The 57,298-nt window shown below is 67.2% G+C and carries 54 protein-coding genes, 1 tRNA gene and 1 pseudogene (2 of these 56 running past the window's edge); 34 read left to right on the forward strand and 22 right to left on the reverse strand.

Annotated features, from left to right (window positions below):
• The 5 genes from trpC to ABQE93_RS24075 form a co-directional block, all read left to right on the forward strand.
• Positions 1–515, forward strand: the 3' portion of a protein-coding gene (gene trpC, locus ABQE93_RS24055; protein WP_448410914.1) for an indole-3-glycerol phosphate synthase TrpC. The gene continues 304 nt to the left of window position 1, outside the view; only the last 515 of its 819 coding nucleotides appear in the window; its start codon lies off the left edge, out of view; it ends in the stop codon at positions 513–515.
• A gap of 3 nt (positions 516–518) precedes the next feature.
• The gene (gene trpB / locus ABQE93_RS24060) at positions 519–1,778 is read left to right on the forward strand and encodes a tryptophan synthase subunit beta (protein ID WP_448410913.1); all 1,260 of its coding nucleotides are present in this window, start codon (positions 519–521) and stop codon (positions 1,776–1,778) included.
• Positions 1,775–2,563, forward strand: coding sequence for a tryptophan synthase subunit alpha (trpA, locus tag ABQE93_RS24065; RefSeq protein WP_448410912.1), 789 nt, complete (start codon positions 1,775–1,777; stop codon positions 2,561–2,563). The genes trpB and trpA overlap by 4 nt, the downstream gene beginning before the upstream one ends.
• Positions 2,560–4,902, forward strand: a complete 2,343-nt coding sequence (gene lgt / locus ABQE93_RS24070) for a prolipoprotein diacylglyceryl transferase (protein ID WP_448410911.1) — start codon at positions 2,560–2,562, stop codon at positions 4,900–4,902. Before trpA ends, lgt begins: the two co-directional genes overlap by 4 nt.
• Before the next feature lie 158 nt (positions 4,903–5,060).
• Positions 5,061–6,407 carry an HNH endonuclease signature motif containing protein gene (locus ABQE93_RS24075; protein WP_448410910.1) on the forward strand — a complete coding sequence of 449 codons (1,347 nt, stop codon included), beginning with the start codon at positions 5,061–5,063 and terminating at the stop codon, positions 6,405–6,407.
• Positions 6,408–6,462: 55 nt separating this feature from the next.
• Here ABQE93_RS24075 and ABQE93_RS24080 read toward each other — a convergent pair whose 3' ends face one another.
• On the reverse strand, positions 6,463–7,920 hold the full coding sequence (locus ABQE93_RS24080; RefSeq protein WP_448410909.1) for a flavin-containing monooxygenase: 1,458 nt from the start codon (positions 7,918–7,920) through the stop codon (positions 6,463–6,465).
• A 78-nt stretch (positions 7,921–7,998) separates the two neighbouring features.
• On the opposite strand from ABQE93_RS24080, the gene ABQE93_RS24085 reads away from it, so the two are divergent.
• The 4 genes from ABQE93_RS24085 (at position 7,999) to ABQE93_RS24100 (ending at position 11,237) form a co-directional block, all read left to right on the forward strand.
• Entirely contained in the window at positions 7,999–8,397 is a 399-nt protein-coding gene (locus tag ABQE93_RS24085; RefSeq protein ID WP_448410908.1) for an NINE protein, read from the forward strand.
• Positions 8,387–8,797, forward strand: a complete 411-nt coding sequence (locus ABQE93_RS24090; protein WP_448410907.1) for a DUF2752 domain-containing protein — start codon at positions 8,387–8,389, stop codon at positions 8,795–8,797. Before ABQE93_RS24085 ends, ABQE93_RS24090 begins: the two co-directional genes overlap by 11 nt.
• 116 nt (positions 8,798–8,913) lie before the next feature.
• Positions 8,914–10,332, forward strand: a complete 1,419-nt coding sequence (pyk, locus tag ABQE93_RS24095; protein ID WP_448410906.1) for a pyruvate kinase — start codon at positions 8,914–8,916, stop codon at positions 10,330–10,332.
• 8 nt (positions 10,333–10,340) lie between these two features.
• Complete coding sequence (locus ABQE93_RS24100; protein WP_448410905.1) at positions 10,341–11,237, forward strand: acyl-CoA thioesterase II; 897 nt, start codon at positions 10,341–10,343, stop codon at positions 11,235–11,237.
• A gap of 3 nt (positions 11,238–11,240) precedes the next feature.
• On the opposite strand, the gene ABQE93_RS24105 is transcribed toward ABQE93_RS24100, so the two are convergent.
• From ABQE93_RS24105 to ABQE93_RS24130, 6 genes are all read right to left on the reverse strand, one after another.
• On the reverse strand, positions 11,241–11,759 hold the full coding sequence (locus ABQE93_RS24105) for a DUF4190 domain-containing protein (RefSeq protein ID WP_448410904.1): 519 nt from the start codon (positions 11,757–11,759) through the stop codon (positions 11,241–11,243).
• Positions 11,756–13,240 carry an ATP-binding cassette domain-containing protein gene (locus ABQE93_RS24110; protein WP_448410903.1) on the reverse strand — a complete coding sequence of 495 codons (1,485 nt, stop codon included), beginning with the start codon at positions 13,238–13,240 and terminating at the stop codon, positions 11,756–11,758. Before ABQE93_RS24110 ends, ABQE93_RS24105 begins: the two co-directional genes overlap by 4 nt.
• Positions 13,233–14,783 carry a thiol reductant ABC exporter subunit CydD gene (gene cydD, locus ABQE93_RS24115; RefSeq protein ID WP_448411039.1) on the reverse strand — a complete coding sequence of 517 codons (1,551 nt, stop codon included), beginning with the start codon at positions 14,781–14,783 and terminating at the stop codon, positions 13,233–13,235. The genes ABQE93_RS24110 and cydD overlap by 8 nt, the downstream gene beginning before the upstream one ends.
• A gap of 23 nt (positions 14,784–14,806) precedes the next feature.
• Positions 14,807–15,847, reverse strand: a complete 1,041-nt coding sequence (gene cydB, locus ABQE93_RS24120; RefSeq protein ID WP_448410902.1) for a cytochrome d ubiquinol oxidase subunit II — start codon at positions 15,845–15,847, stop codon at positions 14,807–14,809.
• Between the two features lie 14 nt (positions 15,848–15,861).
• Positions 15,862–17,319 (reverse strand): cytochrome ubiquinol oxidase subunit I, encoded by a 1,458-nt coding sequence (locus ABQE93_RS24125; protein ID WP_448410901.1) that lies wholly within the window; start codon positions 17,317–17,319, stop codon positions 15,862–15,864.
• A 62-nt stretch (positions 17,320–17,381) separates the two neighbouring features.
• The gene (locus tag ABQE93_RS24130; RefSeq protein WP_448410900.1) at positions 17,382–18,008 is read right to left on the reverse strand and encodes an HdeD family acid-resistance protein; all 627 of its coding nucleotides are present in this window, start codon (positions 18,006–18,008) and stop codon (positions 17,382–17,384) included.
• 224 nt (positions 18,009–18,232) lie between these two features.
• Here ABQE93_RS24130 and ABQE93_RS24135 point away from each other — a divergent pair, with 224 nt between their 5' ends.
• The 7 genes from ABQE93_RS24135 (at position 18,233) to ABQE93_RS24165 (ending at position 24,231) form a co-directional block, all read left to right on the forward strand.
• Positions 18,233–18,562 (forward strand): DUF732 domain-containing protein, encoded by a 330-nt coding sequence (locus ABQE93_RS24135; RefSeq protein ID WP_448410899.1) that lies wholly within the window; start codon positions 18,233–18,235, stop codon positions 18,560–18,562.
• 102 nt (positions 18,563–18,664) lie between these two features.
• The gene (locus ABQE93_RS24140) at positions 18,665–19,582 is read left to right on the forward strand and encodes an ABC transporter substrate-binding protein (protein WP_448410898.1); all 918 of its coding nucleotides are present in this window, start codon (positions 18,665–18,667) and stop codon (positions 19,580–19,582) included.
• A 13-nt stretch (positions 19,583–19,595) separates the two neighbouring features.
• Positions 19,596–20,720 (forward strand): MacS family sensor histidine kinase, encoded by a 1,125-nt coding sequence (gene macS, locus ABQE93_RS24145; protein ID WP_448411038.1) that lies wholly within the window; start codon positions 19,596–19,598, stop codon positions 20,718–20,720.
• Positions 20,693–21,358, forward strand: a complete 666-nt coding sequence (locus ABQE93_RS24150) for a response regulator (protein WP_448410897.1) — start codon at positions 20,693–20,695, stop codon at positions 21,356–21,358. Before macS ends, ABQE93_RS24150 begins: the two co-directional genes overlap by 28 nt.
• A 43-nt stretch (positions 21,359–21,401) precedes the next feature.
• Positions 21,402–23,192 (forward strand): DUF2339 domain-containing protein, encoded by a 1,791-nt coding sequence (locus tag ABQE93_RS24155; protein WP_448410896.1) that lies wholly within the window; start codon positions 21,402–21,404, stop codon positions 23,190–23,192.
• A 55-nt stretch (positions 23,193–23,247) separates the two neighbouring features.
• Positions 23,248–23,739, forward strand: coding sequence for a Dps family protein (locus ABQE93_RS24160; RefSeq protein ID WP_448410895.1), 492 nt, complete (start codon positions 23,248–23,250; stop codon positions 23,737–23,739).
• 42 nt (positions 23,740–23,781) lie between these two features.
• Complete coding sequence (locus ABQE93_RS24165) at positions 23,782–24,231, forward strand: SRPBCC family protein (protein ID WP_448410894.1); 450 nt, start codon at positions 23,782–23,784, stop codon at positions 24,229–24,231.
• Here the strand turns inward: ABQE93_RS24165 and ABQE93_RS24170 are convergent.
• Entirely contained in the window at positions 24,228–25,439 is a 1,212-nt protein-coding gene (locus ABQE93_RS24170; protein ID WP_448411036.1) for an adenylate/guanylate cyclase domain-containing protein, read from the reverse strand. The genes ABQE93_RS24165 and ABQE93_RS24170 overlap by 4 nt on opposite strands.
• Positions 25,440–25,911: 472 nt before the next feature.
• Here ABQE93_RS24170 and ABQE93_RS24175 point away from each other — a divergent pair, with 472 nt between their 5' ends.
• Positions 25,912–27,849, forward strand: coding sequence for a cellulase family glycosylhydrolase (locus tag ABQE93_RS24175; RefSeq protein ID WP_448410893.1), 1,938 nt, complete (start codon positions 25,912–25,914; stop codon positions 27,847–27,849).
• 41 nt (positions 27,850–27,890) lie between these two features.
• On the opposite strand, the gene ABQE93_RS24180 is transcribed toward ABQE93_RS24175, so the two are convergent.
• Positions 27,891–27,964, reverse strand: a tRNA-Leu gene (locus ABQE93_RS24180).
• Between the two features lie 87 nt (positions 27,965–28,051).
• Between ABQE93_RS24180 and ABQE93_RS24185 the strand changes: the two genes are divergently transcribed.
• Both ABQE93_RS24185 and ABQE93_RS24190 read left to right on the forward strand, forming a co-directional pair.
• Positions 28,052–28,663 (forward strand): two-component system response regulator PdtaR, encoded by a 612-nt coding sequence (locus ABQE93_RS24185; RefSeq protein WP_448410892.1) that lies wholly within the window; start codon positions 28,052–28,054, stop codon positions 28,661–28,663.
• A 103-nt stretch (positions 28,664–28,766) separates the two neighbouring features.
• A complete protein-coding gene (locus ABQE93_RS24190; protein WP_448410891.1) occupies positions 28,767–30,095 on the forward strand; it encodes an ABC transporter substrate-binding protein in 1,329 nt (442 codons plus the stop codon).
• Here ABQE93_RS24190 and ABQE93_RS24195 read toward each other — a convergent pair whose 3' ends face one another.
• The 4 genes from ABQE93_RS24195 to ABQE93_RS24210 are packed head-to-tail and all read right to left on the reverse strand — an operon-like array spanning position 30,096 to position 34,030.
• Positions 30,096–30,875, reverse strand: coding sequence for an ABC transporter ATP-binding protein (locus ABQE93_RS24195; protein WP_448410890.1), 780 nt, complete (start codon positions 30,873–30,875; stop codon positions 30,096–30,098).
• The gene (locus ABQE93_RS24200; RefSeq protein ID WP_448410889.1) at positions 30,872–31,813 is read right to left on the reverse strand and encodes an ABC transporter ATP-binding protein; all 942 of its coding nucleotides are present in this window, start codon (positions 31,811–31,813) and stop codon (positions 30,872–30,874) included. Before ABQE93_RS24200 ends, ABQE93_RS24195 begins: the two co-directional genes overlap by 4 nt.
• The gene (locus tag ABQE93_RS24205; RefSeq protein ID WP_448410888.1) at positions 31,806–32,795 is read right to left on the reverse strand and encodes a branched-chain amino acid ABC transporter permease; all 990 of its coding nucleotides are present in this window, start codon (positions 32,793–32,795) and stop codon (positions 31,806–31,808) included. Before ABQE93_RS24205 ends, ABQE93_RS24200 begins: the two co-directional genes overlap by 8 nt.
• Positions 32,796–32,803: 8 nt before the next feature.
• A complete protein-coding gene (locus ABQE93_RS24210; protein WP_448411034.1) occupies positions 32,804–34,030 on the reverse strand; it encodes a branched-chain amino acid ABC transporter permease in 1,227 nt (408 codons plus the stop codon).
• Between the two features lie 467 nt (positions 34,031–34,497).
• Here ABQE93_RS24210 and ABQE93_RS24215 point away from each other — a divergent pair, with 467 nt between their 5' ends.
• Positions 34,498–35,709 carry a branched-chain amino acid ABC transporter substrate-binding protein gene (locus tag ABQE93_RS24215; protein WP_448410887.1) on the forward strand — a complete coding sequence of 404 codons (1,212 nt, stop codon included), beginning with the start codon at positions 34,498–34,500 and terminating at the stop codon, positions 35,707–35,709.
• 3 nt (positions 35,710–35,712) lie between these two features.
• Here the strand turns inward: ABQE93_RS24215 and ABQE93_RS24220 are convergent, their stop codons facing one another.
• Genes ABQE93_RS24220 through ABQE93_RS24230 form a run of 3 tightly spaced genes read right to left on the reverse strand, consistent with a single transcriptional unit; the run spans position 35,713 to position 37,581 of the window.
• A complete protein-coding gene (locus ABQE93_RS24220) occupies positions 35,713–35,937 on the reverse strand; it encodes a DUF167 domain-containing protein (protein ID WP_448410886.1) in 225 nt (74 codons plus the stop codon).
• Between the two features lie 7 nt (positions 35,938–35,944).
• Positions 35,945–37,144, reverse strand: a complete 1,200-nt coding sequence (locus tag ABQE93_RS24225; RefSeq protein WP_448410885.1) for a lipid-transfer protein — start codon at positions 37,142–37,144, stop codon at positions 35,945–35,947.
• Positions 37,141–37,581: a Zn-ribbon domain-containing OB-fold protein gene (locus ABQE93_RS24230; protein WP_448410884.1), complete on the reverse strand. Its 441-nt coding sequence runs from the start codon at positions 37,579–37,581 to the stop codon at positions 37,141–37,143. Before ABQE93_RS24230 ends, ABQE93_RS24225 begins: the two co-directional genes overlap by 4 nt.
• 245 nt (positions 37,582–37,826) lie before the next feature.
• Here ABQE93_RS24230 and ABQE93_RS24235 point away from each other — a divergent pair, with 245 nt between their 5' ends.
• From ABQE93_RS24235 to coaE, 8 genes are all read left to right on the forward strand, one after another.
• Positions 37,827–38,120: a hypothetical protein gene (locus ABQE93_RS24235; RefSeq protein WP_448410883.1), complete on the forward strand. Its 294-nt coding sequence runs from the start codon at positions 37,827–37,829 to the stop codon at positions 38,118–38,120.
• A 42-nt stretch (positions 38,121–38,162) separates the two neighbouring features.
• Complete coding sequence (polA, locus tag ABQE93_RS24240; protein ID WP_448410882.1) at positions 38,163–40,895, forward strand: DNA polymerase I; 2,733 nt, start codon at positions 38,163–38,165, stop codon at positions 40,893–40,895.
• 9 nt (positions 40,896–40,904) lie between these two features.
• On the forward strand, positions 40,905–42,113 hold the full coding sequence (locus tag ABQE93_RS24245) for a threonine/serine exporter family protein (RefSeq protein ID WP_448410881.1): 1,209 nt from the start codon (positions 40,905–40,907) through the stop codon (positions 42,111–42,113).
• A gap of 114 nt (positions 42,114–42,227) precedes the next feature.
• Positions 42,228–42,692: a nuclear transport factor 2 family protein gene (locus ABQE93_RS24250; protein ID WP_448410880.1), complete on the forward strand. Its 465-nt coding sequence runs from the start codon at positions 42,228–42,230 to the stop codon at positions 42,690–42,692.
• Complete coding sequence (locus ABQE93_RS24255; RefSeq protein ID WP_448410879.1) at positions 42,689–43,534, forward strand: NmrA family NAD(P)-binding protein; 846 nt, start codon at positions 42,689–42,691, stop codon at positions 43,532–43,534. The genes ABQE93_RS24250 and ABQE93_RS24255 overlap by 4 nt, the downstream gene beginning before the upstream one ends.
• Positions 43,535–43,560: 26 nt before the next feature.
• Entirely contained in the window at positions 43,561–44,142 is a 582-nt protein-coding gene (locus tag ABQE93_RS24260) for a TetR/AcrR family transcriptional regulator (protein WP_448410878.1), read from the forward strand.
• 154 nt (positions 44,143–44,296) lie between these two features.
• On the forward strand, positions 44,297–45,742 hold the full coding sequence (gene rpsA, locus ABQE93_RS24265) for a 30S ribosomal protein S1 (protein WP_448394452.1): 1,446 nt from the start codon (positions 44,297–44,299) through the stop codon (positions 45,740–45,742).
• Between the two features lie 12 nt (positions 45,743–45,754).
• Entirely contained in the window at positions 45,755–46,915 is a 1,161-nt protein-coding gene (gene coaE, locus ABQE93_RS24270; RefSeq protein WP_448410877.1) for a dephospho-CoA kinase, read from the forward strand.
• A gap of 4 nt (positions 46,916–46,919) precedes the next feature.
• Here coaE and ABQE93_RS24275 read toward each other — a convergent pair whose 3' ends face one another.
• Together ABQE93_RS24275 and ABQE93_RS24280 are read right to left on the reverse strand one after the other, a co-directional pair.
• Complete coding sequence (locus tag ABQE93_RS24275) at positions 46,920–47,474, reverse strand: hypothetical protein (RefSeq protein WP_448410876.1); 555 nt, start codon at positions 47,472–47,474, stop codon at positions 46,920–46,922.
• 82 nt (positions 47,475–47,556) lie between these two features.
• Positions 47,557–48,063, reverse strand: a complete 507-nt coding sequence (locus ABQE93_RS24280; RefSeq protein ID WP_448411032.1) for a ribonuclease FAU-1 family protein — start codon at positions 48,061–48,063, stop codon at positions 47,557–47,559.
• A gap of 81 nt (positions 48,064–48,144) precedes the next feature.
• On the opposite strand from ABQE93_RS24280, the gene uvrB reads away from it, so the two are divergent.
• The 4 genes from uvrB (at position 48,145) to ABQE93_RS24300 (ending at position 53,045) form a co-directional block, all read left to right on the forward strand.
• Positions 48,145–50,295 (forward strand): excinuclease ABC subunit UvrB, encoded by a 2,151-nt coding sequence (gene uvrB / locus ABQE93_RS24285; RefSeq protein ID WP_448410875.1) that lies wholly within the window; start codon positions 48,145–48,147, stop codon positions 50,293–50,295.
• 61 nt (positions 50,296–50,356) lie between these two features.
• Positions 50,357–51,148, forward strand: coding sequence for a ribosome hibernation promotion factor (locus ABQE93_RS24290; RefSeq protein WP_448410874.1), 792 nt, complete (start codon positions 50,357–50,359; stop codon positions 51,146–51,148).
• A gap of 51 nt (positions 51,149–51,199) precedes the next feature.
• Positions 51,200–52,615, forward strand: a complete 1,416-nt coding sequence (locus tag ABQE93_RS24295) for an MFS transporter (RefSeq protein WP_448410873.1) — start codon at positions 51,200–51,202, stop codon at positions 52,613–52,615.
• Between the two features lie 160 nt (positions 52,616–52,775).
• Entirely contained in the window at positions 52,776–53,045 is a 270-nt protein-coding gene (locus ABQE93_RS24300) for a hypothetical protein (protein WP_448410872.1), read from the forward strand.
• Here the strand turns inward: ABQE93_RS24300 and ABQE93_RS24305 are convergent.
• Positions 53,042–53,707, reverse strand: a complete 666-nt coding sequence (locus tag ABQE93_RS24305; protein ID WP_448410871.1) for a UdgX family uracil-DNA binding protein — start codon at positions 53,705–53,707, stop codon at positions 53,042–53,044. The genes ABQE93_RS24300 and ABQE93_RS24305 overlap by 4 nt on opposite strands.
• A 351-nt stretch (positions 53,708–54,058) precedes the next feature.
• Here ABQE93_RS24305 and ABQE93_RS24310 point away from each other — a divergent pair, with 351 nt between their 5' ends.
• Entirely contained in the window at positions 54,059–54,502 is a 444-nt protein-coding gene (locus ABQE93_RS24310) for a universal stress protein (protein ID WP_448410870.1), read from the forward strand.
• Here ABQE93_RS24310 and lnt read toward each other — a convergent pair.
• The 3 genes and pseudogenes from lnt to ABQE93_RS24325 form a co-directional block, all read right to left on the reverse strand.
• Positions 54,447–55,889, reverse strand: a complete 1,443-nt coding sequence (gene lnt / locus ABQE93_RS24315) for an apolipoprotein N-acyltransferase (RefSeq protein WP_448411030.1) — start codon at positions 55,887–55,889, stop codon at positions 54,447–54,449. The genes ABQE93_RS24310 and lnt overlap by 56 nt on opposite strands.
• Positions 55,890–55,915: 26 nt before the next feature.
• Complete coding sequence (locus tag ABQE93_RS24320; RefSeq protein ID WP_448410869.1) at positions 55,916–56,800, reverse strand: fructose bisphosphate aldolase; 885 nt, start codon at positions 56,798–56,800, stop codon at positions 55,916–55,918.
• Between the two features lie 116 nt (positions 56,801–56,916).
• Positions 56,917–57,102, reverse strand: a pseudogene (locus tag ABQE93_RS24325) (hydrolase); the annotation flags it as partial.
• Between ABQE93_RS24325 and ABQE93_RS24330 the strand changes: the two are divergent.
• Positions 57,040–57,298, forward strand: the 5' end (the start) of a protein-coding gene (locus ABQE93_RS24330) for a recombinase family protein (protein ID WP_448412469.1). Its footprint extends 1,253 nt past the window's final position; only the first 259 of its 1,512 coding nucleotides appear in the window; its start codon is at positions 57,040–57,042; its stop codon lies off the right edge, out of view. The pseudogene ABQE93_RS24325 and the gene ABQE93_RS24330 overlap by 63 nt on opposite strands.

A 57,298-nucleotide genomic window follows, 5' to 3' on the forward strand; every position in this document is an offset into this window, starting at 1 on the left:
TTGAGGATCTGGACACTGTGCGCGCCACGGTGTCAATTCCGGTGTTGCGCAAGGATTTCATCGTCCGGCCGTATCAGATCCACGAGGCCCGCGCACACGGCGCGGACATGCTGTTGTTGATCGTCGCGGCGTTGGAGCAGCCGGTGTTGGATTCGCTGCTGGAACGCACCGAATCGCTGGGCATGACCGCGCTCGTCGAGGTGCACACCGAGGAGGAAGCCGACCGGGCGCTGTCGGCCGGTGCCACCGTGATCGGCGTCAACGCACGGGATCTCAAGACGCTCAACGTCGACCGTGACTGCTTCGCGCGGATCGCGCCGGGGTTGCCGACCGACGTCATCCGCATCGCGGAATCCGGGGTGCGCGGCCCCGCCGACCTGCTGGCCTACGCCGGCGCGGGAGCTGACGCGGTGCTCGTCGGCGAGGGGTTGGTCACCAGCGGCGACCCGCGCGGCGCCGTTGCCGATTTGGTCACTGCCGGCGCGCATCCGTCGTGCCCTAAACCCTCGCGCTGACACGTGGCCGACCTCACCGGGCCGGAACTGCCGCGTTCGAGCGCGGGCGTGGCCGAACCCAGCGGCCATGACCCCGACACCCGCGGTCACTTCGGCGCCTACGGCGGCCGGTTCGTTGCCGAGGCGCTGATGGCGGTCATCGAAGAAGTCACCGCCGCCTACGAGAAGGCCCGCGGCGATCAGACGTTTCTCGACGAATTGGACCGGTTGCAACGCCATTACAGCGGACGGCCGTCACCGCTGTATGAAGCTTCTCGGCTCTCCGAGCACGCCGGCGACGCGCGGATCTTCCTGAAGCGAGAAGACCTCAACCACACCGGATCCCACAAGATCAACAACGTTTTGGGCCAGGCGCTGCTCGCGCGGCAGATGGGCAAGACACGGGTGATCGCCGAAACCGGGGCGGGCCAGCACGGGGTGGCAACCGCGACCGCGTGCGCGCTGCTGGGCTTGGAGTGCGTCATCTACATGGGCGCCGTCGACACCGCGCGCCAGGCGTTGAACGTGGCGCGGATGCGACTGCTCGGCGCGGAGGTGGTGTCGGTCGAGGCGGGTTCCAAGACCCTCAAGGACGCCATCAACGAAGCGTTCCGCGACTGGGTCACCAACGCCGACAGCACCTACTACTGCTTCGGCACGGCCGCGGGACCGCACCCGTTCCCGATGATGGTGCGTGACCTTCAGCGGGTGATCGGCCTGGAGGCGCGCGCGCAGATCCAGGCCCAGGCGGGCAGATTGCCCGACGCGGTGACGGCGTGTGTGGGCGGCGGCTCCAACGCGATCGGCATCTTCCACGCGTTTATCGACGATCCGAATGTGCGGCTGGTGGGGTATGAGGCCGCCGGTGACGGCGTCGAAACCGGCCGCCACGCGGCGACTTTCACCGGGGGGTCGCCGGGGGCCTTCCAGGGTTCGTTCTCGTATCTGCTGCAGGACGAGGACGGACAGACCATCGAATCGCATTCGATCTCAGCGGGTTTGGACTATCCGGGCGTCGGCCCCGAACACGCCTACCTGAAGGACATCGGCCGTGCGGAGTACCAACCGATCACCGATGCCGAGGCGATGGACGCGTTCGGGCTGCTGTGTCGCACCGAGGGCATCATCCCGGCCATCGAATCGGCGCATGCGGTGGCGGGCGCTTTGAAGTTGGGCCGCGAAATCGGCCGCGGCGGCGTCATCTTGGTGAACTTGTCCGGCCGTGGCGACAAGGATGTCGAGACCGCCGCGAAGTGGTTCGGGCTGCTGGACGGTGCATCGTGAGTCGACTGGGTCCGCTGTTCGAGACGTGTCGTGCCGAGCAGCGCGCGGCGCTGATGGGCTATCTGCCGACCGGGTTCCCCGATGTGCCGACGTCGATTTCGGCGATGACGACGTTGGTCAAGTCGGGCTGCGACATTGTCGAGGTCGGGATCGCGTATTCGGATCCCGGGATGGATGGCCCGACGGTCGCGGCGGCCGCGGACGCGGCGCTGCGCGGCGGGGTGCGGGTGCGTGATGCGCTCACCGCGGTCGAGGCGATCAGCGACGCCGGCGGCCGGGCCGTGGTGATGTCGTACTGGAATGTGGTGCTGCGCTGGGGCGTCGATGCGTTCGCGCGTGATCTGGCGTCGGCCGGTGGGCTGGGCATCATCACGCCGGATCTGATCCCCGACGAGGCGGACGAGTGGTTCGCTGCATCAGACGCCCACGATCTGGACCGGATCTTCCTGGTTGCGCCGTCGTCGACGCCGGAGCGGCTGGCGACCACCGTGGAGGCGTCACGCGGGTTCGTCTACGCGGCATCGACGATGGGGGTGACCGGCGCACGCGACGCGGTGTCGGCGGCGGCCCCCGAGCTGGTGCGTCGCGTGAAGGACGTGTCCGACATCCCGGTCGGGGTGGGCCTGGGCGTGCGCTCGCGGGAGCAGGCCGCGGAGATCGCGGCCTACGCTGACGGGGTGATCGTGGGCTCAGCGCTGGTCTCCGCGCTGGAAAACAGCGTCGAAGCGCTCGGAAAGCTGACCGAGGAACTGGCCGACGGTGTCCGGCAGAGGGTCACCGCGTGACGACGACGGTCCTGGCCTACATTCCCAGTCCGTCGCAGGGCGTCTGGCAGCTCGGCCCGGTGCCGCTGCGGGCCTACGCGCTGTTCATCATCGTCGGCATCGTGGCAGCGCTGATGATCGGCGACCGGCGTTGGGAGGCCAGGGGCGGCGAACGCGGCGTCATCTACGACATTGCGCTCTGGGCTGTGCCGTTCGGTCTCATTGGCGGTCGGCTCTATCACGTCATCACCGACTGGTGGCGCTATTTCGGCGAGGGCGGCGCGGGCCTCGCCGGGGTGATCCGGATCTGGGACGGTGGGCTCGGCATTTGGGGTGCGGTGGCGTTCGGCGGGGTGGGGGCGTGGATCGCATGCCGTCGCCGCGGTATTCCGTTACCGGCGTTCGGCGATGCGATCGCACCGGGAATCATTCTGGCCCAAGGCATCGGCAGGCTGGGCAATTACTTCAACCAGGAGTTGTACGGCGGCGAGACGACGTTGCCGTGGGGTTTGGAGATCTACGAGCGCAGGAACTCCAACGGTCTGATCGACAACCTCAACGGCGTGTCGACCGGTGAGGTGCTGCAGGTCGTACATCCGACGTTCCTGTACGAATTACTGTGGAACCTGTTGGTTTTCGCGTTCCTGATTTACGTGGACCGTCGGTTCAAGCTCGGGCACGGCCGATTGTTCGCGATGTATGTCGCGGGTTATTGCCTCGGGCGGTTCTGGATCGAGCTGTTGCGGGTCGATGATGCGACGCTCATCGACGGCGTGCGGATCAATTCATTCACGTCGACGTTCGTGTTCATCGGCGCGGTGGTCTACATCATGGTTGCGCCGAAGGGCCGCGAAGACCCGGCCACGCTGAAGGGCAAGGCGGTGTCCGCTGAGGACGTGACCGAAGAGCTTGCGGCGGTGGGCGCGACGGCGGGTGTGGTGGCTGCGGCGAAGGTCGCCGTCGACGACGAGAAGGACGCCGAGACCGGCGATGACGAACCCAAGTCCGAGGCCGCGAGCGAAGCGGAGAAGCTCACCGCCGATGTCCTGAGCGCACCGTCGGACGACATCGCCGAGGCGGAGGAGTTCGCGGAGGCGGGTGAGGAAGCCGACAAAGCCGCTGAGGCAGAAGAGCTTGGCGCCGACGTCGCCGGGGTGCCGGCCGACGATCTCGCGGAGGCAGAGGAGTTCGCGGCCGAAGGCGAGGAAGAAGCGCCTGCGGAGTCCGAAGCTGCGGCTGAAGCCGAAGCGCTCGCCGACGAAGTCGAAGAGGCGTCGTCTGAGGAGATCGTCGAAGCTCAGGAGTTCGCGGAAGCCGGCGAAGAGTCCGAAGCCGATATCGACGACGCCGACGAACTCGGTGCAGAACTGGACGAGGCCGCGGAGGCATTGGCCCAAGACACGGAGCCTGCGAAAGCTGAGGCCGGTGTCGACGACGCTGACGAACTCGGTGCAGAACTCGACGAGGCCGCGGAGGCATTGGCCGAAGAGACAGCCGACGAGTCTGCTGAGGAACCTGTCGAGCCTGAGGCTGGTGTCGGTGCGGTCGAGGGTGAGGAGGCCGTCGAGGCCGAGCAAGCCGCGCCCGAAGCCCATGAGGCCGCCGTGGGGGGTCTCGAGGAGGCAGAAGACGTCGCCGCTGAGGTCGACGAAGAGGCCGAAGCTGGCGAGTCTGCCGACGAACCCGTCGAGCCTGAGGCTGGTGTCGGCGCGGTCGAGGGTGAGGAGGCCGTCGAGGCTGAGGAAGCCGCCGCCGAAGCCCATGAGGCCGAGGACGAGGGTGCGGAACCTGAAGCTGGTGTCGGCGCGGGCGCGGGTCCCGAGGAGGCAGAGGACGTCGCCGAGTCTGCCGACGAACCCGTCGAGCCTGAGGCTGGTGTCGGCGCGGTCGAGGGTGAGGAGGCCGTCGAGGCCGAGCAAGCCGCCGCCGAAGCCCATGAGGCCGCCGTGGAGGGTCTCGAAGAGGCAGAAGACGTCGCCGCGCAAGTCGACGAAGAGGCCGACGCTGACGAGTCTGCCGACGAACCCGTCGAGCCTGAGGCCGGTGTCGGCGCTGTCGAAGGTGAGGAGGCCGTCGAGGCCGAGGAAGCCGCCGCCGAAGCCCATGAGGCCGCCGTGGAGGGTCTCGAGGAGGCAGAAGACGTCGCCGCTGAGGTCGACGAAGAGGCCGAAGCCGACGAGGAAACTGGCGCAGAGGATCAACCCGCTGATGACGACGTCGGTGCTGCCGAGAGCGAAGAAGAAGGCAAGTCCGCGACTGAGACACCTGTCGTCGAAGAGCCGAAACCCTTTTCACCCGTTTCACCCCCTGAACCCCAGGGACGCGTTCGCCGCTGGTTGCGTAGGCGCCGGAAGTCCTGAGTTATCCCCAACGGCGAATTCATCCACAGGCTGGTCGGGGCTGCGTGTGCGGTTGATGCCTGTGCTTGGTGAAAGTGGCTGGTCGGCAACGTAATCCGTTTTCGATGCGGTGCCTGATATGTGGATCAGGTGTCGGTGCTGGCGGTGATGATGCGGTTATGTCCTCGTTGACCGCGTCTGCTGACACCGACGCTGTGGGGTTGTCGCCCGCGCAGCAGCTCGATGCGCTGTTTGATGAGTTGGGCGAGTTGATGGGCCAGCGCAACGTCATCGACGCCCGGATCGTCGAGATCATCGCCGAGATCGAGCACGACGGGCTGGCGGGCGGCACCGGCGCACGGTCGATCCCGGCGCTGGTGGCCTGGAAGACCGGGGCTTCACCGCGCAACGCCCAGGCCATCGCCGCGGTGGCCCACCGGCTTTCGGAGTTTCCGATCTGCGCCCAACGCATGCGCGACGGGCAGGTGTCGTTGGATCAGATCGCGGTGATCGCCGAGCACGCCGGCGCGGGCTCAGATACCCACTACGCACAGCTGATCGAGCACGCCACCGTCAGCCAGCTGCGCACCGCGGTCAAACTCGAACCCCGCCCCGACCCCGAACCCGAACCGGAATCCGCGCATACCGAGGCTGACACCGCGACTGAGATCGACCCCGATGCTGTGGTTGAGCCGGCGCTAGATTTCCAGTGCGACGCCGACGTCTCGGGCTCGGTGATCAAATCCAGCAACGCCGATGGGTCCACCACCTGGAAGATCACGCTGCCCCCAATCGAGGCCGCCCAGTTCGACGCCGCGCTCAGCTCACACCGCGACGCATTGATGATCGCCTGGAAACGCGATCACCACAGCACCAACGACGCGCCCCTCAGCGCACCGCCGCTGCCCACCACCACCGATGCGTTCATGCAGCTGATCCAGGCCGGCTGGGATGTTGAGGCTGCGCGGCGCCCGCACGGCGCCCACACCACCGTGGTCGTGCACCTCGACGTCGGCGACCGCATCGCCGGGCTGCACCTGGGCCCCACCCTCAGCCCGGCCGACCGGCGTTATCTGCTCTGCGACGCCACCGCCGAAGTGTGGTTTGAACGCGACGGCCACCCCATCGGCGCTGGGCGCACCACCCGCCACATCAACCGCCGCCTGCGCCGCGCGCTCGAACGCCGCGACCGCACCTGCGTGGTACCCGGCTGCGGGGCCACCCGCGGCTTGCACGCCCACCACATCGTGCACTGGGAAAACGGCGGCGTCACCGAACTACACAACCTGGTACTGGTCTGCCCGTATCACCACCGACTACACCACCGCGGCGGCATCACCATCACCGGACCCGCCCACAACCTCACCGTCACCGACAGCGCCGGACGCCGCCTCACCCCCAGATCACTCGCCCGACCACCCCAACAACGCCCACCCACCGTCGCCCCGTGCCGCGGACCCAGCGGCGAACGCGCCCAATGGCGCTGGTATGACCCCTTCCAACCCCAGCCACCCCCACCCAACTAACCCACCCGCGCCGCCGCGAAAGCCACCACGGGCAGCGCGAAACTCGGTGCGGCATCTAGCCAGGACGGGTGACGTGGAAGTCGCGGTCGTCTGGCTCGCCGAGCATCGTGGCCATCGTCCCGCGATCATAGGGCCAAAGATCGACGGTGCCTTCGTCGGTGAGATACCACGAATTACAGCCGGTGTTCCAGACCGTCGGGCCCAGCGCGGCAGCGACGTCGTCGTTGAACTTGGCGGTTGCTTCCTCGGTGACCTCGACCGTGTCGATGTCGCCGTCGCGAAACCTCGTCAGCCACTGGGCGATATAGCGTGCGGTGAGTTCGGCGGAGTACTGCAGCAGAATCGAACCGGTCGGTGAATTCGGCCCGAGCACCGTGAAGAAGTTCGGAAAGCCGGGAATCGCCGTCATGCGATACGCACGTGGGCCCTTCGCCCACACATCGTCGATCGACACGCCGTCACGGCCCCGCAAGTTCATCGGCCGCATGTAGTTGTGCGTGTGAAATCCGGTGGCCAGTACCAGCACATCCAGATCGACCTCGGCACCATCTGCCGTCCGAACACCACCTGGAGTGACCGCCTCGATCGGCGACGTCACCAACCGTGCATTGGCAGCCCGCAACGCACGGTAATAGGAACCCGAGACCACCTGGCGCTTGCACAATGGTTCGTAGTCCGGCGTCAGCCGTCGCCGCAATTGCGCGTCGCGCACCTGAAAACGCAACGACGACCGCGCATATGCCTGCACAAGCCACCGTCGCCAACTCGGCCGTGTGGTGACGTCGGCCAGAATTCCCGACGCCTGCAACAACACCTCGTACAAACCACGGTGCAACCCCGGCCGTCCACTCAACAGCCTGCCGAGCAACTGCGGTTGCCGCAGGTTCGTTGGCACCCACATCACCCATTGCGGGGTGCGCACGAAATGTGCGATCTCGGTCACCTCGGGTTGCAACGCCGAAACGACCTGAACCCCTGTAGAACCGTTGCCAATGACACCGACCCGCCTGCCGCGCACGTCGACGCGGTCATCCCAGCGGGCCGTATGCACCACCTGTCCCTCAAACGTCTCCAGTCCCGGTATCTGCGGCGTGCACGGATGATGCAGCACACCGGTTGCCGCGATCAGGAAGTCGGCGTCCCACCGTGTGCCATCGCCTGCGAGCACTCGCCAACCGGTCCCAGTGAACTCCGCGGCGACGGCCTCGGTATTGAACCGGACATATCGGCCAAGCCCGAAGCGGTCGACGACGTCACGCAGATACCGCTGGATCTCTGCACCCGGCGCGAAGACCGACGACCAGTCCGGTTTAGGCGCGAACGAGAACTGATACAGCTGCGACGGCACGTCGCAGGCCAGCCCGGGGTAGCGGTTCCAATGCCATACGCCTCCGACGTCGGCTCCCTTCTCGAGGATGGTCAGCTGACGAAAACCAGCCCGCTGCAGCGTCACTGCCGTCGCGATACCCGCGATACCGGCCCCGATGATGACGACCGTTGGGTCCCGGCTCATCACTGCAACATACTTCCCGATCGAAAAGGTGGGTTTTCCTTACTTACTGGGCCGATCGGATTCTGGCATGCTGGCCATATGACTGAGCCGCAGTTCGGTGGCAACGAGAACTCCAACCCGCCTCCGCCACCACAGCAGCCGTATCCACCACCTGGCCAGTACGGTCCGCCACCAGGTGGTTACCCGCCCGTCTACACTGACCCGGCCGCGCCGTTCGGGCGTCATCCGCTGACCGGTGAACCGCTTTCGGACAAGTCCAAGGTGGTCGCCGGCTTACTGCAGTTGGTCGGTCTGATCGGGATCGTCGGCATCGGCCGCATCTATCTCGGCAACACCGGCCTGGGCATCGCCCAACTCATCGTGGGGCTGATCACCTGCGGTATCGGTGCCGTCGTCTGGGGCATCGTCGATGCTGTGCTGATCCTGACCGACAAGGTGCGCGATCCCGAGGGGCGTCCGCTGCGCGATGGCACTTAGCGCCACCTTCAGCCGGAAACGGGCATATGGCGCGCTCGGGACGGGCGCCCTGGCGGTGGGCGCGCTGACCTATGTCGGCCTGGCCGACCCGCATCGAACCAACTTCTTCTTTCCCGCCTGCCCGTTCAAAGCGCTGACCGGACTCGACTGCCCGGGCTGCGGCGGTCTGCGCATGACCCACGACCTGCTCCACGGCGACCTGGCCGCGGCCGCCGCCGACAACGTCTTCCTCCTCGTGGGCCTGCCGCTGCTGCTGATCTGGGCGCTCACGCGGTGGCGGCAGAAGCGACCGGTCTGGAACGTCCCCGTCGTCGTCCTCATCATCCTCACCACGGTGACCTGGGGCGTGGCCCGTAACCTTCCCGGTTTTCCGCTGGTCCCGACAATGCTCGACGGCTGACTGCCCGACGCACGAAAGGCACAGGCGCACTGAGGATTCGCACGCCCGCACCGGACACACCCGGCAGGGACGCGCAGCCCAGCATCTGAATCGATCAACGACTATGCTGAACAGTCGTGAGTAGACGCGGAAAGATCGTCTGTACGTTGGGGCCGGCAACCGCTTCTGACGAGGCCGTCAGGGCGCTGGTCGACGCCGGGATGGACGTTGCGCGGCTCAACTTCAGCCACGGCGGATACCCCGACCACGAAGCGAACTACAAGCGCGTCCGCGCCGCCTCCGACGGCTCCGGCCGCGCCGTCGGGATACTCGCCGATCTGCAAGGTCCCAAGATCCGGCTCGGCCGGTTCGCCGCCGGGCCGACCTACTGGGCGACCGGCGACACGGTGCGCATCACGATCGATGACCTGGAAGGCACCCAAGACCGCATCTCGACGACTTACAAGCGGTTAGCCGAGGACGCCAAACCGGGCGACCGGGTTCTGGTCGACGACGGCAACGTCGGCCTCGTGGTGGAAAGCATCGACGGCAACGACGTGGTGTGCACCGTCACCGAGGGCGGTCCGGTCAGCAACAACAAGGGCATGTCCATGCCCGGTATGAACGTGTCGGCACCGGCGCTGTCCGAGAAGGACATCGACGATCTCGAGTTCGCGCTGCGGCTCGGCGTCGACCTCGTCGCGCTGTCGTTCGTTCGCTCACCCGCCGACATCGAGGTCGTACACGAGGTGATGGACCGCGTCGGCAGGCGCGTTCCCGTCATCGCCAAACTCGAGAAGCCGGAAGCCATCGACAACCTCGAAGCGATCGTGTTGGCGTTCGACGCGATCATGGTCGCCCGCGGCGACCTCGGTGTGGAGCTGCCGCTCGAAGAAGTCCCGCTGGTCCAGAAGCGCGCCATCCAAATGGCAAGGGAGAACGCCAAACCCGTCATCGTCGCCACCCAGATGCTGGAGTCGATGATCGAGAGCTCGCGTCCGACGCGCGCAGAAGCCTCCGATGTCGCCAACGCGGTGCTCGACGGCACCGACGCCGTCATGCTCTCGGGGGAGACGTCGGTGGGCAAGTATCCGCTGGAAGCGGTCCAGACGATGGCCCGCATCATCTCGGCGGTCGAGGACATTTCGGTGGCAGCCCCGCCGCTGACCCACGTGCCGCGCACCAAACGCGGCGTCATCTCCTATGCCGCACGCGACATCGGCGAACGCCTGGACGCCAAGGCGCTTGTCGCCTACACGCAGTCTGGCGACACCGTGCGCAGGCTCGCGCGACTGCACACGCCCCTGCCGCTGCTCGCGTTCACCTCGCTGCCCGAGATCCGTAGCCAGCTGGCTTTGACCTGGGGGACAGAAACATTCATCGTGCCGCACATTCAGACCACCGACGGGATGATCCGGCACGTCGACCAGTCGCTGCTGGAACTTGGCCGCTACAAGCGCGGTGATCTGATCGTCATCGTCGCGGGAGCCCCGCCCGGCACCGTGGGTTCCACGAACATGATCCACGTGCACCGCATCGGCGAGGAGGACGTATAAACAGGCCTGTGTCTTCCGACGAACCGTCCGCGCGGGCAGCAGCGAGCTCAGCAGACTTCGACGAACTGCTGGCGATTCTCGACCTCAAACAAACCGACGAGAACCTCTACGTCGGCAAGCATCCCAGTAAGAATCCAGTTCGCACCTTCGGCGGCCAGATGATGGCGCAGGCGTTCATAGCCGCGAGCCGCAGCCTGAAGCATCCGACCCCGCCGAGCGCAATGTCAGCTCACTTCATCGCCGGCGGCGACCCGGAGAAAGACCTCGAGTTCCACATTGTGCGCCTGCGCGACGAGCGCCGGTTCGCCAACCGCCGTGTCGACGTGATGCAGGACGGTCAGCTGCTGACCACCGCGATGGTGTCCTACCTGTCGGGTGGGCGCAGCCTCGAGCACGGCATCAAGCCGCCCGAGCTGCCGCGGCCGCAGTCGGTGCCGCCGGTCGACGACCTGCTGCGCGGCTACGAGGACGTCGTACCGCATTTCGTCAACGCGCTGCGCCCGATCGACTGGCGCTACACCAACGACCCCACCTGGGTGATGCGTAAGAAGGGGGAGAAGCTGCCGCACAACCGGGTGTGGATGAAGGCGCTGGGCCAGATGCCCGACGACCCGGCCGTGCACGCCGCGGCGCTGGTGTACTCCTCGGACACCACGGTGCTCGACTCGATCATCACCACCCACGGGCTCTCATGGGGTTACGACCGGATCTTTGCGGTCACCACGAACCATTCGGTGTGGTTTCACCGGCCGATCCGATTCGACGACTGGGTGCTGTACTCGACGTCGTCGCCGGTGGCCGCCGACTCGCGCGGGCTCGGCACCGGGCACTTCTTCGATCCGTCCGGTCAACTGCTGGCAACCGTCGTGCAGGAAGGCATCGTCAAGCACTTCCCGGCGACCTGATCGCTACGGGGTCGGGGTGACCGTGACGGAGAACTGGTCTTCGACGCGTTGTTGGAACTCAGCCGCACACTGCTCGAGGGCGACCTGGTCGTTGCCCGCTTGTGAGACGCAGTCCAGATAGTCGGTGCCGCCCGCCCTGTCGAAGCCCCACACCAGCAACGTGATCGCCGCGATCGCCTCGATGATGCTGAGGATGCCCAGGATGATGCCGGCCACGGCCATGCCGCCGTTGGTCGCTTCACCGCGCTTGGCCCGGCCCCAGCCGAGGAAACCGAAGATGATCGCCACGACGCCGAGCACGACGCCGAAGATGATGGAGAGCAACGCGACGATCGCGATCACCAGCGAGGCGATGCCGAAACCGTTCTTGGGGCCCGTCGGTGGCAGCGGGTAACCGCCGTAAGGCTGCTGCGGTGGCGGTGGGTAACCGCCCGGGTACGCGCCGTACTGGCCGGGTGCGGACGGCGGCGGAGTCGACGGCGGGGTCGGCGGCGGCGTCTCGGGTCTGTCCGGTTCGCTCATACCGACGAGGCTACCCCGGGGATGTCGAGGTTAAGGACGCGACAGCGAACATCTTTGGGCAGATGGTGGGTCGCGACGACGACGGTGCGGTCGGCGCCGAACAGCCCGCCCGGGGTGAGCAGCGCGGTCAGTATTTGCTGACCGCTGTCGGCGTCGAGGTGTTCGGTGGGTTCGTCCAGCAGCACCGTCGGCGCCGCGCAGATCAAGGCGCGGGCCAACAGAAGTCGTCGGCGCTGCCCCGCGGACACCGCGGCCGCACCGCCGACCAGCACGGTGGACAACCCGTCGGACAGCCCAGCAAGCCAGTCCTCAAGGCCGACGCGGCACAAGGCGTTTCGCAGCTCGGCATCGGTCGCATCACCGCGGGCGACCAACAGGTTGTCGCGCACCGTGGTAGCAAATAAGTGCGCGTCCTCGGCGAAAAACGCGGTCTCTGATGGGTTTTCAGCCATCGCCATCAGCAGTGTCGTCTTGCCCGAGCCACTGGGCCCCAGCACCGCCAGCCGAGAGCCGGGCGGCAGTTCAATTGGAGTGACCGGTGGGCGGACGCGCGCGACCGGCGTGGTCAACTCGGCCAACCGGCGTGCGGCGATGCGCGAACGGGTCAGCTGCACGGCCGCGGCGGGCAGCGCCGTCGTCGCCTCGAAAGCCGACAGCGGCAGCAGCATCAGGATCGCCACCGTCATCGGCGCGACGGTGTCGGCGATCGCGATCGCGGCCACGACCGCGCCGAGCACGCTGAGCCCCACCGCGGCCGTCGGCGCCGCCGCAGCAACGGCTCCGGGCGCGGCCGCCCGGTCGGTGTGGTGACCCCAGTCCCGGTGCCGGCGGCCGGCTTCGGCGATGACGTCGTCAAGACGCCCGCCGACCCGAAGCTCCGGGGCATGCTCGAGCGCGAGCATCACCGCGACATCACGGCCGGAATGATGCCGTGCGGCAACCGCTTCCGCAGCAGCCGCGGCGCGCGCCGCGGCCCACGGCGCGACGACGCCCGCGACGAACAGGCAGAGCGCCAAACCGGCCGCCGCCGCCGGCGAGATGATCGCGATCACCGCCACCGCCGTCACCGAGAGCACCGCGGCCACGGCGATCGGCAGCACCGCCCGCACCAACACATCCGCCAGCTCGTCGACCGAGCCGCCGATCCGCGCCACCAGCTCACCGCTCGGGAGCCGCGACGCCACCCCCGCGGGCGCGTCGGCCAGCCGGCGGAACAGGGTTTCGCGGACGTCGGCGGCCGAGCGCAGGGCGGTGTCGTGTGACGCCAGCCGTTGGCAGTAGCCGAGCACGCCGCGGGCGATGCCCAGCGCGCGGACCGCCACGACGGCGACCGTCAGATGCAGTACCGGCGGCATCTGCCACGCCCGGGTGATCAGCCATGCGGAGATCGCGGCCAGCGCCAGCGCGCTGCCCAGCGACAGCACCCCGAGCATGGCCGCCAACGCCAGCCGTGCAAGTCGGGGACGCAGCAGCTCAAGCATCGACGAGGCTTCCCATGCGCAGCACCCGGTCGCCGATCGCGCAGACGCTGTGGCGGTGGCCGACGACCAGCACGGTGGCTCCCGCGCGGGCCCGCGCCACGATGGCGTCGAGCACGCGGGCCTCCATGCGGGCGTCGAGGTGCGAGGTCGGCTCGTCGAGCAGCAGCACCGGCGCGGGCGACCCCAGCGCCCGGGCCAGCCCGAGCCGCTGGCGCTGGCCCAACGAGAGCCCGACGCCGCCGCGGCCGAGCATGGTGTCCAACCCGTCGGGCAGCGAGGCGAGCACCTCGTCGAAGCCCGCGTCTTCGCAGGCGGTCTGCATGTCGCGCAGCGGCCCGAACAGCTCGAGGTTGTCGCGCACGCTGCCGGGGATGAGCACAGGGCGGTGCGGTAACCACGTCACCTGCCGCCACCAGTTCTGCGGCGCGAGGTCGGCGACCTCGATGCCGTCGACCAAAACCCGTCCCGGATGCAGTCCGAGGATCGTCTCCAGCAGGGTGCTCTTGCCGACGCCGTTCGGGCCGGTGAGCACGGTGACCCGGCCCGGCTCGACGTCCCCGTCGAGCGCGTCGAGATGGATGGTGGCGCCGCGCGCCGACACGGTGCGGGTGCCCGGGTTTCGGCGCGGCAGCGTGCCGAGAAGCCGAAACGCCTTGTCAGCGGCGGTCTTACCGTCCTGGGCGGCATGGAACTCCACCCCGACGCGGCGCAGCGGCCAGAACACTTCCGGCGCCAGCAGCAGCGCCGTCAACCCGGCCGTCAGCGTCATCTCGCCGAACACCAGCCGCAGCCCGACGCCCACCGCCACCAGCGCCACCCCGAGCGTGGCCAGCAGTTCCAGCACCAGCGCGGACAGGAACGCCATCCGTAATGTGGACATCGCCGAACGCCGGTGTGCCGCGCCGAGTTCGGCGATGCGTTGCGCCGAGCCGCCGACCCGACCGAGCGCGCGCAGCGTCGGGATTCCCGCCACCAGGTCCAGCAGCCGCGATTGCAGCGTGGTCATCGCCGCCAACGCCGCCGCCGAGCGGTCCTTGGTCAGCAGCCCGATGAGCACCATGAAGATCGGGATGAGTGGCAGCGCGATCAGCACGACGACCGCCGATGGCCAGTCGTAGACGGCGATCGTCAGCACCGCGGCGGGGGTGAGGATGCCGGCCAGAAACACCGCGGGAAGATACGCGGTGAGGAACGGACGCAGACCGTCCAGGCCGCGGGTGATCACCGCGGCGGCGGTGTCGCGTTGGGCGGCGAGTCGCCGCGACGGCAGATCGGTGACGGTGCGCAGCACCTGATCGGACAGGTCGGCGATCACCGACGTCGCGCCGGCTTGCGAAAGGCGCCCCTGCGCCCACTGTACGAGCGTGCGAACCAGCCACAGCGCCACCAGAATCGCCAACGGGCCGAACCAGTGCGACAGGGACCGCGATGCGGGGTCGGTGATCACACCGGCCACGATGCGCGCCAGCACCACCGCCGATCCGATGGTCGCGGCGGCGATGACGACACCGCAGGCCACCGACAGGGCCAGGTAGCGGCGCATCGCCGCCGAGGCGCGCAGGAGGTTCACGGCGAACGCCTGGTCAAGCCGGCCGGCGCCGGAATGTGATCGGGCGAAATCCGTTGCCGGAAAACCCAATACGTCCACCCTTGATACATCAGGATCAGCGGTGCGAACGCCAGTGCGGCCCAGGACATGATCGTCAGCGTGTACGGGCTCGACGACGCGTTGTAGATCGTCAGGCTCCAGTCCGGGTTCAGCGCCGACGGCATCACGTTCGGGTACAGCGCGCCGAACATCAGGACCACCACCGCCGCGACGACGAGGGTGGTCGACGCGAAGGCCCAGCCGTCACCGGTGCCGCTGAGCATCCACAGGATGGCCGCCACGAGGGCCACGACGGCGACGGCCAGCACGATCCAGGTCCAGTTCTTGCCGTGCGCCAGTTGGGTCCACAACCCGAAACCACCGACCGCCGCCGTCACCGGCAGCGCCAGCAACCGCGCGAAGCGCAGCGCGTCATCGCGCAGCGCGCCACCGGTTTTCAACGCAAGGAACGACGCACCGTGCAGCAGGAACAGCCCGCAGGTCGCCAGCCCGCCCAGCAACGTGTAGGCGTTGAACAGGTCGCCGAGCGAAAGGCGCAGCTGTTTGTCGGCGTCCACGGGCAGCCCCTGCAGCAGCGCGGCGAACACCACGCCCCACAGGATCGCGGGCACCCACGAGCCCGCGGCGATGCCGACGTCGGCCCACCTCTGCCATACCGGGTCGTCGATCTTGCCGCGCCACTCGATGGCGACCACCCGCAGGATCATCGCCAGCAGGATCGCCAGCAGCGGCAGATAGAACCCGGAGAACAAGGTGGCGTACCAGTCCGGGAACGCGGCGAACATCGCGCCGCCCGCGGTGATCAACCACACCTCGTTGCCGTCCCACACCGGGCCGATGGTGTTCAGCGCGGCGCGGCGGTGCTGTTCGGGGTCGCCCTTGGCGACGCGGCCGAACGGGCCCATCAGCATGCCGACGCCGAAGTCGAAGCCCTCGAGGACGAAGAAGCCCAGAAACAGCCCGGCCATCACGACGAACCACAGTTCCTGCAGCCACATGTGTCGGCACCTCCTCAGTACGCGAACGACAGCGGCGCCACGTCGTCGTCCTCCGGTGAGTGGGGCGGGACCGGTTCGGCGTCGTGTTCGGTGGGTCCTTGGACGACGTAGCGGCGTATCAGCCAGAACCAGATCACGGCCAGCAACCCGTACACGACGGTAAACGTCACCAACGACGTCACGACCATGCCGACCGAATGTCCCGATACGCCTTCGGCGACAGTCAATCTGATCATCTGATCGCCGGTCGGGTTGGGGACCACAACCCAGGGCTGGCGGCCCATCTCGGTGAATATCCAGCCCGCGCTGTTGGCCAGAAACGGGGTCGGCAGGGTGGCCAGCGCGAACCGGGTGAACCAGGGGAACTGCGGGATTCGGCCGCCGCGGGTGAACCACAGCACGGTAAGCGCGAAAAGCACCGGGACCGCGAGCAATCCGACCATCGCGCGAAACGACCAGTACGTCACGAACAGGTTCGGCCGGTAGTCGCCGGGACCGAACTTCTCCTGGTACTGCTCCTGCAGGTCCTTGACGCCTTCCAGATGCACCCCGGAGAACGTGCCCTCCGCCAGGAACGGCAGCACGTAGGGCACCTCGATCAGGTGTACGACGCTGTCGCAGTTGTTGTGCGTGCCGACCGTCAGGATCGAGAAGTGCGGGTCGGTTTGGCTGTGACACAACGATTCTGCCGATGCCATCTTCATCGGTTGTTGTTCGAACATCAGCTTGCCCTGAATGTCTCCGGTGAAGACAAGGCCCGCGCTGGAGACCAGCACGACAAGGCAACCGAGTACGGCGGCCGGCCGGTAGAGGTGCTGTGCGTCGGTCGTCGGCCCCTGCCGATGGGCCCGGACCAGCCACCACGCGCAGACGGCGGCCACGAAAGTTCCGGCGGTCAGGAAGGATCCGAACACCGCGTGGGCGAAGGCGGCGATCGCGGTGTTGTTGGTGAACAACGCCACGATGCTGGTCAGCTCCGCGCGGCCGGTGTCAGGGTTGACCCGTGCGCCGACGGGGTGCTGCATCCATGAGTTGGCGGCGATGATGAAGAACGCCGACATGTTCACCGCGATGGCCACGACCCAGATGCAGGCCAGGTGGACCAACCGGGGCAGCCGGCTCCATCCGAAGATCCACAGCCCGATGAATGTGGATTCGAAGAAGAACGCGGCGAGGCCTTCCATGGCCAGCGGAGCGCCGAAGACGTCGCCGACGAAGCGGGAGTACTCGCTCCAGTTCATGCCGAACTGGAACTCCTGGACGATGCCAGTGGCCACCCCGAGGGCGAAGTTGATCAGGAACAGCTTGCCGAAGAACCGGGTCAGCCGGTACCAGGCCGGGTTGTCGGTGATCAGCCATGCGGTCTGCATGACGGCGATCAGCGGCGCCAGCCCGATGGTCAGCGGGACGAAGATGAAGTGGTACACGGTGGTGATGCCGAACTGCCACCGCGACACATCGAGCGCGTCCATCTGCCCTTCTTTCGTGGCTGTGCAACCAGCCTACGACAGGACGTAGTAGACGTCAGCGTGTGTTAGGTCACCGGCGTCTCGGTCTCGGGTGCCTTGTCGGCGGGCGCCGTGGCTTCGGGTGACGGCGTCTCGGTGTCCTGGTGCTTCGAGGCCTTGCGGATGGCGAACGCAGAAACCACCTCGAACACGCCGAGGACGACGAGCCCGATCCCGGCGACCAGGGTCAGCGCCGCAAGCGACGGGAACGGCAGCGCCAACAGGATGACGCCGGCGATCAGGTTGAGCACGCCGATGAAGATCTCCCACGCGCGGCCGGGCAGGGTGGGGTCGCTGATCGCCGACACCGCGGTGGCCACGCCTCGGAAGATGAACCCGATACCGATCCAGATCGCCAGCAGCAGGATCGACTCCTGCAGGCTGCGGAAGCACAGCACCGCCAGGATCAGCGCGGCGGCGCCGCTGATGAACAACAGCACCCGCCCGCCGGCCGAGATGTGCAGGCTGAACGCGAAAATCACCTGCGCAATACCGGCCACCAGCAGATACGCGCCGAAGAAGATCGCTGCGATGATGATCGTGATTCCCGGCCAGGCCAGGATCAGCACGCCGAGGATCAGGGCGATGACGCCGGACAGCAACGTCGACTTCCAGAGGTGTTGCGACAGGTTGGGTGGGGCTGGGCTTTCCATGCGCGAAGTCTGGCACAAAGCAGCATCCAAGGACCGGCTTTCCCGCGCCGCCGACCCCCAGATTTACGCTTTCGCAAATCTATTCACTGGCCCTGTGCAAACGGTTTCGCATGCACCTCGGAGGCCTGTTTTCGGTCACATCGTGCGTATTCGGTACGATGATCAACCATCTGCATCCGTTTGAGCACAGTCACTTGCCGCAGCCGAGCAAATGAGGAGTGATGATGACACGTACCGTCCTGCGCCGGGGCGCCGCCGCAACGGCGGCCGCTTTACTCGTCGCGACAGGCGCTGGGTTGGCCGTCACACCCGCGCACGCCGGCGAGAAGGACGACCAGTTCATCGAGTACCTGGACCAGAAGGGCGTGCCCTACTCCAATAAAACGGAGGCCATCCGCGTTGCCAAGGACTTCTGCCTGGCGCGGACGAGGCAGAACGCACCCAAGTGGCGCGCGGCCTATCACCTCGCGAACGATCAGGGTTGGACGGAGACCGAAGCCGCTCACTTCGCCGAGGCTGCGATACCGACGTATTGCCCGCGAGTCTGGAAATAGGCGCGGGTTCGAGTTCTCCTGCTCCCGACTTAGCTCTCCACTACTGTTCCGTTACCGGCCTTGCGAACCGGTTCCCAGGAGGCAGAAAGCCGAGGGCGAAGCGTGTCAGGTGCGTGTCAAAACCGTCGAAGGGCGCTGTGGCGCATCGCCACAGCGTGTGCTGCGGCCGGCGCTCTTGCGCTGTCGGGTTGCGCCGGCAACACGGCCACAGACGACACCGCCGCACCGACCACCTCGGCACCCGCGCAGAAGGTCGACAAGATCGCCAACACCGTGCCCGAGGCAATCAAGTCGTCCGGGCAACTGGTCGTCGGCGTCAAGATTCCCTACCCGCCCAACGAGTTCAGGGATCCCAGCGGCAAGATCGTCGGCTTCGACGTCGACTTGATGAACGCGATCGCCGCGACGCTGGGGGTGACACCGGACTACCGTGAGTCCGATTTCGCCGAGATCATCCCGTCCGTCCAGGGCGGCACGTACAACGTCGGCATGTCGTCGATCACCGACACCAAAGAGCGGGAGGAGTCCGTCGACTTCGTCACGTACTTCAGCGCGGGCATCCTGTGGGCGCAGCGTCCCGGTGAGCCCGTCGATCCGAACAACGCCTGCGGAATGAAGGTCGCGGTGCAAGCGACCACCATCCAGGAGGTCGAGGAACTACCCGCCAAGAGCAAGGCGTGCACCGACGCCGGTCAACCGCCGATTGAGATCGTTTCGTTCGACGGGCAGGACGCGGCCACCGACGCGCTGATCCGAGGCGAGGTCGACGCGATGTCGGCGGATTCGCCGGTCACGTCCTATGCCATCAAGCAGCGCAACGGAAAGATCGAGGCGGCAGGTGAGATCTTCGACACCGCGCCGTACGGATGGCCGGTGCAGAAGGGTTCGCCCTTGGCGCAGGCGTTGCAGATGGCCCTTCAGCATCTGATCGACACCGGCACCTATGAGGAGATCGCCAGGAACTGGGGCGTCGAGAGCGGGATGATCGACAAGCCGGTCGTCAACGGCGCCAGCAACTAGGGATTGCGCCATGATGCGGACCTCGCCCGACCCGGCCGCCCCGCTATGGCGGGCGGCCCAGGTGTTTCGGCTGCTGAGTTGCCTTTACGCGCTTGGTTTTCAGATCGCGGTCAACCCCGCACTGGACCGGCCGGTGCTCGGTTGGCTGCTGTTCGGCGTGCTGATCGCGTGGAGCGCAGCCTGTGCGGTCGCCTACCTGAGTGGGTTCGGCCGACGCCCGTCGTGGGTGCTGGCTGAGATCGTGGTGGTGCTGGTGTTGATCCTGTCCACCCAACTGGTCGCCTCGCAGCAATGGGCGCTGGACAACCAGTCCTGGCCGACGACGTTGTGGGCCACCAACGCCACGATCTCGGCGGCGATACTGTTGGGCCCGATCGCCGGCATGCTGACCGGGGTGGCGGTGGTGATCGCCAGCATGGCGGTAAAGGGCGTCGTCACCTACGATTTGGGCCGCAATGCCACCATCGTCATCGAACTGGCTGTCGGTCTCGCGGTCGGCATGGCCGCTCAAACCGCGCGCAGGGCACACGCCGAACTGTCAGCCGCGGCGCGTCTGGCCGCCGCACAGCAGGAGCGGGAACGGTTGTCGCGCGAGGTGCACGACGGCGCCATTCAGGTGCTCGCGTTGGTGTCGCGGCGCGGTCGCGAAATCGGCGGTGACACTGCGGAACTCGCGCAGCTGGCCGGTGAGCAGGAACGGGCGTTGCGGCGGCTGGTCAGCTCCGGCGACGCCGAACCGCGGGTCGGGCAGATGACCGACATCGGGGCGCTGTTGCGGTCGCGCGCATCCGATCGGGTGTCGGTGAGCCTGCCCGCCGAACCGGTGCTGCTCGACGCGCACACCGCGACCGAACTGTGCGCGGCAGCCACCAACGCGCTCGACAACGTCGCCGCCCACGCCGGACCGGATGCCCGCGCCTTCGTGCTGCTGGAGGATCTGGGTGATTCGGTCACGGTGAGCGTGCGCGACGACGGCGTCGGCATCCCCGATGGCCGGCTGGCCGAGGCCGTGCATCAGGGACGCGTCGGCGTGGCCAAATCGATTGTGGGACGGATGGCTTGGCTGGGCGGAACCGCCAAGCTGCACACCGGACCGGAAAGCGGAACGGAATGGGAACTGACGGTACCCCGACGGTGATGGTGGTCGACGACCACCCGATCTGGCGTGACGCGGTTGCCCGCGACCTCGCCGAGGACGGGTTCAACGTTGTCGCGACCGCTGACGGGGTGGCTGCGGCCCGACGACGGGCGACCGCCGTGCAGCCCGACGTCGTCGTGATGGACATGCGCCTCGGGGACGGCGACGGTGCGATGGCCACGACGGAGGTGCTCGCCGTGTCACCGTCGTCGCGGATCCTCGTGTTGTCCGCCTCCGATGAGCGCGAGGACGTCCTGGAGGCGGTAAAGGCCGGCGCCACCGGATATCTGGTCAAGAGCGCGTCCAAACAGGAGCTCGGCGATGCGGTGCGGGCGACGGCAGAGGGCCGCGCGGTGTTCACCCCGGGCCTGGCCGGCCTGGTGCTGGGGGAGTACCGGCGCATCGCGAAGAACCCGGCGCCGGGCCCGCAGACGCCGAGCCTCACGGAGCGCGAGACCGAGATCCTGCGTCATGTCGCGAAAGGGTTGACCGCCAAGCAGATCGCCGCGCGGCTGTCGCTGAGCCACCGCACCATCGAGAACCACGTGCAGGCGACGTTTCGCAAACTTCAGGTCGCCAACCGCGTTGAACTGGCCCGTTATGCGATCGAGCACGGGTTGGACAAGGAATCCGAGTAGTCCTACTCATCCGGATCCCCCGTCGCGTTGCGACGATGACGCCATGAGCGAACCGCAGCATGCCGTCATCACCCGGCTGTCGGCCGACTTCTCCGCGATCTCGCAGTACATGGCGCGGGTCTCAGCAGACCTGACTTATTTGGACAGACTGCTTTCGGAGCGCACGTCGGCCGCGCCCGCGCCGGCACCGTCGTACTGGCCGCAGTACGCCGGAGCGCAATACGCCCCCCAACCACAACAGGCGCCGCCCCAGCCCACCCAACCGGTGGCGGATCCACCTGTGGCGCCGACACCGCCCAGGCAACCCCGCAACGAGGGCTGGATCGGCAAGGTGCTTGCCGTCGCCGGCGTCGCGGTCACGTTGATCGGCGTCGTGCTGCTGCTGGTGTTGGCCGCCCAGGCCGGCATCCTGCGACCGGAGATCCGCGTCGCGGCCGGCGCCGGGCTCGCCGCCGCGCTGGTGGCCGCCGCGGGCTGGTTGTGGAGCAGGCCCGGGGGACGGACCGGCGCGATCGCGTTGGCGGCCACCGGCGTTGCCGCGGCCTACATGGACGTCATCGCCGTCACCACGATTTATGGCTGGATATCGGCGCCGGTCGGTCTCGTCATCGCCGCGGTGATCGGCGCTGCCGGGCTCTACTTGGCCCGGCGCTGGGACTCCGAGCAGCTGGGACTGCTGGTGTTGGTCCCGCTGTTGGTGCTGGCGCCGGTCGTGGTGGGCACCGTCAACCTGCTGCTCGTCGCGTTCATGCTTGCGCTGGCGGCTGCCTCACTGCCGTTGCAGCTGGGCAAAGACTGGATCTGGTTGCACTGCGCGCGAACCGCCGCCGCCACCGTTCCGCTGCTGATGGCCCTGCTCGCCGTGAGCTTCGACGACGGCCGCGACCTGGCGCTGGCCGCGGCGTGCGCCATCGCGGCGGGGTTGGCGCTTCTCGGCGCGCTGATCCTGTCGCCGTCAACGGCCAACCGAACCGGCTTGGCGCTGCTGACCGGCGCCGGGGTGCTGCCTGCGCTGTGTGTTGGCCTGGCGGCGGGCCGGCTGGTGGCCGCCGCCATGGCGGCTGTCCTGGCTGCGGTGCTGCTCGGAATCGTGCTTCTCGGTCGACGGCTACCCGCTGTTCAGGGCGGCGCTCGGCAGGTGTGGGCGGCGTTGTCGGCGATCGCGGCGCTGATCGCCGTGCTGGTCGCATTCGACGGGCACATCGCCGGACCGGTGCTGCTGGCGATGGCGGTCGTGGTGGCAGTGGCGGGGCGCGCCGACGCGGCGGCGAGGTGGGCCGCGGTCGGGTTCGCCGTCGTGGGCGGCGGTTTCTACCTGAGTTACGCCCCGCCGGACAGCTTGATCGAGGCCAGCGCGACGTCGGCGGCGACGGGTATCTCGACGCTGACCGCGAGCGTTCTGTTGACTGCCTGCGCCGTGGCGATCGTGTGGTCGTTTCCGGGTCGGGACTCGACCGCCTGGGCCGGGGCGGCCGTCGTGGTGGTCTATGCGCTCACGGCGTTCACCGTCACCGCCGGTGTGCTGATCGGCGGTGTGGAAGGCGGCTTCTTCGGTGGTCACATGGCGGCGACCATCTGCTGGATCGCCCTGGCCGCGGCGCTGTTCGGCTACGCGGCACGGCTGCCCCGCGCGGACCGCTCGCTGCCGATCGGCGGGGGACTGGCCCTGGTCGCCGCGGCGATGGCCAAGCTCTTTCTGTTCGACCTCGGAACGTTGGACGGCATCTTCCGAGTCGCCGTGTTCATCGTCGTCGGGCTGGTGCTGCTGGGCATGGGAGCGGGGTATGCACGGCTGCTTGAGCGCCAGGACCAGCAAAAAGAGCAGCCGGTGTGATGAACATCATATGCTAAAATGGACTGAGTCCAATTTGGGAGATGTTGGAGTAGATATGACTAAGAACGCACGTCGAACCGAAGAAGATATCCAAGAATTTGTCGCCTCGAGCGAGCTGAGCGCGAACCTACAGCGCGTACTGATCGACCTCGTGGAACTGCACCTTCAGGGTAAGCAGGCGCACTGGAACGTCGTCGGGACCAACTTCCGCGACCTTCACCTGCAACTCGACGAACTCGTCGACCTGGCCCGTGAGGGCAGCGACGTAATCGCCGAGCGGATGCGCTCGCTGTGGGCGGTTCCGGACGGCCGTACGGACACCGTCGCAGCCACCACGACCCTTCCGCAGTTCCCTGCCTTCGAGCAGAGCGCGAGTGAGGTCGTCGACCTGATCGCGACCCGTACCTACGCCGCTGTCGACACCATGCGCAAGGTGCGCGACGCCGTAGAGGCTGAGGACCCCATCAGCGCCGACATCCTGCACGGGCTGATCGGCGGTCTGGAGAAGCAGGCGTGGCTGATCAAGTCGGAGAACCGCAAGGTCTAATCCGACCGCATCGTTTCGCACCGGAGCGGGTACTCCGCTCCGGTGACCGTGACAAGAGACATTCACGCCTCCCGCCAACAGGTGTGGGACGTAATGGCCGACGGGTGGACTTATTCGCAGTGGGTGGTCGGCAACAGCCGGATGCGGGCGGTGGACCCGAACTGGCCGGAACCAGGCTCCAAGATCTGCCACTCCATCGGCGTTTGGCCGCTGTTGCTCGACGACGTCACCGTCGTCGAGCACAGTGAGCCGTTGGAGGAGCTGGTGCTGCACGCGAAGGGCCGTCCCATCGGGGGCGCGCGGATAACATTGCGGCTCAGCGATATCCCCGGCGGGTGCCGGGTGGAGATGGAGGAGTGTCCGGTAAGCGGGCCCGCCGCTGTGCTTCCGGACCGGCTGTCTGACCTCGCAGTGTGGCCCCGCAACCGTGAAACGCTGTGGCGGCTGGGTGCACTGGCCGAACGGCTCAAGCCGCCCGAGGTGTCGGATTAGCTGACCGGGCGCAGTTCGACGGCGCGGCGGGTGTCCGCGTCGTTGCGGCGACCAACCAGGTACCAGGTGTACATCACACCCTTACCTTTGACGTCGACCGCGCCGCGCTCCTCGAACAGGTAGGAATCCTTGAGCCGCTCATAGACGTTCTGCGGCACCTGGATTCGGCCTTCTTCATCGGTGGATTCCATGCGCGACGCGACGTTGACGGTGTCGCCCCATACGTCGTAGAAGAACTTGCGCGCCCCGACGACGCCGGCAACCACGGGGCCGGCGGCCAAACCGATGCGGATCGGCACTATGCGGCCGTGCGGGTCACGGTAGTCCGCGACGGCTTCGGCCATGTCCAGCGCCAGGCAGGCCAGCGCCTCGAGGTGGTCCTCCCTCGGGTTGGGCACCCCGCTGACCACCATGTACGAATCACCGGTGGTCTTCACCTTCTCCAAGCCATGCCGATCGACCAGCGCGTCGAGATCGGTGTAGAGGCGATCGAGAAACCGCACCAGATCACTGGGCGTGGTGTCGCTGGCGCGCTTGGTGTATCCGGCGATGTCGGCGAGCAGAATCGAGGCGTCGTCGTACTTGTCGGCGATGATGTTGTGGGTCGGGTCCTTCAGACGGTCGGCGATCGTGGCCGGCAGGATATTGGCCAACAGCTGTTCGGACCGGTCGTATTCGGCCTCCATCGCCAGCCGGGCGCGCCGGATTTCCCGCATCGCGTACCAGATGGTCGCCACCAGCAGGAGCCACGCGGTGATCACCGTCAGGACAAACGACATTCGAAACGCCCATGGCGGTTGCGCACCGGTGTCGTTGGGCACCAGGAATTCGAGCAGGATGACCGCCGCGGCGCCGACGGTCATCAGCACGGCCGCCACGACCATATGGTCCAGACCGAGGACCACAAGCGTGATCGCCGCAGCGACCACGAAGTACAGCTGCAACCCGGTGCCGGTGCCCAGGTGCACGCACAACACGGTGATCGTCGCGTAGGCGACCACGAAGTACACCAGCGGCGCCACGAGTTCCCCGAACCGGCAGAGGAAGGGGATCGTCATGAAAACCAATGCGCAGCCGAAGTTGAGCAGCGGGACCCACCAGATGCTTCCCTCGACCAGCACGGCTTGGGCTCCGAAGAAGGCGACGATGGCCGCGCTGATCCGCGCGGTCATGTTCAGCACCCGACGATGACGTTCCGCGGTCTTCATGTGGTGGCGAGTGCGGGCCGGCGCGCGACTCTCCAGTGCCACGTCGGGCACGCAGACCGCTCGGAAGTTCGCGACCACCGTCAAAGCGTAGCCGCCGCACACCGTGCCGACCTGCGATTTTGCCTCCGCCTCGCACTGCACTTAGGAAGTGGCGGGCAATACCGGGGGATGCCGTCGGCGCCAAGAAATCACCGCTGGCGAAAATAATTACCTACATGACGTTGCTCGAGATACAACTGGCTAGCCGATAAGCGAACCCGACCTGTACCGCCGAAGACGGCGGTAAACAGGTCTTTCAGGGCTGACGGCGCCGCGTTATCGCGGATATAGGTACCGGAAACGAATTTGCTGTATTCGCACCGAAAATCGCGCTGCATCGTTGTTTGCGAATTGCGTAATTGCGCTATCTAAAGTCGGCTAATTTGAATCCATCGTCTGTGGCAACGCCAAGCGCGCCGAGAACAGGAGTGGCATGAAAGCCATCGTCAAACGTCGACTTCGGCGCTGGGGGCTGGCCGCGGTGATTGCCGCCGCGCCGATAGCCATTTTGTGTGCTTACGTGACCAATTTGCTCGTCCCGACCGAGCCGACGGGCAAGCCAGAATACGACGCGGCGGCGCTGCACATCGTGCCCACGGCGACCATCAAAGACGAGTCGACGACGATCGGGATCGCCGATTCGGATATGTATGACCCGAACCTGACCGAAGAAGAGATCGTCAAGCGCTTCGACGACATGCAAGCGCTGGGCGTCGACACTTTGCGGGTTCTGGTGCCCTGGGCGGCGATCCAGCAGGCCGAGCCGGGTAGCCCCCTGGAAGCGCTGTTCCCGCAGGACTGGAGCCGAATCGATTTCATCCTCAGCCAGGCCCAACAGCGCGATATGGCAGTGCTGGGCGTGCTGAACTCCACCCCGTACTGGGGCGGCGCCGACGGCAGCGGCTGCCTCGGCTGTCCCGGCGTCGCACCGGATCCGGCGAAGTTCGCCGCGTTCGCGAGTGAAGCGGTCACCCGGTTCGACACGCTTTATCCGGGCGTCGTCTCGGCCTATGAAGTGTGGAACGAGCCGAACTATTACCGGTCGTGGTTCCCGGCGGTGGATCCCGTCGCCTACACCGAGGTGTTGAAGGCGGCCTACACCGCGATCAAGGCCGCCGACCCTGACGCGACCGTCGTGGCCGGCGTGCTGGGCGCGGTCATCTCGGCGGGCGGCTTCACGATGGATCCGGTGACATTTGTGCAGACGATGTATGCCAACGGCGCCAAGGGATACTTCGACGCGCTGTCGTACCACCCGTACAGCTACGACCGGCCGTTCGGCGAGCAGAACCCCAACTTCATCTCGCCGCTACGCACCCTGTTGGAAATGCGCCAGACGATGTTGGACAACGGTGATGACCTGGTGAAGATCTGGGCGACCGAGTACGGGCTGCCGACGTCGATGGTCAGCGATCAACAGCAGGCCGACTTCATCGAGGACTTTCTCAACACCTGGGCGGACGGGCTGACCGAGGAACAGCTGGCGCAGTTGCCCGCGGAGTTCGTCCCGTTGGTGGCCGACTGGGAGAACTGGATCGGCCCGGCGTTCATCTACACGCTGCGTGACCGGTTGGCCGCCCCGGACACCGAACAGGGCTCGATGGGGCTGTACTACTTCGACGAGGCCACCGGTGAATGGAAGATGAGGCCGGCCGCCGAGGTCATCAAGTCGATCATCGAAAGCCGCGCGCCCGACAGCCTGGCCGAGGCGCTGGCCGCGTCGCTGCAGAAGCTCGTCGAGCAGGTGGCCGACTCGGTGGCGGCCGCGGTCCAGAACGCGGTGCCCGCGGTGACCGAGACCGTCCAGCAGATCGGAACGCAGGTCGCCGATGCGTTGGCCAACGCCCTTGCCGCGTGGTTGGGCTCGTTGTCGAAACCCGCGGCGGCGACGGCGGCGGCGGCCGATGCGCCGTCGGTGGATGCGTCCGCGGCGGCTGAGCCGTTGGTGGCCGCGGAGAAGGTGACCGAGCCCACCGAACCTGTCGCACCTGTTGAGGCGGAGGTGGCCGAGGTGACCGAGGTCACCGAGTCCGTCGAGCCCCTCGATGCCGTCGAACCCGTCGAGATCGAGGTCGAGGTGACCGACTCCGTCGAGGTCGACTCCGATACGCAGCCCACCCGGGACGACGTCGACGAAGACGAGGTCGATCTGGACGAGGACGCGCTGGATTTCGAGGACATCGATACGGACGTCGAGACGGATCCCACCGATGTCGACGATGTGACGGACACCGACAGCGCGACGACGGACGGCAAGTACGACCAGGGTGACGTCGATAACGAGACATCCGTCGACGCCGACGCGTCGGACGCGGACACCGGGGGAGACGACGCGGGCAACCCAAGCGACGCAAGCGACGCGGCGGCCTAGCGGAAAACCCCTGGAGCGCAAGGGCTCCAGAGCGCAAACAGTGCCCTCGGTGGGATTCGAACCCACACTGTCTGGGTTTTGAGTCCAGTTCCTCTGCCAGTTGGGATACGAGGGCATCGGGACGTGTACTCCCGCGCGGCTTACTACCTTAGAGGATGCCCCGACGTCGCTGATCGTGGCCGCTACCGCCACAATATTCACTATGACCGGGTCACCGACCGACGCCGAGAAATCACGCCGCGTTCTCGTCGCAGAAGACGAGGCGCTCATCCGGATGGACTTGGCCGAGATGCTGCGCGACGAAGGCTACGAAATCGTCGGTGAGGCCGGCGATGGGCAGGAGGCCGTCGACCTGGCCGAGCGGCTCAAACCCGATCTGGTGATCATGGACGTCAAGATGCCCCGTCGTGACGGCATCGACGCGGCCTCGGAGATCGCGAGCAAGCGCATCGCGCCGATCGTCATCCTCACCGCGTTTAGCCAGCGTGATCTCGTCGAGCGGGCCAGAGATGCCGGCGCGATGGCCTACCTGGTCAAACCGTTCACCATCACCGACCTCGTTCCGGCCATCGAAGTGGCCGTCAGCCGGTTTGGTGAGATCTCTGCCCTGGAGCAGGAGGTCGCCACCCTGGCGGACCGGTTGGAGACCCGCAAGCTCGTCGAGCGCGCCAAGGGGGTGCTGCAGAGCACGCACCAGATGACCGAACCCGAGGCGTTCAAGTGGATCCAGCGTGCCGCGATGGACCGCCGCACCACGATGAAGCGGGTGGCCGAGGTGGTCCTAGAAACGCTCGACACCTCCGACTCGCCGTGAGCATCGGGCGGTTTACCGACGGATGAGGACCCCGCTTCTCTAAGATCACAGCTTGGCCATCACGGCCTCAGCTGAGCTTGCATCTGGATTGAGGAGCGACTCGATGAAGAATCGGACGTTGGCCCGCGCCTTCGCGGCCGCAGGTATCGCCTCGCTGGCAGTAGCCGGTTGTTCATCGGGTGAGACAAGCGAGGACTCCGCCGCCGAGGGGGACGCCCAGGGCACCGCCGAGGTCGTGACCACGGACTGCGATCCGCCACAGGCGACCGCAGGCCCCACCCCGGACACCAGCCCGATGAAGATCGGCACCCTGCTGCCTGAGACGGGGACGCTGTCCTTCCTCGGACCGCCCGAGATCGCGGCCGTGCAGGTTGCCGTTACCGAGGTCAACGAGGCAGGCGGAGTGCTGGGTCAACCGGTCGGCTTGGTCACCGGCGACTCCGGTGACACCACCACCGACACCGCGAACGTCACCGTAGACCGCGAACTCGCCGAGGGCGTCGACGTCATCGTCGGGGCCGCCTCCTCGGCGGTGTCGCTGAAGGTGATCGACAAGATCACCAGCGCGGGCGTGGTGATGTTCTCCCCGGCCAACACCTCCGACCAGTTCGTCTGCTACCCGGACCGGGGCCTCTATTTCCGGACCGCGCCGACCGACGTGCTGCAGGCGCAGGCGCTGGCCCAGCTGATCACCCAGGACGGCGCGCAGCGGGTGGTCGTGCTGGCGCTCAACGACCCCTATGGAACGGGCCTGGCGACCAACGCGGTCAACAACCTCGAAACCGCAGGCATCGGGTCCGACCAGATCAAGAAGATCATCTACGACCCGAACGCGCAGTCTTTCAACGCCGAGGTCGACCAGATCAAGGAGTTCAACCCTGACGCGGTCGCGGTGATCGGCTTCGAGGAGAGCGCGAAGATCCTGACCCGCATGCACGAGGTCGGCATCGGACCGTCGGACGGCATGTTCGTGTACGGCACCGACGGCAACATGGGCAACGCGCTGGGCGAGGGCGTCGCGCCGGGCTTGCTGACCGGGATGAAGGGCACCACGCCGCTGACCGAGATCAGCCCCGAGTTCCGGGAGCGGCTGCTGGCAGTCAACCCGGCCCTGGTGGACTTCAACTACGCCGGCGAGGCGTACGACGCGGTCGTCATCTCCGCGCTCGCCGCCGAGCAGGCGGGTTCGACGGCGGGGGTCGACATCGGCGCGAACATCAACGCGGTGACTCGCGACGGCACGAAATGCACGACGTTCGTGCAGTGCCGCGATCTGATCGCCGCGGGCGAGGACATCGACTACGACGGGGTGACCGGCCAGTTGGCGTTCGGGCCCGCGGGCGAGCCGTCGATCGGCTCCTACGGCAGCCTCGAGTTCGACGCCGACAACAAGATGCAGACCACCGACTACATCGTCGTGGAGAACACGTAGTTAACCCGAATTGCGTTTGCCTGCAAGCGTTCCCAGGTACAGCTCGATCACCTTGGGATCGTTCATCAGGTTGCGGCCGGTGTCGGTGTAGGCGTTGACGCCCTGGTCGAGGACGTAGCCCCGGTCGCAGATCTGCAGGCAGCGGCGGGCGTTCTGCTCGACCATGATGACCGAGACGCCCGTGGCGTTGATCTGCTTGCAGCGGATGAACACCTCGTCGGCGAACATCGGTGACAGGCCTGCAGACGGTTCGTCGAGCAGCAGCACCGACGGTTCCATCATCAGGGCCCGGCCCATCGCGACCATCTGGCGCTCGCCACCCGACAGCGCCCCGGCTTTGACGCGGCGCCGCTCGGCCAGCAGCGGGAACAGCTCGCTGACGAACTCGAACCGCTCGGCGAACTTCGACGAGCGCAGATAGATACCCATCTGCAGGTTCTCCTCGATGGTCAGCGAGGCGAACACGTTCTGGTTCTGCGGCACATAGCCCACACCCTTGGTGACGAGCACGTGCGCGGGGGCGGCGGTGATGTCCTCGCCGCGCAGGGTCACTCGCCCGGACCGCACCGGGATCATGCCGAACAGCGTCTTGAGCAACGTGGACTTACCCGCGCCGTTGGGGCCGATGATGCCGACGATCTCGCCATCGCGCAGAAAGAAGTCGCAACCGCGCAGGATGTCGACGTCGCGCAGATACCCGGCGACAAGGCGGTCCGCGCGCAGCAGCGCGCCTTCGGCCTCTCGGGCATGTTCCTCCGGTGTCGCGGCGGTTTCGCTCATGGGATCGGCTCGGACAGGTCGCCGCCGGCCTTCATGGTCTCCACAACAGCCCGCTCGATCTCCACGGCCAGCTCCGCCGTGGCGCCGACCGGGTTGCCGTCCGCGTCGAACTCGAGCACCTGATCGTGGTGGCTGCCCAGATACGCATCGACCACCGCGGAATTGTCGGCCAGGGCCTCCGGCGTCGACTCGGCGATCACCGAACCTTGCGCCATCACGACGACCCAGTCGCTGATGTCGCGGATCACGTCCATATCGTGCTCGACGAATAGGACCGTCATCCCCTCGTCGCGCAGCGATTTGATGTGCTCGAGCAGGTTCTGGGTCAGCGCCGGGTTCACCCCCGCCATCGGCTCGTCGAGCATGATCACCTTGGGGTCGGTCATCAACGCCCGCGCCATCTCGAGCAGCTTGCGCTGACCACCGGACAACGAGCCGGCCATATCGTCGGCTTTGGTGTCGAGCTTGAAGCGGGCCAGCATCTCGTGCGCGCGCGCGGTGATGTCGCGCTCCTGTTGACGCCAGGTCGGCCGGATCAGCGAGTTGAAGAATCGTTCGCCGCGTTGGTGGCCCGCGCCGAGCCGCACGTTGTCGAGCACGCTCATCTTCGCCAGGGCTTTGGTGAGTTGGAACGTGCGCACCACGCCGCGCCGCGCCACCCGGTGCGGTGGCAGCTTGCCCATCGGTTTTCTGTCCAGCGTCCACGATCCGGTGTCGGGCCGGTCGAACCCGGTGAGCAGGTTGAAGAACGTGGTCTTGCCCGCCCCGTTGGGGCCGATCAAGCCCGTGATGACACCGCGTTCCAGCTCGAGGTGCGCGACATCGACCGCCTTGAGACCGCCGAAGGTCCGACACATGTTGTCTACCACCATGATCGGATCCGGTTTGGCGGAGCCGGGCTCGGCGGCGACGCCGGCGAACGGCGACGTGTCAACCATCGAGCGCCACCTCCCGTCTTCGTCCCATGATGCCCTGTGGCCGAAACACCATCAGCAATGCGATGACAATGCCCAGCAGCACATAGCGCATCGCGCCGACCTGGGCGTCGGTCAGCGGCAACAGCGGATCGGGTCCGGCGATGGCTTGGCGCATCAACGCATCGGGAATCGCCAGGAAAAACCAGAACAGCATGGCGCCGACGACCGGTCCGAACACGGTGGCCGCCCCGCCGAGAAGCAGCGCCCCGAACGCGTAGAACGTCTGCGCCGTGGAGTAGAAGTCGGGGTGGATCGACTTGGTCTGCAACGCGTTGAACACCCCGCCCATACCTCCGATCATCCCGCCGATGATCAACGCCTGCAGCTTGTAGACGAAGACGTTCTTGCCGAGCGCGCGCGCCGCGTCCTCGTCTTCGCGGATCGCCTTGAGGACCCGGCCCCACGGGCTGTGCGCCAGCAGGTACACGAACACGCACAGCACCAGCACCAGCGTCCAGCCCACCACCATCGCCCACACGTCGTCGCCGACAAAGCGGACACCGAAGAACGAATACTGCTTGCTGGAATCAAACGGGCTGAACCGGGTGAACGGCTCGGCGAACCCGTAGAGGCCGTTGGTCGAACCCGTCACCGGGTCCGACGCGGTGGATCGGAATATCAGCCGCAGCACCTCGGCGGCGGCGATCGTCGCGATCGCCAGGTAGTCGGCACGCAGCCGAAGTGTGGGTATTCCCAACACAATTGCGAGCCCACCGGCCGCGGCCAACCCCACCAACACCCCGACCCACAGCGGTTGTTGATATGTGACGGTCATGATCCCGACGCCATACCCGCCGAGCAGCGCGAAGCCGATCTGGCCGAAGTTGAGCAGCCCCGTATAGCCGAAGTGCAGGTTCAGCCCGATGGCGAGCAGCGCATAGAAGATCGCCGAAGGGCCGATCAACTGGGCGAACGATGTCTGTAGCGCGCTGACGATGTCCATGGCGGTCCTCAGCCGATTCTTTCCCGCGAGCCCAAGATGCCCTGCGGACGGACGATCAAGATGAAGATCAGGATCATCAGCCCACCCACGTACTTGAGGTCAGGGTTGATGATCAGGGTGGACAGCTGCACCAGCATGCCAACGATCAGGCAGCCCAGCAGTGCCCCGTAGGCGGTGCCGATCCCGCCGAGGATGATGCCGGCGAACATCAGCAGCAGCAGCTTGAAGCCCATCTCCCACTGGACGCGGCCACCGAGTTCGGAGATGGCGAGCAGCACGCCACCCAGGCCGGCCAGCCCACCACCCAGGCACCAGACATAGGTGATCACGCGTTCGACGTTGATCCCGGACGCCGCGGCCAGGCTCTTGTTGTCCGCCACCGCCCGCATCGCCTTGCCGATCCGGGTTTTCTGCAGCATCACGGCCACTGCGACGAGGACGACGACGCTGATGATGATGGTCATCAGGTTGGTGTCGGTGATCGCGATCGGACCCCAGTGGCGTTGGACGCTCACGGTGTGGTCGGCGAACGCTTGGGTGCGATCGGAGAACAGCATCAGGATCAGGTATCTCAGGCAGATCGCCACCCCGATCGAGACCACCAGCTGCGGGATGAGCCCGATTCGTCGCTTCCGCAGGGGACGCCAGATCCCGGCGTTGTTCAGCCAGCCGACCGCGACGCCTGCGACCACGGCCAGCAGCGCGGAAACCAGCAGCGAGAATCCCATCGTCACGTTGAACACCCAGGCGAACACCGCGCCCAGCGTCACCAGCTCCCCGTGCGAGAAGTTCGTCAAACCCGTTGTGCCGTACACGAGGCTGAGCCCGATCGCGGCGACGGCGATCACGAGGCCGAACCGCAGCCCATCGACGGCGAGGTGGATGACGCGCGCGTAGAGCGGGGTGCCCTGGCCGGTGCGGACCTCACCGAACGTGAACACCACGGCGTTTACCCTGCCTGCGGTCACCTTTCGGGTCACGGTGCCCTGCACGCTGGTGCCCTCCGGGAGGGTGTCCGCGACCACTTCGAACGTGTAGGTGCCGTCGGGAACTTGCATCGTCCAGCGCCCGGCCTCGTCGGATTCCGTGGTCGCGGCATCCGCGCCGTCGGAATCCAGCGCACGGATCTCCGCGCCCGCGACCGGTTCGCCTGCGTCGACGAGCCGTCCGGACACCCGCGCGGTGTCCTCCTCGTCAGCGCCGGCCGCTCCTGCGCTCAACACCGCCGCGAACATCACGAACAGCAGCAGCAACAGGGCTCGCGAGAGCGTTCGAGCGCACGAGCCCAATGATCAACCTCCGTCGCGATCCGTTCCCCGGGACTGAGGGGACTGTATAGCGTCCGCGCACGTGTTGCCGGGAGCTAAATGAGTTGCACGAGCCCGTTTTGGTTCGGAAAAGTGTGAGGGGCCGCGCCCGGCCGGTGGCGGAATCTGTACGGAAGGCGTCACTACTGCCACTGTCGTGGGCGTTGCGGAAGGCGGAACATCGCTGACATGACCATCCTGATCGCGTTCATCGCAATGCTTGTGGTGCTCACGGTTGCCGCGATCGCGGAGAAGACTCCTGACACCCATCGCGAAGTCAGTCCGCACGGCCACTTCGAGTTCTGAGCGACGCGTCGGACGTCGTTGCTATGTTTTACCTCGGGGTTCTCCCTTGGCTCGCGAGGCCAGAAGCCGCATGACCCGGAGGTGAACGCGTGCGCCGTCGTTGCACACGGAGCGCGCTGGTGTGGGGGTTGGCCGCGGCGACGGTGCTGAGCATGGCCGCGTGCGGGGATTCCGCGCCGGGCCCGACGCCGCCACCGCCGGATCTGACGATCGTGGCCCAGGAGTCGATCGATTCAACCGGCGCCCAAGTCGACGTCGACGCCATCGGGGAGCCGGCTGACCCGGCCGGGGACGGCAACGCGGTCTGTCCGCCGGTGTCGATCGCCATGGCCGGGCCGCTCAACGGCCCCGACGCGGCGCTCGGCGTCGGGATCAAGAACGGCGTGCAACTGGCCGTCGACAAGCACAACGCGGCCAATCCAGCCTGCCAGGTGCAGTTGAAGCCGTTCGACACCGAGGGCGACACGCAGAAGGCCCAGCAGATCGCGCCCCGCATCGTGGCGGACGCGTACACGATCGGGCTGGTGGGCCCGGTGTTCTCGGATGTGGCCATGGCGACGGGGGAGGTGTTCGACCGGGCGGGTCTGGTGGCCGCGACCCCGTCGGCCACCAACGCGGCACTCAGCGCGCAGGATTGGCGCACGTTCTTCCGGGGATCGGCCAGCGACGCGGTGCAGGGTCCCGCGGTCGCCAACTACATGACCGGCACCCTGGGCGACCGCAAGGTGTGTGTGGTCGACGACAGCACCGACTACGGCCTGGGGCTCGCCACGCGCGTGCGGGAAACCCTTGGTGCGACAGCGAATTCGGAATGCAACATCGCCGTCAAGCCCGGCGACGCCGACTTCTCGGGGGCGGTGACGCTGATCACCGCCTCCGAAGCCGACTCGGTGTTCTTCGGCGGCTACCACGCCGAGGCCGCGCGACTGGTGCGGCAACTGCGCGACGCGGGCTTCACCGGCACGTTCGTCGGGTCCGACGGCGCGATGAATACGGCGTTCCTCGAGCAGGCCGGAGCAGCGGCCGCCGACGCCGTGCTGTCGTGTCCGTGCAACCCGGCCACCCCGGAGTTCACCGAGGAGTACAGCAGCACGTTCGGCGTCGCGCCCGGCCCGTACAGCGCCGAGGCCTACGACCTGGGCACCATCCTGCTCCGCGGTATCGACTCCGGCGCGATCACCCGCCCGGCACTGCTTGACTATGTGCGCACCTACGAAGAGCAGGGGATCGCGCGGGCGTACAGGTGGGCTGATAACGGCGACCTGAAGGATGCGCTGAATTGGATCTATCGCGTCGAGTAGCCGCTAGTCGACGCGAAACCGTTTGGTACGGGCCGTCTTACCGGCGACCAGGCGCAGCCGGCTGGGCGGTACGCCGAGGTGACGGGCCAGCACCTTGGTGACGGCCTCGTTGGCCTTGCCGTCGACGGCGCGCTCCTGCACATAGATGGTCAGCGACCCGTCGTCGCCGACCTCCACCAACGGCCCTTTCCGGCTCCCCGGCTTGACGCGCACCACGAGCGTGCGCACGCTCGCGCTATCGGGCGACGATCACCGACGAACCGTGGCCGAACAGACCCTGGTTCGCCGTGACGCCGACCTTCGCGCCCTCGACCTGACGGCCGGTGGCCTGGCCCCGCAACTGCCAGGTGAGCTCGCAGACCTGCGCGATGGCCTGCGCCGGGATCGCCTCACCGAAGCAGGACAGCCCGCCGGACGGGTTGACCGGCACCTTTCCGCCCAGAGCCGTTGCGCCGCTGCGTAACAGCTTCTCCGCATCGCCCTTGGCGCACAGGCCCAGGTGCTCGTACCAGTCGAGTTCCAGCGCGGTGGACAGGTCGTAGACCTCGGCGACGTTGACGTCCTCGGGACCGATGCCGGCCTCGGCGTACGCGGCGTCGAGGATCTGATCCTTGAACACCCGCTCCGGCGCCTTCACCACCGCGGTGGAATCGGTTGCGATGTCCGGCAATTCGGGAAGGTGCTGCGGATAGCGCGGGGTCACCGTGCTGACCGCCCGCACCGACGGCACGCCGTCGAGCGACCCGAGATGCTTCTGCGCGAAGGACTTGCTCGCCACGATCAACGCCGCCGCGCCGTCGGACGTCGCGCAGATGTCCAGTTGGCGCAACGGGTCGGCGACCATCGGGCTGGCCATCACGTCCTCGACAGAGGATTCCTTGCGGTAGCGGGCATTCGGGTTGTGCAGGCCGTGGCGGGAGTTCTTCACCTTCACCGAAGCGAAGTCCTCCTGGGTCGCGCCGTAGAGATCCATCCGGCGGCGGGCCAGCAGCGCGAAGTACACCGGGTTCATCGCCCCGATGAGGTGGAAGCGCTGCCAGTCCGGATCGTTCTTGCGTTCACCGCCGACCGGCGCGAACGCGCCTTTGGGCGTGGTGTCCGCCCCGATCACCAGCGCGACGTCACAGAAACCCGCCAGGATGTGGGCTCGCGCGCTCTGCAGCGCCTGCGAACCGCTGGCACACGCGGCATACGAGGACGACACCGGAACGCCGTTCCAGCCGAGCTTCTGCGCAAAGGTCGACCCCGCGATGAAGCCGGGGTAACCGTTGCGGATGGTGTCGGCGCCGGCCACCAGCTGAACCTGCGGCCACTCCAACCCGGCCTCGGCCAGCGCGGCGCGGGCGGCGACCACGCCGTACTCGGTGAAATCGTTACCCCACTTGCCCCACGGGTGCATACCCGCGCCGAGGATGTAGAGCGGTTCAGGGCTCATCGGGCGATCCTCCATGCGTAGACGACGTGCTCGACGTTGTCGTCGTCGACATACAGCGTCATCGTGTCCAGCTCCATCTCCATACCGATCTTGAGGTCCTCGGCCAACGTGCCGTCCACCACTTTGCCCAGGATGATCAAACCCTCGTCGGCGAGCTGCACCGCGGCGATCGCGAACGGTTCGAATGGATCAGGCGCCGGATAGGGAGCCGGTGGCGGATAGCGGTTTTCGGTGTAACTCCACACTGTCCCGCGGCGCGACAGCGGCACCTGGGCCAGCTCGTCGCCGGTACAGGCGGGGTTGGGGCAGTTGTTGGCGCGCGGCGGGAACACATAGGTCCCGCACCGATGGCATTTGCTGCCGATCAGATAGGGCGCGCCGGACTCGTCGGTGGCGAACCACCCGTCGATGGCTGGCTTCGTGGAGGCTGCTGACACGTCGGTCAGCCTACCGACCCGCCGAACCGCGCTGAAACATGTTCCAGTTTCGCGGTCATCGGGTGGCTCTCCGGCGGCGTCGCGTCGGCGACCTCGGCGATTCTCTGCCATACCTGCGGGTTACACGGGTAGCGTCCGCCCATACATCACGACCGGGGGCGGGCAGATGGGGGGCCGGGGAAGCGATGGGGCGTCGTGCCGGGAAACGAAAAAGGGCGGCGACCGGGGTCCGGCGGGCGGTCGACGTGTACACCGCCGGTCCGGTCGACCTGGCCTCGATGGGCGGGCCCTCGACACGTCCGCGCGGCGTCGACGACCCGATCTGGCAACCGATCAACGGCATCTCGTTGCAGGACTACGCCAGGCTGGTCCGCGAGGCACAGGCCCGCGGGATCGTCGATCAGGCCGCGATGATCAACATCGCGAGGGAGCGTGGGTGGAACCCGCTGGCGACCAAGGCCGCGCTCGACGGGTGGTCGATCCGCATCGGCCAGTCGGTGGAAGTGGGTCAGCAATTCCGCATCTTCCTTGGTTGTTGAGGCTGCCTACTTCTTGTCACAGCCGGTGCATAGAGTAAGGCCGTGAGCCCAGCCAGCACCGCCACCGACAAGAAGACGGGTTCGGCTCCTGTAGCCGAGCAGAAGCAGACACTGATGCTGTTGGACGGCAATTCGCTGGCGTACCGGGCGTTTTACGCCCTGCCCGCGGAGAACTTCAAGACCAGGAACGGGCTGACCACCAACGCCGTCTACGGCTTCACAGCGATGCTGATCAATCTGCTCCGCGACGAACAACCCAGCCACATCGCGGCGGCGTTCGACGTCTCCCGGCAGACGTTCCGGGTCGACAAGTACCCGGAGTACAAGGCCGGCCGCTCGACCACACCCGACGAGTTCCGCGGCCAGATCGACATCACCAAGGAGGTACTGGGCGCGCTCGGCATCACCGTGCTGGCCGAACCCGGTTTCGAGGCCGACGACATCATCGCCACGCTGGCCACCCAGGCCGAGGAGGGCGGTTACCGCGTGCTGGTCGTCAGCGGCGACCGTGACTCGCTGCAACTGGTCAGCGACGACGTCACCGTGCTCTACCCGCGCAAGGGCGTCAGCGAGCTGACCCGGTTCACCCCACAGGCCGTCGTCGAGAAGTACGGGCTGACACCGCAGCAGTACCCCGACTTCGCGGCGCTGCGCGGCGACCCCAGCGACAACCTGCCGGGCATCCCCGGCGTCGGCGAGAAAACGGCGACCAAGTGGATCGCCGAATACGGGTCCCTGCAGGGACTGGTCGACAACGTCGATTCGGTGAAGGGCAAGGTGGGCGACGCGCTGCGGGCCAACCTGTCCAGCGTGGTGCTCAACCGTGAGCTGACCGACCTGGTCAAAGATGTGCCGCTGGCGCAAACCCCCGACACGCTGCGGATGCTGCCGTGGGACCGCGACCAGATCCACCGGCTGTTCGACGACCTGGAGTTCCGTGTCCTGCGCGACCGGCTGTTCGAGACGCTGGCATCCGCCGATCCCGAGGTCGACCAGGGCTTCGACGTCCGCGGCGGGCCGCTCGAAGCGGGAGAACTGGCCGCCTGGCTGGCCGAACGCAGCCTGGGAAACCGGTTCGGCCTGGCCGTGGTGGGCACCCACCAGGCGTTCGACAGCGACGCCACCGCGCTGGCCATCGTCGCCGCCGACGGCGACGGCCGCTACCTCGACACCGCGACGTTGACCCCCGAGGACGAGGCCGCGCTGGCGTCCTGGCTCGCCGACCCCGGCCCGCCGAAGGCGCTGCACGAAGCCAAGCTCGCGATGCACGACCTGGAAGGCCGCGGTTGGAAACTGGCAGGCGTCACGTCCGACACCGCGCTGGCCGCCTACATTGTCCGGCCCGGGCAGCGCAGCTTCGCCCTCGACGACCTGTCGCTGCGGTACCTCAAGCGCGAGCTGCGCGCGGAATCACCTGAACAGCAACAACTTTCGCTACTCGACGACAGTGACGGCGTCGACGACCAGGCCGTCCAGACGCTGCTTCTGCGGGCCAGCGCGGTGATGGACCTCGCCGACGCCCTCGACAAGGAACTCGCGCGGATCGACTCGTCGGCGCTGCTGAGCGATATGGAGTTGCCGGTGCAGCGGGTGCTTGCCGAGATGGAGACCGCCGGCATCGCCGTCGACCTCGAGCAACTCGGCGAACTGCAGAGCGACTTCGCCGACCAAATCCGCGACGCCGCGGAGGCGGCGTACGCGGTGATCGGTAAGCAGATCAACCTGGGCTCGCCCAAACAGCTGCAGGTGGTGTTGTTCGACGAGCTGGAGATGCCCAAGACCAAGCGCACCAAGACCGGTTACACCACGGACGCCGACGCTGTGCAGAGCCTTTTTGAAAAGACCGGGCACCCGTTCCTGCAGCACCTGCTGGCCCACCGCGACGCCACCCGGCTCAAGGTCACCGTCGACGGGCTGCTGAACTCGGTGGCCTCCGACGGGCGCATTCACACCACGTTCAACCAGACCATCGCCGCCACGGGGCGGTTGTCTTCGACCGAACCGAACCTGCAGAACATCCCGATCCGCACCGAGGCGGGCCGGCGAATCCGCGATGCGTTTGTGGTCGGTAAGGGTTATGCGGAGCTGATGACCGCCGACTACAGCCAGATCGAGATGCGCATCATGGCGCACCTGTCCAAGGACGACGGGCTGATCGAAGCGTTCCGCACCGGAGAGGACCTGCACTCGTTCGTGGCGTCGCGGGCGTTCTCGGTGCCGATCGACGAGGTCAACGCCGAGCTGCGGCGCCGCGTCAAGGCGATGTCGTACGGCCTGGCCTACGGGCTCTCCGCCTACGGGCTGGCCGCGCAGCTGAAGATCTCCACCGAAGAAGCCAAGGTGCAGATGGAGCAGTACTTCGACCGGTTCGGCGGGGTGCGCGACTACCTGCGCGACGTGGTGGACCAGGCGCGCAAGGACGGCTACACGTCGACAGTGTTCGGCAGGCGGCGGTATCTGCCCGAACTCGACAGCAGCAACCGGCAGGTCCGCGAGGCCGCCGAACGCGCCGCGCTCAACGCGCCGATCCAGGGCAGCGCCGCCGACATCATCAAGGTGGCGATGATCAACGTCGACAAGGCGATCAAGGACGCCGGGTTGACCTCGCGGATGCTGCTGCAAGTGCACGACGAGTTGCTGTTCGAGGTCGCGCCGGGGGAGCGAGACACGCTGGAGAAGCTGGTGCGCGAACAGATGGGCAACGCCTACCCGCTCGACGTCGCGCTGGAGGTCTCGGTCGGCTACGGGCGCAGCTGGGACGCCGCGGCGCACTAGCCCGAGACCATGATCGGACAGCGGATCGGATACGTCGCCCGGTTGGGTGCCGCGATGGCGGCGTCGAACTACCCGGTCCCGATGGTTCGCCAGGTGATCGAGCGGTCCTCGTCGTCATACGGGCTCGACGCCGATTTCATCGCGTTGCCCAACCACGTGCAGGTGGTGGGCCCGGCCACGGAGTCCGGCTCGGTGGTCAAGGCCGCCCACATCGGCCGCGACCTGCGCTTCGACCAGGCGTTCCCGCTGGCCGCGCTGGTCTCCGACACCCTGCACGGGCGGGTCGACCCGATCGTGGGCGAGGCCCGGCTGGACCGGATCGAGGCGCTGCCGCCGCCGTACCCCAGTTGGGTGACCGTGCTGGGGTATGGCGTGTGGAGCGCCGGCTTGGCCCTGGTGCTGGAACCGACGCCGTTGAACGTGCTGGTGGCCGGAGTGCTCGGGGTCATGGTCGGGCTGTTCTGGGTGGCCGGGCAGCGCGTCCCGGAGCTGGCGTATCTGGTGCCGGTGATCAGCGCGTTCGCGGTCACCGCGATCTGTATCGTCGGCGCGCGCTACCTGGAGTTCGATCACGTCGGGTTGCGCGCCCTGATACCTCCGCTGGCGATGTTTCTGCCCGGCGCCGCAATCACGCTGGCGGTCATCGAGTTGACCTCTCGCGATGTCATTTCGGGGTCCAGCCGACTCATCGCCGGGTTCGTCCAGATTGTGCAGTTGGCCTTCGGCATCGTGATTGCCGCGCAGGTGTTCGGACTGGATGAGAGCCAGTTGAGCCCGGAGGCGATCAACAAGATCGGGCCGTGGGCCCCGTGGCTCGGTGTCATGGTCTATGCGCTGGGAGTTCTGCTGTTTCTGGCGCCGCCGCGTTCGTTTCTGCCGTGGCTGGTCTCGATCTCCGTGATCGCCTATGGCGCCCAATTCCTGGGCGATCTGCTGTTCGGCAGCTACGCGAGCGGTTTCTGCGGAGGGTTGGCGCTGTCGGTCGCGGCCTTGGCGATGTCGCAGCTGCGCCAGGCACCGCCGGCGATCACCATGATCCTGCCGGGCTTTTGGCTCTTGGTGCCCGGATCGATGGGCCTGATCGGGGTGGCCGAGGTATTCGGCGCCGACGGCGATGATGCGCTACCTGCCACGCTGATCTCGATGATCTCGGTCGCCTTAGGACTGCAGGCCGGCCTGGTGCTCTGGCGGGTGATCCGGCGTAAGCGGGCCCGGTAGTTCGAGCCGGCGCAGGGGTCGGCGCCGGATTGGCCCGGAATAGCCGTGGCGAAGACACTGTTCTCGCTATTACGAGACGGTCTCGTCCGTAATTGATGAGAGGGAGGCCCAGAGGTGGAACAACTCGACGACCAGCGGCGTCGGAGCCGGGCGCACGCCACGATCGACCGGCTGCAGAACGCCCTGCTCGACCACGACATGCAGGCGTTCGCCGACGAATGGGCGCCGGACGGCACCATGTCGTTCCCCTTCGCGCCGCCCGGTTGGCCGGATCTCGACGGCCGCGAGGCGGTGCGGGCTTACGTGTCCGACTACACGCAGAACTTCGACGTCGCGGCCATCACCCGGCATACCCGCCACGACACCGCTGACCCGGCCACAGTGATCCTCGAATGGGCGGTGAGCGGGCGTGCGGTCAAGACCGGGAACCCGTACGAGATCGCCTACGTCGCCGTCATCACCGTGGATGCCGACGGCATCAGCGGCTATCGCGACTACTGGAACCCACTGGCCGCCGGTGCGGCGCTGGGCGGGCTCGACGAGATGATGGCGGCCTTCGACGTGGCGGGCGAGAAGTGAGGACGACGGTTCTCGTCCTCGGTGCCACCGGAACCACCGGGGCGGCCGTGACCGACGAGCTGCGCCGCTTTCCGGACCTGTCGGTCCGCACGGCCACACGGGCGCCGACGGCACCGACTGACCTCGAGCACCACGTCTTCGACTGGTTCGACGACGCCACGTGGCGCCCGGCGCTCGACGGGGTCGACCGCCTGTTTCTGCTGGCGCCGGTTGGTCACCCCGACCCCGTCACGGTGATCGGCCCGTTCACCGAGCTCGCCGTGGCGAGCGGCGTGCGTCGCGTCGTCATGCTCAGCTCGTCGGCGGTGGCCTCCGGGGACGCCGGCCTCGGGGCGGTCGACGCGCTGGTGCGCAGGGTGTTCCCCGAATGGGAGATCCTGCGACCGTCGTGGTTCATGCAGAACTTCGTCGGTAACCATCCGCTCGCCGAAAGCATCCGAGCGACCGGCGAATTCATCACCGCCACCGGGGATGGCAAGCTTTCGTTCATCGACGCGGGGGATATCGGCCGGTGCGCCGCCGCGCTGCTCGGCGCCGCGGGTAGCACCACTGACGAGCACGTCCTGACCGGTCCGCAGGCCTTGAGCTACGACGAGGCCGCCGCGCTGATGTCCGACGTCACCGGCCGGCGGGTCACCCACCGCGCCGTTGCGCCCGACCGCTACATTGACCGTCTCGTCGGGGCCGGTTACGACGCCGAGTTCGCCGCCGGTCTGGTGGCGCTCGACGGGCTGGTGCGCGACGGTGCGCAGGCGCGCGTCACCGACGCCGTCGAGCGGCTCACCGGAACGGCACCGCGAAGCTTCGAGGACTTTCTGCGCAGTCGGCGATGGCCCTCGTGAGTGTCGGGCGCCCTCGCGACGACAGGGTGACCGACGCGATCCTGGCCGCGGTGTTCACCGAACTCGCCGACAACGGCGTGCGCGGCCTGACGATGGAGGCCGTCGCGCGGCGGGCCGGCGTCGGCAAGAGCTCGCTGTACCGCCGATGGCCGTCGAAGGTCGAGATGACCGTGGAGCTGATGCGCACGCTGAGTGTCACCAGTGAGCCGGCCCCCGACACCGGATCGCTGGTCGGCGACGTCCTGGTGCTGCTCGACGAGGTGCACGCCTGGCTGACCGATCCGCAGGTGCGCTCCATCTATCCGGACCTGCTCGCCGAAGCGCAGCGCAATCCCACGCTCGGGGCTGCGCTCATGGACCATGTCGGCCGACCCAGACGGGCCCGCGCCCAGATCGTGCTGGACCGCGCTGCGCAGCGCGGGGAACTGTCCGAGCGCGCCGATCGTGACCTCATCCTCGATGCGGTCGCCGCGCTGGTGTTCTGGCGGGTGATCGCACTGAGCCGACCGGTGACCCGCGCGCACCTGCAGAAGGTGGCGGCCCTGATCGGCGCCATGGCCGGCGGCGCGGGCTTCGAGGACTCCGCCGCCGGTGAGGATCGGCGCTAGGCGGAGCAGGTTTGTCCAGCGTGGAGTCAGTCGAGTACCCTCGACAGGTACTCGTCTGGGCGTTCTTGAGGCTTACCGATCGTCCGCGCCGGGTAACACCAAATAATTCAAGTCCCAGTCCCTACGACCAAACCTGTCCGGAGCAACCCAACATATGCCAAGTCCCTCCGTCACCTCGCCGCAAGTAGCCGTCAACGACATCGGCTCGAGCGAGGACTTTCTCGCCGCCATCGACAAAACCATCAAATACTTCAACGATGGCGACATCGTCGAAGGGACCATCGTCAAGGTTGACCGTGACGAAGTCCTGCTCGACATCGGTTACAAGACCGAAGGCGTCATCCCGTCCCGAGAACTTTCCATCAAGCACGACGTCGACCCCAACGAGGTCGTTTCCGTGGGCGATGAGGTCGAAGCCCTGGTCCTCACCAAGGAGGACAAGGAAGGCCGGCTGATCCTGTCCAAGAAGCGCGCACAGTACGAGCGCGCCTGGGGCACCATCGAAGAGCTCAAGGAAAAGGACGAGGCCGTGAAGGGCACCGTCATCGAGGTGGTCAAGGGCGGCCTGATCCTCGACATCGGCCTGCGCGGCTTCCTGCCCGCGTCGCTGGTCGAGATGCGCCGCGTCCGCGATCTGCAGCCGTACATCGGCAAGGAGATCGAGGCCAAGATCATCGAGCTGGACAAAAACCGCAACAACGTGGTGCTGAGCCGCCGCGCCTGGCTGGAGCAGACCCAGTCCGAGGTGCGCAGCGAGTTCCTCAACCAGCTGCAGAAGGGCGCCATCCGCAAGGGTGTCGTGTCCTCGATCGTCAACTTCGGCGCGTTCGTCGACCTCGGCGGGGTCGACGGCCTGGTGCACGTCTCCGAGCTGTCCTGGAAGCACATCGACCATCCCTCCGAGGTGGTTCAGGTGGGCGACGAGGTCACCGTCGAGGTGCTCGACGTCGACATGGATCGCGAGCGGGTTTCGTTGTCGCTCAAGGCAACTCAGGAAGATCCGTGGCGCCACTTCGCCCGCACCCACGCGATCGGTCAGATCGTGCCGGGCAAGGTCACCAAGCTGGTGCCGTTCGGCGCGTTCGTCCGCGTCGAGGAGGGCATCGAGGGCCTGGTGCACATCTCCGAGCTCTCCGAGCGCCACGTCGAGGTCCCAGATCAGGTGGTGCAGGTCGGCGACGACGCGATGGTCAAGGTCATCGACATCGACCTGGAGCGCCGCCGCATCTCGCTGTCGCTCAAGCAGGCCAACGAGGACTACATCGAAGAGTTCGACCCGTCCAAGTACGGCATGGCCGACAGCTACGACGAGCAGGGCAACTACATCTTCCCCGAGGGCTTCGACGCCGAGACCAACGAGTGGATCGAGGGTTTCGAGAAGCAGCGTGAGGAGTGGGAGGCCCGCTACGCCGAGGCCGAGCGCCGGCACAAGATGCACACCGCGCAGATGGAGAAGTTCGCCGCCGCCGAGGCCGAGGAGGCGGCCAAGCCGTCGACGTCCAACGGCACCTCGCGTGGTGACGACGCTCCGGCCGGTGGCTCGCTGGCCAGCGACGAACAGCTCGCGGCGCTGCGGGAGAAGCTCGCCGGTTCCGCGTAACGCGGCGCTGCGATGCTGCGCATCGGCCTGACCGGCGGTATCGGTGCCGGTAAATCGACGGTGTCCGCCGCGTTCAGCGACTGCGGCGGCGTCATCGTCGACGGTGACGTCATCGCCAGGGAAGTCGTCGAACCGGGCACCGAGGGCCTCAACCGGCTGGTCGAGGCGTTCGGCGAGGACATCCTGTTACCCGACGGCGCGTTGAACCGTCCTGCGCTGGCCGCCAAGGCATTTCAGGACGACGACACCCGCGCGCTGCTGAACGGCATCGTGCACCCGCTCGTCGGTAAGCGGCGCGAGGAGATCATCGCCGCGGTCTCGGAGGACACCGTGGTGGTGGAGGACATCCCGCTGTTGGTGGAGACTGGGATGGCGCCGATGTTTCCGCTCGTCGTCGTCGTCACCGCGCCGGAGGAAATCCGGGTGACCCGGCTGATCAAGCGGGGCATGGACGAGGCGGACGCCCGTGCGCGCATCGCCGCACAGGCCACCGAAGAACAGCGCCGCGCGATCGCCGATGTGCTACTGGACAACTCGGGTTCACAGGGTGAGCTCGTCGAGAAGGCCCGCGACCTCTGGTACAGCCGCGTGCTGCCGCTCGCACACAACATCCGCACGCGGGCATGCGTACCGGCAGCCCGTCAGTTGGCGCCGTACCGGGCCTCCTGGGCCGAGGACGCGGCGCGGATCATCAAACGCATCGAAATGGCGTGCGGTGCAACGGCCTCACGTGTCGACCACATCGGCTCCACGGCGGTGCCGGAAATGGACGCCAAGGACGTCATCGACATCCAGGTGACGGTCGCCTCGCTCGAGGACGCCGACGCACTCGTCAAGCCGCTGACCGGCGTTGGTTTCCCCCGCCGCGGGGACATCACCGCCGACACCGCGCACACCGATGATCCGGCCAAGTGGCGCAAACGCTTCCACTGCGCCGCAGATCCCGGCAGGCCGGCCCACCTCCACATCCGCGTTGACGGTTGGCCGAACCAACAGTTCGCGCTGCTGTTCACCGACTGGCTTCGGGCCAATCCCGGTGTGCGCGAGGACTATCTGCACGCCAAGCGCCATGCGTTGATCACCGCGGACTACGTCCAGGCGAAGGAACCCTGGTTTCTCGACGCGTATCGGCGGGCCTGGGAGTGGGCCGCCACCACCGGGTGGCGCGCGTAGCCGATCAGACCGGCGGCGCGTGCGGGTCGGCCGGCGGGGGCGCCTCGGGGTCGATCGGCGCCACGTTCGGTACACCGCTCACCGGCGCCTCGCAGACCAGCGCACCGTAGTCGGGGTCGTCGCGTTGCGGCCGCACGGTCGGCCCGATGAAGTCGTCGGCCTGGGCGACGACCTTGCCGTCGATCACGATCTCGCAATGCAGGTTCGCCGAGTACGGCCACTCGATCGCGACGCGCACGTTTGCGGTGCCCGAAGCGGGCAGCACCGTGTTCACCTCGAAGACCCGTCCGGGCACCATGGTCGGGTCCGCGGATTGGATCCGGTTGCCCTGGGCCGTGTAGGTGATCGTCGCGCCGCGGGATACGCCGTCGACGCGGGCCCGGTAGATCACATTGTGCAGGATCTCGGCTCCGTCCGCTGCAGCGTTCTCCCCGCTGTGCGCGTCGGCCGTCGGATCGGCCAGCGCGGGCGCCGGTGTCACCATGGCGCCGGGCACCCCCAACGCCACTGCCACCGCTGTCGCCCCGGCCGCGATCCGACTGCGTTTGATGAGGCCCACGTGGCCAGAGGTTACCGCCCGCCCCGGGACGCGGCCATGCCCTTTCGTCTTCGCCATCACGATCAAGATCGTCCCAAACCGGTCATCCGTTACGCCACGTGAGGGTCATCCCGTGCCCGGCGAGCCAACGGCCGAGGTGGTAATCGTGCCTGGCCAGCCCGTCGATCGCGCAGACGGCGGTCTGTACCGCCTGCTCACCGGTCTCCGGGGTCAGCAAACCGTGCCGAACCGCGGTCAGCAGCTCGTCGACGTCGCAGAGCTCGACGCCGATGCCGGTACGCAGCACGAGGTCGAGGTAGTGGTCCTCGGCGTGCCAGGCCGTCGGGCCGGAGACGAAATGCCCGATGTCGAGGTAAAAGTCCTGGTCACGATGGTGGCCAGGGTTGAAATGGAACACCGTGACTCGCAGCCCCAACGACGGCAACAGCCAGGACTCCAGGTAGTGAAACTGCGCGCGGCCCGGGGTGGGCCGCGCCATGTAGAGGCCCCATGGCTCGACGGTGTAGACATCGACCGCCCGCACGATGCCTTTCGGATCGGTGTTGGTGCGGGCGACCAGATCGAACGTCTCGTGTTTGGGCGCGTGGATGCGGTCAGCCTACTGTGGCCTGCCGTCGGCGTGAACTGGCGGAACAGAATCTGTCGGTGGCTGGTTCTAGTCTGGTGAATTATGGCTTTCGCGACTGAGCGCCCGGTGGTGGCGCATTCCGAGTACCGCGCGGTTGACGACATCGTGCGCGTGGGCGGCCGTTTCGAGGTGGTCAGCCCGTACTCGCCCGCGGGAGACCAGCCGGCGGCCATCGACGAGCTCGAACGCCGGATCAAGGGGGGCGAGCGTGACGTGGTGCTGCTCGGCGCCACCGGAACCGGTAAGTCGGCGACCACGGCGTGGCTCATCGAGCGGGTGCAGCGACCCACGCTGGTGATGGAGCCGAACAAGACGCTGGCTGCCCAGATGGCCAATGAGCTGCGGGAAATGTTGCCGCACAACGCGGTCGAGTACTTCGTCTCGTATTACGACTACTACCAGCCCGAGGCCTACATCGCGCAGACCGACACCTACATCGAGAAGGACAGCTCGATCAACGACGATGTGGAGCGGCTGCGGCACTCGGCCACGTCCGCGCTGCTGTCACGCCGCGACGTCGTGGTGGTGGCGTCGGTGTCGTGCATCTACGGTTTGGGCACCCCGCAGTCCTACCTGGACCGCAGCGTGCAGCTCGACGTGGGTGACGAGGTGCCGCGGGATGCGCTGCTTCGGCTGCTGGTCGACGTCCAGTACACCCGCAACGACACGGCCTTCACCCGCGGCTCGTTCCGGGTGCGTGGTGACACCGTCGAGATCATTCCGAGCTACGAGGAACTGGCCGTGCGCATCGAGTTCTTCGGTGACGAGATCGAGGAGCTGTACTACCTGCACCCGCTGACGGGCGACGTGGTCCGCAAGGTCGACTCGCTGCGCATCTTCCCGGCCACCCACTATGTGGCGGGGCCGGAGCGGATGGCGCACGCGATCTCCACGATCGAGCAGGAGCTCGAGGAGCGGCTCGCGGAGCTGGAGGGGCAGGGCAAGCTGCTGGAGGCGCAGCGGCTGCGGATGCGCACCAACTACGACGTCGAGATGATGCGGCAGGTCGGGTTCTGCTCCGGTATCGAGAACTACTCGCGCCACATCGACGGCCGGCCCGCCGGGTCGGCTCCGGCGACGTTGCTGGACTACTTCCCCGAGGACTTCATGCTCGTCATCGACGAGTCGCACGTCACGGTGCCGCAGATCGGCGGGATGTACGAGGGTGACATCTCCCGCAAACGCAACCTCGTAGATTTCGGGTTCCGGCTCCCGTCGGCCGTCGACAACCGCCCGCTGACCTGGGAGGAGTTCGCCGACCGGATCGGGCAGACGGTGTACCTGTCGGCCACGCCCGGCCCCTACGAGCTCAGCCAGTCCGGCGGCGAAGTCGTCGAACAGGTGATCCGCCCGACCGGCCTGGTCGACCCGAAGGTCGTCGTCAAGCCGACGAAGGGCCAGATCGACGACCTGATCGGCGAGATCCGCGCGCGCACCGAGCGTGACGAACGCGTCTTGGTCACCACGCTGACCAAGAAGATGGCCGAGGACCTCACCGACTACCTGCTCGAGATGGGCATCCGGGTGCGCTATCTGCACTCCGAGGTCGACACACTGCGTCGCGTCGAACTGCTGCGGCAGCTGCGGCTGGGGGAGTACGACGTGCTGGTCGGCATCAACCTGCTGCGGGAGGGGCTGGACCTGCCCGAGGTGTCGCTGGTGGCCATCCTGGACGCCGATAAGGAAGGGTTTCTGCGCTCCACCCGCAGCCTCATCCAGACCATCGGCCGCGCCGCCCGCAACGTCTCCGGTGAAGTCCACATGTACGCCGACAACATCACCGAATCGATGCGGGAGGCCATCGACGAGACCGAGCGGCGCCGCGCCAAGCAGATCGCCTACAACGAGGCCAACGGCATCGATCCGAAACCGTTGCGCAAGAAGATCGCCGACATCCTCGACCAGGTGTATCGCGAGGCCGACGAGGTCGAGATCGGCGGCTCGGGCCGCAACGCGTCGCGTGGTCGTCGCGCACAGGGCGCGCCCGGGCGCGCGGTCAGCGCGGGCATCATCGAGGACCGCGACACGTCGAATATGCCGCGTGCCGAGCTCGCGGACCTGATCAAGGAGCTGACCGAGCAGATGATGGCGGCCGCGCGGGATCTGCAGTTCGAGCTCGCGGCGCGCATCCGCGACGAGATCGCCGACCTGAAGAAGGAGCTGCGCGGCATGGACGCCGCCGGGCTGAAGTAGACCCACACGCCGTGACCTTCGGCCCTCGCGCCCGGCAGTGCGGGCGCGTACAAACGCAGGTATGAGCGATGGATCCGAAACTGAGTCTGCGATCAACGTCGACGTGATGACGCGCGGTGAGCTGCCGGGCGCCGCCGATTACGCCAAGGAGAAGCTCGCGGGCCTGGGTCGATTCGCGCACCGGCCGGTGCGGTACGCCCATGTCAAGCTGACCAGGCAGGGGGATCCCGCGCAGCAACCCCCGGTGATCGCCCAGGCGAATCTCGACGTCGACGGCAGGTTGGTCCGTGCCGAGGCGCACGGTGACGGCGCACGCGAAGCGATCGACCGCCTCGAGGATCGGCTGCGGAGCCGGTTGCGGCGCGCCGCTGACTACGCGGAGGCGCGACGCACCGGCCAGCTCGCGCGCCGCGGCGAGGAGACCCAGGACGCCGACCGGCCCGCGCACGCGCCGGTGCCGCCGGAGGACCGCGAGATCGTGCGGCGCAAGTCGTACACGATCGCGGCGTGCAGCGTGGACGAGGCGGTCATGGAGATGGAGCTGCTCGACTACGACTTTCACCTGTTCACTGAGAAGGCCACCGAGATGGCCAGCGTCATCTACCGTGACGGCCCCACCGGCTACCGGCTGGCACAGGTCGCGCCGGCGCCCAAGGAGCAGCTGGCGCCGTTCGAGCTGCCGGTGACCATCAGCGCCACGGGGCCGCCGTGCATCACCGTCGAGCAGGCCACCGAGCGGCTCGGCCTGCTGGGGCTGCCGTTCCTGTTCTTCATCGACGCCGCCCAGGGCCGCGCCGGCGTGCTCTACCGCCGCTACGACGGCCACTACGGGTTGATCACCCCCGCCGGCTGACGGCGATCACCAGGTTGACCTCAACTCCGGTTGAGCTCGTAGGTTGACCACGTGACCGATGACGCCGCGGTGACCGCGGGTGGCTGGCGGGAACTGTTGGGCCCGGGGAACCTCGGCGCGTCCACGGTGCTCGCCGGCGGTGTCGCGCTGTATGCGACCAACGAGTTTCTCACCATCAGCTTGATGCCCAGCGCAGTCGCCGAGATCGGCGGGCACCGGCTGTACGCATGGGTGACCACGGTGTACCTGGTGGCGTCGGTGGTCGCGGCCACCACCGTGTACTCGACCTTGATGCGGTTCGGCGCGCGGCGGTCCTACCTCTTCGCGCTCGCGGTGTTCGGCGCCAGCAGTGTGGCGTGTGCCGTCGCACCCACCATGCAGATCCTGCTGGTGGGCCGCACGGTGCAGGGTTTGGCCGGTGGTCTGCTGGCCGGTCTCGGCTACGCCGTCATCAACACCGCCCTGCCCAGCACGTTGTGGACCAAGGCCTCCGCGCTGGTCTCGGCGATGTGGGGGGTCGGCACCTTGCTGGGCCCGGCCGCAGGCGGGTTGTTCGCCCAATTCGGTTCCTGGCGTTGGGCGTTCGGCGTGCTGGCCATCCTCACGGCCGCGATCGCGGTGCTGGTTCCGATCGCCCTGCCCGCCCGCAACGACGCCTCGGTGGGAGTCGCGTCGACGCCCGTTCCGGTGTGGTCGCTGGTGCTGCTGGGCACTGCTGCGCTGGTGGTGAGCATCGCCGCAGTACCTCACGACGCGCGGGCCACCGCCGGGTTGCTGGTGCTCAGCGGCCTCCTCGTCGCGGCCTTTCTGTACGTCGACCGGCGACGGCCCGCAGCGGTGTTACCGCCGAGCGCCTTCCGCGCCGGGCCGCTGAAATGGATCTACCTCACGCTGGGTGTGCTGATGGCCGCGACGATGGCCGACATGTACGTACCCCTGTTCGGCCAGCGGTTGGCGCATCTGACCCCCGTCGCCGCCGGTTTTCTCGCGGCGGGTCTGGCCATCGGCTGGACGGCCAGCGAGATCGGCAGCGCCTCGCTGCGCACCAATTCCACGATCAGGCGCACGGTGGCGGTCGCGCCGCTGGTGATGGCGACCGGACTGGCCTTGACCGCCATGGCGTGGTCCGAGGACGCAACGGCTGGCCGCGTCGCGGTGTGGGCGGTCGCGCTGTTCATCACCGGGGCGGGGGTCGGTATGGCGTGGCCGCACCTGTCGGCGTGGGCGATGAGCCGAGTGGACGATCCCGCGGAGGGGCCGGCGGCGGCCGCGGCGATCAACACCGTTCAGTTGATCAGCGGCGCATTCGGCGCGGGGTTGGCTGGGGTGGTGGTCAACCTGACCGAGACGGGTGACGCGACGCCGGCCCGCTGGTTGTTCGCGGCGTTCGCCGGGTTGGCGGCGATCGGCGTCGTCGCATCGGTGCGAAGCGGACGACCGCATCGCGCGCCCACGCTCGCGAAATAGCATTCCAGGTCGCTCAACATCCAATTCGACGGCGCGGAATGCTATTTAGCCACCGGATGCGCGGCATCTCGGAATAGGGCATCGCGTCGACACGGTTGGCAACGTTAAAATCATGTCGGGTCGGATTGCTGAATTTGACGCTCTAGTAAAGGAATTCAACGTGAATGCGAAGAGGTTCGGGGCCGGAGCGGCGATGGTCGGCGCGCTGGGATTTGCCGCCCTCGGTGTCGGAGTTGGTGTGGCCACGGCCGACGCCGCGGTTCCCGGTTCGCCGGGTGTGACGTACAAACTCGACCGGCCGCACTGGGACGACGACTGGCACGACTGGCGCCACGAACGCGGGCCGCGCGGCTGGCACGGACCGCCCCACAGCCCGTGCGCGTGGGTCCCCCCGGTGGCGTCGCCGTGGGTGCCACCGGCGGTGTGCTAACCGCCCCGCGTCCGCGGCAGAAGTTCGGCGGCGAAACGCAGATCGGACACCAGCGCGTCGAACGCCTTGTCCCGTTCGGACGGGGGGCCGCGCAACACCGATGACGGGTGCACGGTGACCGCCACCCGTGGGTTGAAGTCGAGCTCGGCAGCCTCCTGGCTCGGCAGGCTCAACTCCTCGCCGCGGTGCGCGGTGAGGCGAAAACTGCTGCCCAGCAATGCCTTCGACGCCGTCGCGCCCATCAGCACCACCACGTCGGGTCGCAACCCCATCAGCTCCTGCATCAACCACGGCCTGCACGCCACCACCTCGGTGCGGCTGGGTGTCTTGTGGATGCGCCGCTTACCGCGTTCGGGCAGCGTGAACTTGAAGTGCTTTACCGCGTTGGTGACATAGACCTGATCCCGGTCGATTTCCGCGGCCACCAGCGCCTTGTCCAGCAGCCGCCCGGCCGGACCGACGAACGGTTCGCCCGCCTTGTCCTCCTGGTCGCCGGGCTGTTCACCGACCAGGACCATCTCCGCCGTGGCCGAACCGCCCCCGAACACGGCCTGGGTGGCGTCCAGGTACAGATCGCACCCCTTGCAACTCTGGACGGCTTCGGCCAACACATCCAGATCGACGGTGTCGGGAATGAAATCCGCGGCGGTTAGCGCTGCCATGCTCACCGGATACCCGTCTGCGGGCACCGAAACCGCACGCGGGCGGCGAGCGTTATCGCCGTTGGGAATTGAATACCAAGCGGCGGCCGGGAATTGGAAATTAGCACCGACGGCGATTGTGGCGACGGCCGAAATCGATGTTTCCCCGATTAAACATGACACCGCTTCTCCGCCAGTCGTTTTGCCTGGGTGTTGGGCAGGTCACGCTGCACGACTCGCGGTGATCTTGCCGGTAAAAGGGCGCTAAAAGGGCAGGAGAATGGTATTCATGTGTAGTGATTCGCACCCGTGTTCGGGTCCAAAAGGACTACTGTCTCGGGTGGCGTTAAAACTGACATTGGGAGGATATGGATGAGCGCCTATCAGACCGTCGTGGTTGGCACGGACGGATCCGATTCATCGCTGCGCGCGGTGGAGAAGGCCGGCCATATCGCCGGAGAGAACGCCAAATTGATCGTTACGACGGCGTATTTCCCCCAAGAGGAAGACCAACGCGCCGCTGACGTGCTCAAGGACGAGGGCTACAAGATGTCGGGTAACGCCCCCATCTACGCCATCCTCCGCGAAGCACGGGAACGTGCACACCAGGCCGGGGCGAAGAACGTCGAGGAGAAGGCGGTCATCGGCGCACCGGTCGACGCGCTCGTCGAACTGGCCGAAGAGGTCAATGCCGACCTGTTGGTCGTCGGTAACGTCGGGCTGTCCACCATCGCCGGGCGGTTGCTCGGTTCGGTGCCCGCTAACGTCGCCCGGCGCGCCAAGACCGATGTGCTGATCGTGCACACCACGCCGTAAACGTCAGCAACGCCACCACGATCAGCCAGTCGCCGAAGCGCTGGTAGCCGGTGGTCCGCGCGCTCAGCGGAACATCGACGACGGCGACGCCGCGCTCGGCGGCGGGAAGCCAGCCGAGTGCCCGCCCGCTGGCGTCGAACGCCGAACTGACCCCCGATGTGCCGGCATGGACGGCCGGATGGCCGACCTCGACCGCGTGCACGGCCACCATGCTCGCCAGTTGCGGCTGCGCCCAACTGCCCTGGTAGGTCGACGTCGCGCTCTGGTAGACCAGCAGGTCGGCGCCGAGATCCACCAGCCGTCGCGGTAGGTCGGAGAACAACGTCTCGAAGCTGATCAGCGGTCCGACCGCGAGCCCGTCGGTGCGCAGCACGACCGGTCCGTCGCCGCGACGACGGTCTTCGGTCGCGGCCGCGGTGTGCCGGGTGGCCCAATCGAGCAGCGACCGAAACGGGACGTATTCGCCGAACGGCACCAGCCGTGTCTTCGCATACCTGCCGCGCACGCCGTCGGGCCCGACCAGCACCGAGGATTTGTAGATCCCGCCCGAGGGGGCGCGCGCGTCGACATTGACCAGCAGGTCGGCACCGACCCGACGGGACAGTTCGGCCAGCCGTGCGGTGACGCCGGGGTGGCTGTCCAGGTCGACGCCGACGCTGCTCTCACCCCAGACCACCAGGTCGAGGTGCTGGCCCGCGAGATCGGCGGTCAACGCCTCGGCGGCGGCCTGGCGGGCGGTCGCGTCGACGATGTCGCCGGGCTGCACGAGCGCGACGCGCGCGGACCGGGCGGCAGTCGGTGCGTCAGTGGGCGCCGGACCGAGCCAGAACCACACCGGGCCGGCGGCCACGGCGGCGACCGGCAGCGCGAGCATCCGGACCGAGCGCAGCAGCACCGCCGCGACGATCGCGGTGTTGGCAGCGACGATCAGAAAGCCGAGCAGCCACACCCCGCCCACCGACGCCGACGCCAACGTCGCCGGCTGATTCCACTGCGACGCGCCGAGCAACGCCCACGGCCCGCCGAGCCTGTCCCACGAGCGCACGGCCTCGGCGAGCACCCAGGCGCAGGGCAGCACGACGACGGCGGTCAGCGCCGCGCGGGTCGTGACGTCACCGCCGAGCAGCCGGTGCGCCGCCCAGCCCCACGGCAGCCACAGCGCGCCGAGCCCGACCGCGAGCAGCACGAGCAACGGTCCCGCGCTCGGCGCCAGCCAGTACTGGGTGACCAGCACGAAACCGGCCATCGCGGCCCAGGCGCGCACGGCGCCCTGACCGGACGTCGGCGCTGCGCGCACCACCAACAGCAGCGGGACCACACCGACCCACGCCAACCACCACCAGGACGGTGCCGGAAAGGCGAGGGCCAGCAGCGCACCGGCGGGCAGCGCCGCTGCGAGGCCCCGAACCGAACTCAGGTGCTGGAGGCCTTGGCGATGCTGGCGATCGCCTGATCGAGGGTGGCGTTGAACTCCTCGTCGCTCTGCTGTGCGGACAGGCCTTCGGTCAGCGCCCGCGAGAAACTCGCGATGACGCCGGTGTTGCGGGCCAGCTTCTCGTTGGCGACCTCGCGGCTGTAACCGCCGGACAGCGCCACCACGCGCAGCACCTTCGGATGGTCGACAAGCTGCTTGTAGAGGTTGTCGGTGTCGGGCAGGGTCAGCTTGAGCATGACCTTCTGATCGTCACCGACCTGGTTGAGGCCGTCGAGCAGGGCGGCGTTGAGCTGATCCTCGGCCTCGGCCTTCTTCGGGCTGTTGATGTCGATCTCGGGTTCCAGGATCGGGACCAGGCCCTTGGCCAGGACCTGCTGGCCGACCTCGAACTGCTGCGCCACGACCGCGTCCACACCCGCGCCGGGCATTTTGATGACCGAGCGTTCCTTGGTGCCGAAGATGCCCTTCTCGACGGCGCGGTCCAGCAGGTCGTCGAGGCCGGGCATCGGCTTCATCACCTGCGCGCCGTCCTTCTCCTCGGCCAGACCCTTGTCGATCTTGAGGAACGGGACGACGTTCTTGACGTTCCACAGGTAGTCCGCGGTGGGGCGGCCGTCGACGTCGCGGTCCATCGTCTTCTCGAAGAGGATCGCGCCCATGACGCGGTCGCCGTTGAAGACCGGGCTGGTGATGATGCGGCTCCGCATCTGGTGCACCAGGTCGAACATCTCGTCGTCGCCGGAGTAGGCATCTTCGGCGATGCCGTACAGCTTCAGCGCCTTGGGGGTGCTGCCGCCGCTCTGGTCCAGTGCAGCGATGAATCCGGCGCCGCTGCGCGCCTTTTCCAACTGTTCGCTATTCATCCAACATCTCCTCGCAGCTCCCGAAGTCGCCGTCGCGAATTCGGCTAGGTCGTGTCGCATCAGCCTAGGCCAAAGCCGCGGTCGGATGGTGTCGGGCCACATGATGTGACCGCAGGTCACCAGCCGCGTTCGCGCCACTCACCCAGCTGTGGGCGCTCGGCGCCCAGCGTGGTGTCGTCGCCGTGGCCCGGATAGACCACCGTGGAATCCCCGTAGACGTCGAACACCCGGGTGCTCACGTGGTCGAGCAACTTCTCGAAGTCGCCTTCCTGCCAGGTCTTGCCCACCCCGCCGGGGAATACCGTAGGCTCTACATCGTGAATACGTCAATGGGTGAGCGGGTAGCTCTTTACGCACGCATCTCCCAAGACGCCACAGGGAAGGCCGTCGGGGTCACTGACCAGCTAGAACATGCTCGCACGTTCGCTATGGCACGCGGCTACGAAATCGTTGCCGAGCACTCTGACAACGACATATCAGCGTTCCGCGGCGCGAAAC

Source organism: Mycolicibacterium sp. XJ662 (assembly GCF_053484035.1).

Excerpts from the sequence above, each read along its gene's own strand:
- ABQE93_RS24075 (WP_448410910.1), top strand. The coding sequence starts at position 5,061 with ATGTCCTCGTTGACCGCGTCTGCTGACACCGACGCTGTGGGGTTGTCG.
- ABQE93_RS24080 (WP_448410909.1), bottom strand. The coding sequence starts at position 7,920 with ATGAGCCGGGACCCAACGGTCGTCATCATCGGGGCCGGTATCGCGGGT.
- ABQE93_RS24085 (WP_448410908.1), top strand. The coding sequence starts at position 7,999 with ATGACTGAGCCGCAGTTCGGTGGCAACGAGAACTCCAACCCGCCTCCG.
- ABQE93_RS24090 (WP_448410907.1), top strand. The coding sequence starts at position 8,387 with ATGGCACTTAGCGCCACCTTCAGCCGGAAACGGGCATATGGCGCGCTC.
- ABQE93_RS24105 (WP_448410904.1), bottom strand. The coding sequence starts at position 11,759 with ATGAGCGAACCGGACAGACCCGAGACGCCGCCGCCGACCCCGCCGTCG.
- ABQE93_RS24110 (WP_448410903.1), bottom strand. The coding sequence starts at position 13,240 with ATGCTTGAGCTGCTGCGTCCCCGACTTGCACGGCTGGCGTTGGCGGCC.
- cydD (WP_448411039.1), bottom strand. The coding sequence starts at position 14,783 with ATGCGCCGCTACCTGGCCCTGTCGGTGGCCTGCGGTGTCGTCATCGCC.
- cydB (WP_448410902.1), bottom strand. The coding sequence starts at position 15,847 with ATGTGGCTGCAGGAACTGTGGTTCGTCGTGATGGCCGGGCTGTTTCTG.
- ABQE93_RS24125 (WP_448410901.1), bottom strand. The coding sequence starts at position 17,319 with ATGGACGCGCTCGATGTGTCGCGGTGGCAGTTCGGCATCACCACCGTG.
- ABQE93_RS24130 (WP_448410900.1), bottom strand. The coding sequence starts at position 18,008 with ATGGAAAGCCCAGCCCCACCCAACCTGTCGCAACACCTCTGGAAGTCG.
- ABQE93_RS24135 (WP_448410899.1), top strand. The coding sequence starts at position 18,233 with ATGACACGTACCGTCCTGCGCCGGGGCGCCGCCGCAACGGCGGCCGCT.
- macS (WP_448411038.1), top strand. The coding sequence starts at position 19,596 with ATGCGGACCTCGCCCGACCCGGCCGCCCCGCTATGGCGGGCGGCCCAG.
- ABQE93_RS24150 (WP_448410897.1), top strand. The coding sequence starts at position 20,693 with ATGGGAACTGACGGTACCCCGACGGTGATGGTGGTCGACGACCACCCG.
- ABQE93_RS24155 (WP_448410896.1), top strand. The coding sequence starts at position 21,402 with ATGAGCGAACCGCAGCATGCCGTCATCACCCGGCTGTCGGCCGACTTC.
- ABQE93_RS24160 (WP_448410895.1), top strand. The coding sequence starts at position 23,248 with ATGACTAAGAACGCACGTCGAACCGAAGAAGATATCCAAGAATTTGTC.
- ABQE93_RS24170 (WP_448411036.1), bottom strand. The coding sequence starts at position 25,439 with ATGAAGACCGCGGAACGTCATCGTCGGGTGCTGAACATGACCGCGCGG.
- ABQE93_RS24175 (WP_448410893.1), top strand. The coding sequence starts at position 25,912 with ATGAAAGCCATCGTCAAACGTCGACTTCGGCGCTGGGGGCTGGCCGCG.
- ABQE93_RS24185 (WP_448410892.1), top strand. The coding sequence starts at position 28,052 with ATGACCGGGTCACCGACCGACGCCGAGAAATCACGCCGCGTTCTCGTC.
- ABQE93_RS24190 (WP_448410891.1), top strand. The coding sequence starts at position 28,767 with ATGAAGAATCGGACGTTGGCCCGCGCCTTCGCGGCCGCAGGTATCGCC.
- ABQE93_RS24195 (WP_448410890.1), bottom strand. The coding sequence starts at position 30,875 with ATGAGCGAAACCGCCGCGACACCGGAGGAACATGCCCGAGAGGCCGAA.
- ABQE93_RS24200 (WP_448410889.1), bottom strand. The coding sequence starts at position 31,813 with ATGGTTGACACGTCGCCGTTCGCCGGCGTCGCCGCCGAGCCCGGCTCC.
- ABQE93_RS24205 (WP_448410888.1), bottom strand. The coding sequence starts at position 32,795 with ATGGACATCGTCAGCGCGCTACAGACATCGTTCGCCCAGTTGATCGGC.
- ABQE93_RS24210 (WP_448411034.1), bottom strand. The coding sequence starts at position 34,030 with ATGTTCGCGGCGGTGTTGAGCGCAGGAGCGGCCGGCGCTGACGAGGAG.
- ABQE93_RS24225 (WP_448410885.1), bottom strand. The coding sequence starts at position 37,144 with ATGAGCCCTGAACCGCTCTACATCCTCGGCGCGGGTATGCACCCGTGG.
- ABQE93_RS24245 (WP_448410881.1), top strand. The coding sequence starts at position 40,905 with ATGATCGGACAGCGGATCGGATACGTCGCCCGGTTGGGTGCCGCGATG.
- rpsA (WP_448394452.1), top strand. The coding sequence starts at position 44,297 with ATGCCAAGTCCCTCCGTCACCTCGCCGCAAGTAGCCGTCAACGACATC.
- coaE (WP_448410877.1), top strand. The coding sequence starts at position 45,755 with ATGCTGCGCATCGGCCTGACCGGCGGTATCGGTGCCGGTAAATCGACG.
- uvrB (WP_448410875.1), top strand. The coding sequence starts at position 48,145 with ATGGCTTTCGCGACTGAGCGCCCGGTGGTGGCGCATTCCGAGTACCGC.
- ABQE93_RS24290 (WP_448410874.1), top strand. The coding sequence starts at position 50,357 with ATGAGCGATGGATCCGAAACTGAGTCTGCGATCAACGTCGACGTGATG.
- ABQE93_RS24305 (WP_448410871.1), bottom strand. The coding sequence starts at position 53,707 with ATGGCAGCGCTAACCGCCGCGGATTTCATTCCCGACACCGTCGATCTG.
- ABQE93_RS24310 (WP_448410870.1), top strand. The coding sequence starts at position 54,059 with ATGAGCGCCTATCAGACCGTCGTGGTTGGCACGGACGGATCCGATTCA.
- ABQE93_RS24320 (WP_448410869.1), bottom strand. The coding sequence starts at position 56,800 with ATGAATAGCGAACAGTTGGAAAAGGCGCGCAGCGGCGCCGGATTCATC.